This window comes from Bradyrhizobium sp., assembly GCF_030693485.1.
In the GTDB taxonomy this organism is placed as follows: Bacteria; Pseudomonadota; Alphaproteobacteria; order Rhizobiales; family Xanthobacteraceae; genus Bradyrhizobium.
On record NZ_JAUYAN010000114.1, the window covers coordinates 1 to 40,645 of the forward strand.

At 63.1% G+C, this 40,645-nt stretch carries 40 protein-coding genes; 23 read left to right on the top strand and 17 right to left on the bottom strand.

The features are described 5' to 3' along the window. Nucleotides 1–634 precede the first annotated feature (634 nt). Nucleotides 635–1,603, top strand: a complete 969-nt coding sequence (locus Q8N40_RS08235) for a formylglycine-generating enzyme family protein (RefSeq protein WP_305711477.1) — start codon at nucleotides 635–637, stop codon at nucleotides 1,601–1,603. 354 nt (nucleotides 1,604–1,957) lie between these two features. Here Q8N40_RS08235 and Q8N40_RS08240 read toward each other — a convergent pair whose 3' ends face one another. The 5 genes from Q8N40_RS08240 to Q8N40_RS08260 form a co-directional block, all read right to left on the bottom strand. Next, nucleotides 1,958–2,149: a hypothetical protein gene (locus Q8N40_RS08240; RefSeq protein WP_305711478.1), complete on the bottom strand. Its 192-nt coding sequence runs from the start codon at nucleotides 2,147–2,149 to the stop codon at nucleotides 1,958–1,960. Nucleotides 2,150–2,291: 142 nt separating this feature from the next. After that, on the bottom strand, nucleotides 2,292–2,414 hold the full coding sequence (locus Q8N40_RS08245) for a hypothetical protein (RefSeq protein ID WP_305320074.1): 123 nt from the start codon (nucleotides 2,412–2,414) through the stop codon (nucleotides 2,292–2,294). A 1-nt stretch (nucleotide 2,415) separates the two neighbouring features. Then, the gene (locus Q8N40_RS08250; protein ID WP_305320075.1) at nucleotides 2,416–2,622 is read right to left on the bottom strand and encodes a hypothetical protein; all 207 of its coding nucleotides are present in this window, start codon (nucleotides 2,620–2,622) and stop codon (nucleotides 2,416–2,418) included. A 199-nt stretch (nucleotides 2,623–2,821) separates the two neighbouring features. Beyond that, nucleotides 2,822–3,898 carry a tartrate dehydrogenase gene (locus tag Q8N40_RS08255; RefSeq protein WP_305711479.1) on the bottom strand — a complete coding sequence of 359 codons (1,077 nt, stop codon included), beginning with the start codon at nucleotides 3,896–3,898 and terminating at the stop codon, nucleotides 2,822–2,824. Between the two features lie 65 nt (nucleotides 3,899–3,963). Beyond that, nucleotides 3,964–4,953 carry a tripartite tricarboxylate transporter substrate-binding protein gene (locus Q8N40_RS08260; RefSeq protein ID WP_305711480.1) on the bottom strand — a complete coding sequence of 330 codons (990 nt, stop codon included), beginning with the start codon at nucleotides 4,951–4,953 and terminating at the stop codon, nucleotides 3,964–3,966. Between the two features lie 144 nt (nucleotides 4,954–5,097). Here Q8N40_RS08260 and Q8N40_RS08265 point away from each other — a divergent pair, with 144 nt between their 5' ends. Next, complete coding sequence (locus Q8N40_RS08265; protein ID WP_305711481.1) at nucleotides 5,098–6,003, top strand: LysR family transcriptional regulator; 906 nt, start codon at nucleotides 5,098–5,100, stop codon at nucleotides 6,001–6,003. A gap of 2 nt (nucleotides 6,004–6,005) precedes the next feature. Here the strand turns inward: Q8N40_RS08265 and Q8N40_RS08270 are convergent, their stop codons facing one another. Continuing rightward, nucleotides 6,006–6,764 (bottom strand): SDR family NAD(P)-dependent oxidoreductase, encoded by a 759-nt coding sequence (locus tag Q8N40_RS08270; RefSeq protein ID WP_305711482.1) that lies wholly within the window; start codon nucleotides 6,762–6,764, stop codon nucleotides 6,006–6,008. Nucleotides 6,765–6,964: 200 nt separating this feature from the next. On the opposite strand from Q8N40_RS08270, the gene Q8N40_RS08275 reads away from it, so the two are divergent. From Q8N40_RS08275 to Q8N40_RS08285, 3 genes are read left to right on the top strand one after another with little or no spacing between them, the layout of a single operon-like run. Further along, entirely contained in the window at nucleotides 6,965–8,743 is a 1,779-nt protein-coding gene (locus Q8N40_RS08275) for an iron ABC transporter permease (RefSeq protein ID WP_305711483.1), read from the top strand. A gap of 23 nt (nucleotides 8,744–8,766) precedes the next feature. Then, on the top strand, nucleotides 8,767–9,828 hold the full coding sequence (locus tag Q8N40_RS08280; protein WP_305320081.1) for an ABC transporter substrate-binding protein: 1,062 nt from the start codon (nucleotides 8,767–8,769) through the stop codon (nucleotides 9,826–9,828). Between the two features lie 28 nt (nucleotides 9,829–9,856). Continuing rightward, nucleotides 9,857–10,960 (top strand): ABC transporter ATP-binding protein, encoded by a 1,104-nt coding sequence (locus Q8N40_RS08285; protein WP_305711484.1) that lies wholly within the window; start codon nucleotides 9,857–9,859, stop codon nucleotides 10,958–10,960. 153 nt (nucleotides 10,961–11,113) lie between these two features. On the opposite strand, the gene Q8N40_RS08290 is transcribed toward Q8N40_RS08285, so the two are convergent. Beyond that, on the bottom strand, nucleotides 11,114–12,094 hold the full coding sequence (locus Q8N40_RS08290) for a tripartite tricarboxylate transporter substrate binding protein (protein WP_305711485.1): 981 nt from the start codon (nucleotides 12,092–12,094) through the stop codon (nucleotides 11,114–11,116). A gap of 73 nt (nucleotides 12,095–12,167) precedes the next feature. Beyond that, a complete protein-coding gene (locus Q8N40_RS08295; RefSeq protein WP_305321919.1) occupies nucleotides 12,168–12,938 on the bottom strand; it encodes an IclR family transcriptional regulator in 771 nt (256 codons plus the stop codon). A gap of 152 nt (nucleotides 12,939–13,090) precedes the next feature. Between Q8N40_RS08295 and Q8N40_RS08300 the strand changes: the two genes are divergently transcribed. From Q8N40_RS08300 to Q8N40_RS08310, 3 genes are all read left to right on the top strand, one after another. After that, entirely contained in the window at nucleotides 13,091–14,335 is a 1,245-nt protein-coding gene (locus Q8N40_RS08300; protein ID WP_305711486.1) for an acyl-CoA dehydrogenase family protein, read from the top strand. 74 nt (nucleotides 14,336–14,409) lie between these two features. Continuing rightward, on the top strand, nucleotides 14,410–16,221 hold the full coding sequence (locus Q8N40_RS08305; RefSeq protein WP_305711487.1) for an NAD(P)/FAD-dependent oxidoreductase: 1,812 nt from the start codon (nucleotides 14,410–14,412) through the stop codon (nucleotides 16,219–16,221). A gap of 167 nt (nucleotides 16,222–16,388) precedes the next feature. Next, nucleotides 16,389–18,335, top strand: a complete 1,947-nt coding sequence (locus tag Q8N40_RS08310) for an alkyl/aryl-sulfatase (protein ID WP_305711488.1) — start codon at nucleotides 16,389–16,391, stop codon at nucleotides 18,333–18,335. 57 nt (nucleotides 18,336–18,392) lie between these two features. On the opposite strand, the gene Q8N40_RS08315 is transcribed toward Q8N40_RS08310, so the two are convergent. After that, complete coding sequence (locus Q8N40_RS08315) at nucleotides 18,393–19,463, bottom strand: glycosyltransferase family 4 protein (protein ID WP_305711489.1); 1,071 nt, start codon at nucleotides 19,461–19,463, stop codon at nucleotides 18,393–18,395. 270 nt (nucleotides 19,464–19,733) lie between these two features. Here Q8N40_RS08315 and Q8N40_RS08320 point away from each other — a divergent pair, with 270 nt between their 5' ends. Then, the gene (locus Q8N40_RS08320; RefSeq protein ID WP_305711490.1) at nucleotides 19,734–21,935 is read left to right on the top strand and encodes an amylo-alpha-1,6-glucosidase; all 2,202 of its coding nucleotides are present in this window, start codon (nucleotides 19,734–19,736) and stop codon (nucleotides 21,933–21,935) included. A 31-nt stretch (nucleotides 21,936–21,966) separates the two neighbouring features. On the opposite strand, the gene Q8N40_RS08325 is transcribed toward Q8N40_RS08320, so the two are convergent. From Q8N40_RS08325 to fixL, 4 genes are all read right to left on the bottom strand, one after another. Then, the gene (locus tag Q8N40_RS08325) at nucleotides 21,967–22,656 is read right to left on the bottom strand and encodes a helix-turn-helix domain-containing protein (protein ID WP_305711491.1); all 690 of its coding nucleotides are present in this window, start codon (nucleotides 22,654–22,656) and stop codon (nucleotides 21,967–21,969) included. A gap of 102 nt (nucleotides 22,657–22,758) precedes the next feature. Beyond that, nucleotides 22,759–23,205, bottom strand: coding sequence for a response regulator transcription factor (locus Q8N40_RS08330; RefSeq protein WP_371135644.1), 447 nt, complete (start codon nucleotides 23,203–23,205; stop codon nucleotides 22,759–22,761). 44 nt (nucleotides 23,206–23,249) lie between these two features. After that, the gene (gene fixJ, locus Q8N40_RS08335; RefSeq protein WP_305321926.1) at nucleotides 23,250–23,867 is read right to left on the bottom strand and encodes a response regulator FixJ; all 618 of its coding nucleotides are present in this window, start codon (nucleotides 23,865–23,867) and stop codon (nucleotides 23,250–23,252) included. A gap of 3 nt (nucleotides 23,868–23,870) precedes the next feature. Then, nucleotides 23,871–25,412: a sensor protein FixL gene (fixL, locus tag Q8N40_RS08340; RefSeq protein WP_371135645.1), complete on the bottom strand. Its 1,542-nt coding sequence runs from the start codon at nucleotides 25,410–25,412 to the stop codon at nucleotides 23,871–23,873. A gap of 166 nt (nucleotides 25,413–25,578) precedes the next feature. Here fixL and Q8N40_RS08345 point away from each other — a divergent pair, with 166 nt between their 5' ends. Then, entirely contained in the window at nucleotides 25,579–26,412 is an 834-nt protein-coding gene (locus Q8N40_RS08345; RefSeq protein WP_305711493.1) for a universal stress protein, read from the top strand. 39 nt (nucleotides 26,413–26,451) lie between these two features. Then, a complete protein-coding gene (locus Q8N40_RS08350; RefSeq protein WP_305321929.1) occupies nucleotides 26,452–26,883 on the top strand; it encodes an HPP family protein in 432 nt (143 codons plus the stop codon). Nucleotides 26,884–26,922: 39 nt separating this feature from the next. Here Q8N40_RS08350 and Q8N40_RS08355 read toward each other — a convergent pair whose 3' ends face one another. Then, nucleotides 26,923–27,651: a CBS domain-containing protein gene (locus Q8N40_RS08355; protein ID WP_305321930.1), complete on the bottom strand. Its 729-nt coding sequence runs from the start codon at nucleotides 27,649–27,651 to the stop codon at nucleotides 26,923–26,925. A 71-nt stretch (nucleotides 27,652–27,722) separates the two neighbouring features. Here Q8N40_RS08355 and Q8N40_RS08360 point away from each other — a divergent pair, with 71 nt between their 5' ends. After that, entirely contained in the window at nucleotides 27,723–28,178 is a 456-nt protein-coding gene (locus Q8N40_RS08360) for a hypothetical protein (RefSeq protein WP_305711494.1), read from the top strand. Between the two features lie 22 nt (nucleotides 28,179–28,200). Here the strand turns inward: Q8N40_RS08360 and Q8N40_RS08365 are convergent, their stop codons facing one another. The 3 genes from Q8N40_RS08365 to Q8N40_RS08375 form a co-directional block, all read right to left on the bottom strand. After that, nucleotides 28,201–28,611, bottom strand: a complete 411-nt coding sequence (locus tag Q8N40_RS08365; RefSeq protein ID WP_305321932.1) for a hypothetical protein — start codon at nucleotides 28,609–28,611, stop codon at nucleotides 28,201–28,203. A gap of 65 nt (nucleotides 28,612–28,676) precedes the next feature. Further along, nucleotides 28,677–29,165, bottom strand: coding sequence for a phage holin family protein (locus tag Q8N40_RS08370; protein WP_305321933.1), 489 nt, complete (start codon nucleotides 29,163–29,165; stop codon nucleotides 28,677–28,679). 1 nt (nucleotide 29,166) lies between these two features. Next, nucleotides 29,167–29,442, bottom strand: coding sequence for a YqjD family protein (locus tag Q8N40_RS08375; protein ID WP_305711495.1), 276 nt, complete (start codon nucleotides 29,440–29,442; stop codon nucleotides 29,167–29,169). 191 nt (nucleotides 29,443–29,633) lie between these two features. Here Q8N40_RS08375 and Q8N40_RS08380 point away from each other — a divergent pair, with 191 nt between their 5' ends. The 11 genes from Q8N40_RS08380 to ccoS form a co-directional block, all read left to right on the top strand. Further along, on the top strand, nucleotides 29,634–30,743 hold the full coding sequence (locus tag Q8N40_RS08380) for an ABC transporter permease (protein ID WP_370870954.1): 1,110 nt from the start codon (nucleotides 29,634–29,636) through the stop codon (nucleotides 30,741–30,743). Nucleotides 30,744–30,745: 2 nt separating this feature from the next. Next, nucleotides 30,746–31,525: an ABC transporter ATP-binding protein gene (locus Q8N40_RS08385; RefSeq protein WP_305321936.1), complete on the top strand. Its 780-nt coding sequence runs from the start codon at nucleotides 30,746–30,748 to the stop codon at nucleotides 31,523–31,525. A 2-nt stretch (nucleotides 31,526–31,527) separates the two neighbouring features. Next, nucleotides 31,528–32,631, top strand: coding sequence for an MlaD family protein (locus Q8N40_RS08390; protein ID WP_305321937.1), 1,104 nt, complete (start codon nucleotides 31,528–31,530; stop codon nucleotides 32,629–32,631). Nucleotides 32,632–32,790: 159 nt separating this feature from the next. Next, nucleotides 32,791–34,413: a cytochrome-c oxidase, cbb3-type subunit I gene (gene ccoN, locus Q8N40_RS08395; protein ID WP_371135646.1), complete on the top strand. Its 1,623-nt coding sequence runs from the start codon at nucleotides 32,791–32,793 to the stop codon at nucleotides 34,411–34,413. 11 nt (nucleotides 34,414–34,424) lie between these two features. Then, a complete protein-coding gene (ccoO, locus tag Q8N40_RS08400; RefSeq protein ID WP_305318389.1) occupies nucleotides 34,425–35,159 on the top strand; it encodes a cytochrome-c oxidase, cbb3-type subunit II in 735 nt (244 codons plus the stop codon). Nucleotides 35,160–35,172: 13 nt separating this feature from the next. Continuing rightward, nucleotides 35,173–35,337, top strand: a complete 165-nt coding sequence (locus tag Q8N40_RS08405) for a cbb3-type cytochrome c oxidase subunit 3 (protein WP_305318388.1) — start codon at nucleotides 35,173–35,175, stop codon at nucleotides 35,335–35,337. Nucleotides 35,338–35,343: 6 nt separating this feature from the next. Further along, complete coding sequence (ccoP, locus tag Q8N40_RS08410; protein ID WP_305318387.1) at nucleotides 35,344–36,216, top strand: cytochrome-c oxidase, cbb3-type subunit III; 873 nt, start codon at nucleotides 35,344–35,346, stop codon at nucleotides 36,214–36,216. Nucleotides 36,217–36,316: 100 nt separating this feature from the next. Continuing rightward, nucleotides 36,317–37,777: a cytochrome c oxidase accessory protein CcoG gene (gene ccoG / locus Q8N40_RS08415; RefSeq protein ID WP_305711498.1), complete on the top strand. Its 1,461-nt coding sequence runs from the start codon at nucleotides 36,317–36,319 to the stop codon at nucleotides 37,775–37,777. A gap of 17 nt (nucleotides 37,778–37,794) precedes the next feature. Further along, complete coding sequence (locus Q8N40_RS08420; RefSeq protein WP_305318385.1) at nucleotides 37,795–38,295, top strand: FixH family protein; 501 nt, start codon at nucleotides 37,795–37,797, stop codon at nucleotides 38,293–38,295. Between the two features lie 13 nt (nucleotides 38,296–38,308). After that, nucleotides 38,309–40,501: a cation-translocating P-type ATPase gene (locus Q8N40_RS08425; protein ID WP_305711500.1), complete on the top strand. Its 2,193-nt coding sequence runs from the start codon at nucleotides 38,309–38,311 to the stop codon at nucleotides 40,499–40,501. Continuing rightward, nucleotides 40,501–40,645: cbb3-type cytochrome oxidase assembly protein CcoS (gene ccoS / locus Q8N40_RS08430; protein ID WP_305318391.1), on the top strand; the 145-nt coding region annotated here is incomplete at its 3' end. The genes Q8N40_RS08425 and ccoS, both read left to right, overlap by 1 nt.

Below are 40,645 nucleotides of genomic sequence, written 5' to 3' on the forward strand. Positions count from 1 at the left end.
CCAGCCGTTACGCACTGAACTGATCGAGCGCACCTCACTGCGCTCGGTCCTCGACCGAGCGCATGCCAAGCCAACAGACCGGGGAACGGACGGGGTCAAGGCCGTCAGCCGCCGAAGGCGGGGGCGCGCTTCGCGCCAGCCTTGAGGCCGGCCGATCACCGGTCTACTTCAGCACAGTTGCTCTGAGTGGGACGGGATGGGAAATCATATACTCCGGTTCTTACTTCCGATAAACAGAATTATTTTTTCGAGAGGGGCTTGACATCACTTCCGATAAACGGAAGTGATTTGCCCGACGGTGTAGATTTGTTGAATTTGCTCGATGATTATGTTGTTTCGCGGGGCATGAACCAACAAAAAAATCCGAGCGGGATGCTGATGGTTACTCCCGGGGGTCGACCGACGTGCAAATCGGCAGGACGGCCGAGCCTTTGCGAAACTCATCTTGCGGCGGGCGCCTTCGTCGTGATGGGATGGATTGCAAGCAAGGTATCTGGAAAATGACATTATTCCTCAGACGTGTCCGCATTTCCTGGAGCTGTCCATTTAGGCAGGCTTTTTCGTTTTCGCGTGGCGCGTCTGCAAGTTTGATATTAGCATCGCCTGCTTGTGCCAGCGAGGCGGGGGTGGGTTGATGAAGATCTCCGCTGCGATCGACCCTCAGGTCAGTGTAGTTGATGGCATGCTGCGGATTCCCGGCGGCACGTTTCGCATGGGGTCGGACAGGCATTATCCCGAGGAAGCGCCAACTCATCGCGTGACGGTTGATGAATTTTTCATTGACCGCACGCCGGTAACGAATCGGCAGTTCAGGGAATTCGTGCGGGCGACCGGCCACATTACCTTCGCCGAAATCCCGCCCGACCCGAAGGATTACCCTGGCGCGCTGCCTCATATGATCTATGCCGGCTCGCTGACGTTTTCGCCGCCCGCGAAGGCCGTCAATCTCCATGACTGGAGCCAGTGGTGGCAATTCATGAAGGGCGCCGACTGGCAACATCCCTATGGACCGAAAAGCGACATCAACGAGCTTGACAATCATCCTGTCGTTCACGTCGCCTATTCCGATGCGCTCGCCTATGCGCGATGGGCCGGCAAGGATCTTCCGACCGAGGCGGAGTGGGAGTTCGCCGCACGCGGTGGCTTGAGCGAGGTCGAATATGCATGGGGCGACGAGTTCGCGCCCGGCGGCCAGCACCTTGCCAACACCTGGCAAGGCGAATTCCCCAGCCAAAATCTCCGTGCCGATGGTTTCGAGCGCACCTCGCCGGTTACGGCGTTTCCACCGAACGGATATGGCGTCTACGACATGATCGGCAATGTCTGGGAATGGACCTCCGACTGGTATTCGCAACAGCATGAAGCGGACGCACCGAAGGCGTGCTGCATTCCGGAAAATCCCCGTGGCGGCCGAGAGGCTGAAAGCCTCGATCCCCGTCAGCCTCAGATCCGAATTCCACGAAAGGTCTTGAAAGGCGGTTCGCATCTGTGCGCGCCGAACTATTGCCGACGCTATCGGCCTGCCGCGCGACATGCTGAAGCGATCGATAGCTCCACGAGCCATGTCGGATTTCGATGCGTCAAGCGGGTAAGGGACAGGTGAAACGCTTGCCCGAATAGCAACGCAGGACTTCGCATGCGCGTTCTGGCCGGTGGTGCTGGCGCATGCGGGACTGGCCGTCTGGTGCATGGCGGGCCTGTCGATGCCAACCCTCTCAAGGCCTGGCGTCGTGCTGCGACCCCGGCCGGCCGGTCGTGCGGGCGGTGGTCAGTCCCAGGGTCGGTGTGGTTGGTGTCCGTGGACCGATCAACCGTGGCGGCCGGTGAATCAAGGCGGTCGGCGCCGATCACATCGCGAATACGGCGAGGATCCACAGGAAGCCGGTGCCGCCGCCCAATCAGCTGCGTTCGCTCCCGTGACGGCCGCGAAGGACCCGAATGAGAACGGCGGCGCGTACTATGCGCCGACTTGTTCCTTCAGCGCATCGAACTGGGCGGGCCGGTAGATGGTTCCGTCGGGCGTTGCTATCTCAACGTCCCAGCAGCCGTCCGAGATCAATTCCCGGGCTTTCTTCAATGCAGCCGGGACGGACTCCCGGTTGAGAGTGACGCTTCCCGCGGTGTCCTGCGCAGTAATCAAAAACCTCATAGGATTGGCTCCCGGCGCAACGTGCCGGCCATTCTGGCCTAGCGCGCGGCTGCGTCAAGAGCGTAACTGGTTCAAGCGGGTTCCAATTGGTTAACGGGGGCGCTGCAGGAACCCGCCCCAGGTCAGGTGCGAACGCGAGAAGCTACTCCTCGGTCGGGCCGGGAAGGGTCTGACGAAGGCGTTGGGTTTCGCGCCATGTCTCGACAACGTCCTTGCCGAACCGAGCGAGCTTGTTCGCCGCCTGCACGATGATGAGTGTGATCATGTTACCGGCCCGCTTTCAGGAAGACACGCTCGATTTGACGATCGGCGTCATCCGTCCGCTTGAGCCCGTGGGTGGCAATGTAATGCGCAACCGCGCGTTCAGCCCCCCGCTGACGGGCTTCGAAGTGAGCGCGCAATAATCGTGCGAAAAAGGAAGGTTTTTTGGTCGGAGCAGAAAGCCAGGCCCCAGTGGTCAGTACGTTCGCCATAAGATGGCTCCTTTTCTTGGAGTTGTCCTTGAGCGAATTTCCTTTCCCTGTTCACAGATAGGTACAGTGGAGCGTTAATGCGAGGTTAAATAGCGCGCATCGTGCACTAAATATGGAGTCCCTCACGTAAATGTAATTGATGTCGAAACGTTCGACCGCGGTGGCCCGGTCAACCAGGTAACGCCGGCGTGGGATCGCCTCATTCGTTGGCGCCGTGGATGGAATCGATCACGGCAGCCGTGACCTCCGTGGTCCGGGCCTTGCCGCCGAGATCGGGCGTGTGGAAACGCGGGTCGGCGGTGACGCGCTCGATCGCCTGCATCAACCGCGTCGCGGCGGCAGGCTCCCCGAGATGCTCCAGCATCATCACGGAAGACCAGAAGGTGCCGACCGGATTGGCGATGCCCTTGCCGATGATGTCGAAGGCCGAGCCGTGAATCGGTTCGAACATCGAGGGATAGGTCCGCTCCGGATTGAGGTTCGCCGTCGGCGCGATGCCGAGCGAGCCGGCAAGCGCTGCCGCGAGATCCGACAGCACGTCGGCATGCAAATTGGTCGCGACCACGGTATCGATGGTTTCCGGCTTCATCACCATGCGCATGGTCATGGCGTCGACCAGCATCTTGTCCCAGGTGACGTCTTTGAACTCGGCGGCGATCTCGACGGCGATCTCGTCCCACATCACCATGGCATGGCGCTGGGCGTTGGATTTGGTCACGACGGTCAACAGCTTGCGCGGGCGAGACTGTGCGAGCCTGAACGCGAAGCGCATGATGCGCTCGACGCCGGCGCGCGTCAGGATCGATACGTCGGTCGCGACCTCGAGCGGCAACCCCTTGTGGACCCGGCCTCCGACCCCGGCATATTCGCCTTCGGAGTTTTCGCGGACGATGACCCAGTCGAGCTCCTTGCCGTGAACGTTGCGCAAGGGACTGGTGATGCCGGGCAGGATGCGGGTCGGCCGCACATTGGCGTATTGATCGAACGGCTGGCAGATCGCGAGCCGCAGGCCCCACAGCGTGATGTGGTCGGGCACGTCGGGCGCGCCGGCCGAGCCGAACAGAATGGCGTCGTGTCCCTTGATCTGGTCGCGGCCATTCTCGGGCATCATGATGCCGTGCTTCTTGTAGTATTCGGAGCCCCAGTCGAAATGATCGACCTTGAAGGTGAAGCTGCCGTCGCGCTGGGCCAGCGCGTGCAGGACCTCGACGCCGGCGGCAATGACTTCGGTGCCGATCCCGTCGCCCGGGATCGCTGCGATGGCATAGGTCTTCATGAAATCTCTCCGGACCGCGAAGCCGCGCGTCGTTCGTGGATGATTGATCGGCTGGGGCGGAAAGCTCAGTTTCCCTTGGCGCCGGCGGCCTTGATGACCGCTGCCCAGCGCGGCACCTCGGCCGACAGATGCGACTTCAGGGCGGCCGGCGTCGCGAGTGGCGCTGCGACCGGCTCGGTGCCGAGGCTGGCAAACCGCTCGATCACCTTGGGATCTTTCAGCGCCGCCTGAAGGGCCGCGACAAGCTTGTCGGAGGCCTCCTTCGGCAATCCCTTCGGCGCCCACATCGCGTGCCAGGCCGACACTTCGAAGCCTTTGACGGCGCCCGCATCGAGCGGCGGCAGGTCGGGCAGCGACGAGACTTTCGACTTGGTGGTGACCGCAAAGCCCTTGATCCTGGCTTCCTTGATCTGGTTGGTGGTGTTGGTGGTCTGGTCGCACATCACGTCGAACTGGCCGCCCAGCAGGTCGTTCATGGCCGGGCCGGTGCCGCGATAGGGGATGCCATTGATCTGCACGCCGAGCTCCTTCATCAGCATCAGCATGCACAGATGCGAGGCCGAGCCGATGCCGGCATGGCCGTAGGTGGCCTTGTCCTTGTTGTCACGAATCCACGCCAGCAGTTCGGTGACGTTGCCAGGCGGCAATGCTGCCTTCGACACCAGCGTCATCGGCACGTCGGTGATGCGGCCGAGGTGATCGAAATCCTCGACGACATCGTATTTGAGCGAATCGTAAAGCGCGGGCGCGGTGGCGTGGGCAATGTGCCAGACCGCGACGGTGTAGCCGTCGGCCGGCGACTTCGACACCCTGGCCATGCCGAGCGTGCCGCCGGCGCCGCCGACATTCTCGACCAGCACGGTCTGGCCGAGGGTGCGACCCATCGACTCCGCGATGAGGCGGGCCACCGTGTCGGTCGGCCCGCCGGATGCGGCGGGAACGATCAGCGTGATCGGCTTGGTCGGAAAGGCGGTCTGCGCCGTGACGGCGTGCGAAGCGAAGGTGGAGATGGCGGCGAGGGCACTGGTCAGGATCGCGCGTCGATTGAACCGCATTGGTCACTCCCATCAAATTTGTCGGCTGGCTGATTCCGCCCGGCGGTCAGCGCTTGCGGGCACGCTACGTCCTGATGTCACACCCCTTCAATCAGCATACGATTATACAAATATTTGATATAATCTGGCGCAGGAGGAACCAGCATGGAATTGCACCAGCTTCGCTGTTTCGTGGCGGCGGCCGAGGAGCTGCATTTCGGCCGCGCCGCGCAACGGCTGGAAATGCTGCCGTCGGCACTTGGGCGCTACATAAAGCTGCTTGAAGACGATCTCGGCACGCAGCTGATGACGCGGACCACCCGCAGCGTCGCGCTGACCGAGGACGGCGTCGTGCTGCTGAAGGACGCCCGCCATCTGCTGGCGCAGGCGGACAGTCTCGCGGTCAAATTCCACGCCCGCGGCCGCAAGCAGGCCGAGACCATCCGGCTCGGCGCGATCGACAGCGCCGCTGCCGGCCTGCTTCCGATGCTGCTGCACGATTTTCGCGAGCGCCGGCCTGATGTCACGGTGAAACTGACCGAAGACAAGACGATCCGCCTGCTGCCACGGTTGATTTCCGGCCGGCTCGACATGGCGGTGGTGCGGCCACCCGTGAATCCCGACAAGCGGCTCGAATTTCTGTTTCTGTTTCATGAAACGGCCGTGGTGGCCGTGCCCGATCGTCATCCCCTCGCATCGAGAAAACGCGTTGATATCACCGATCTCGCCGGGCAGCCGTTGATCGTGCCCGAGCGCCGGTCGCGCCCGCACAGCCACGATCTCACCATGAAACTGTTTGCCCAGGCCGGCTTGCAGGCGCGCGTGGTCCAGCTCGCCGATGAAAAACAGACCATCGTCAATCTCGTCGCCGCCGAACTCGGCGTTGCCATCGTTCCGCGATGGACATCACGAATGGCGGCGCGCGGCGTGCGGTACATCCCGCTGGAGGCGTCCGATATGAACCGGCTGCCGCTGGCGGCGGCCTGGGCTCGCGGGACGCGTGATCCCGTGCGGGACGAAATGCTGGAAATGCTGAGGGCTTCGCTGGCGCGTTACGCCAAGGAGGCTTGAAGCTAAAGTCTGCCGCCATCCACGACAAAACTCTGGCTGGTCAGGCCCGACGCGTCGTCCGACGCCAGAAACACGGTCATCCGCGCGCAGTCGGCCGGATAGAGCTTGTGCTTCAGGCATTGGCGCGCCATCAGGTTCGCTTCAGCCTCCGGCGTCAGCCAGAGGTCGATCTGGCGTTGGGTCATGATCCAGCCGGGAACGATGGCATTGACGCGGATATTGTGGACGCCAAGGTCGCGCGCCAGCGATTTCGTCAGCCCCAGCACGCCGGCCTTCGCGGTCGAATAGGCCGCGAGATTCGCGGTTGCGGTCATCCATGCGCTCGATGAATAATTGATGATCGCGCCGCCGCCCGCGGCCTTCATGTCGGGATAGATCGCCTGCGCCGCAAAGAACTGGTGCTTGAGGTTGATGGCAAGCCGGTCGTCCCAGAATTCGGGCGTCACCTCGTCGATGGCGTGGCGCTGATCGTGCGCGGCGTTGTTTACGAGGATGGTGATCGGGCCGAGCGCCTTGCGCACCGCATCGATGGTCCGCTTCAGCGCCGCAATATCGGTGACGTCGCAATGTTCGTAATGCAGCCGGGCCGTCGGCCCGATGTCGGCGATCAGCGCCCGGGCGGCATCGTCGGCGATGTCGACGAAGCCGACCTTGCAGCCTTGCCCGGCAAAGTGCCGCACGATGGATTCGCCGATGCCGCTGGCGCCGCCGGAAATGAAAACCACTTTGTCCTTGAGGCCTGGATAAATCGCATTCGTCACGGGAGTTCCTCCTGAATGCGCGCATCCTAGGGGGTAAGGACGAGGCAAGTCACCTGAGAAGCACCTGCGGAAGCGGGGCGCCATCCAACGGGTGCGACGAATACGCCTCCAATGACCGGCCTTCTGACACTTCCCGCCGGGCGCGGCTTCGACTAGGCTTGGCGCACAAGAAGAAAGAAGGCCGCCCGCCGGCCAGGGGGATGAACGCTTTGAACGGACCGGAAGGCCGGCGCATCGAGGTTGCGCGCAGCGGCGGGGAGGGCGTGCGCCGGCGCGTGCTGGCCGGCTCCTGGGTTGCGCTATTGCTGGTTATCCTCGGCTTTCTGGTGATCTATCCGCTGCTCACGCTGCTATTGGGTGCGCTGACCGACACCAACCCGGTGGTCGACGGCTTCAGCCTCAGTCACCTGTCAATTACTAATTTCCTCGTCGTGCTCGCCAACCCCAATGTCGCGGAGGCGCTGATCAATACCATGATCGCCTGCGGCGGCGGCACCCTGCTCGCGGTCGTGATCGGGCTCGCCTTCTCCTGGATCGTGGTGCGCACCAACACGCCATTCAAGGGATTCATCGCCGCCGCCAGCATCCTGCCGCTGTTCGCGCCGCCGCTGGTCGCAGGCGTGGCCTGGGCGATCCTCGGTTCGCCCAAAACGGGCCTGATCAACACCATGTTCAAATGGATCGGGTCCGACTGGCGCGTCGACTTCTATTCGATGTGGGGCCTGGTGTTCGTGTTCGGCATCTATTACGCACCCTACGTCTACATGTTCACCTCGTCGGCGCTGCGCAACATGGATCCGAGCCTGGAAGAGGCCGCGGAGATTTCCGGCGCCAGCGCGTTCGCGACCGTGTTCACGGTGACGTTCCCGCTGATCATGCCGGCGATCGTGTCCGGCATGCTGCTGTCCTTCATCGTCATGCTCGGCATCTACGGCATCCCCGCGGTACTCGGTGCGCCGACCAATATCAGCATGCTGACCACCTATATTTTCAAGCTCACAAACTGGTCGCCGCCGCTCTACAACACCGCCGCCGCGGTCGCCATCATCCTGATGGTGGTGACCGGCGCGCTGGTGGTGCTGCAGCAGGTCGTGCTGAGCGGGCGCAGCTACACCACCGTCGCCGGCAAGGCCTACCGGCCGCGCAACCTCGATCTGGGGCCGTGGCGCTGGTTCACCTTCGGCCTCGGCATGGTCTATCTCGTCGTCGTCGTGATCCTGCCGTGTCTCGCGCTGATCGTGGCGGCGTTCCGCAAATTCATGTTCATCCGCGATGCCGCCAGCCTGTTCGACATGAAGCAGTATTCGCTGATGCATTTCCACAGCATCTTCGACAATCCGCTGACGCTGCGTTCGATCTACAATGCAATCGAGGTCGGCGTCGTCACCGCGGTGGTCGGCGGCGCGCTGGCCTTTGCGATCGGCTACACGATCCACCGCACCAAGGTGCCTGGCCGGCGCTCGCTCGATCTGATCTCGACCTTGCCGGTGGCGATTCCCGGCCTCGTGGTCGGCGTCGCCTATCTGTGGGCCTGGATCGGGATTCCCGGCGGGCTCTACGGCACCATCTGGATCCTGGCGCTGGCTTTCATCGCGCGCTTCCTGCCGGACACGGTCAAGGCGTTGTCGACCTCGTTCCTGCAGATTCACCGTGAGCTGGAGGAAGCCGCCTGGGTCTGCGGCAAGGGCATGCTCGGCACCATCAGGACCATCGTGCTGCCGCTGGCGCGGCCGGGCGTGCTGGCCGCGATGACGCTGCTGTTCGTGCTGGCGATCCGCGAACTCGGCTCGTCGCTGTTTCTCTACACCAGCAACACCATGGTGATGTCGGTGCTGCTGCTCGACTATTACGAAGGCGGCAATCTCGGCAAGACCGCCGCCTTCAGCCTGGTGCAGACGGTTTTGCTCGGCGTGCTCATCGGGGGCGCCAACTGGCTGTCGCGCGGGCAGGCCCAGGGCAGCGTTGCCCGTGCGGGATAATTGAAACCAAGGGAGGATCGGCCATGAATAAAAGAATCGTTGCCAGGATCGCTACCAAGTTCGTTACCGGGTTCGTCGCGATAGCCGGCGCCGCCGGCCTCGCGCTCGCGCTGGGCGCGCCGCCGGCGCAGGCGCAGGAGTTCGGCTCGCCCGAACTGATCGCGGCGGCGAAAAAGGAAGGCAAGCTGGTCTATTACACCGCCAATTTCGCCGAAGTCGAACAGCGGGTGATCAAGGAGTTCCAGAAGCGGTTCCCCGAGATCAAGATTGAAATGGTGCGCGCGCCGGGCGGCCAGCTCATCACCCGCGTCAAGACCGAGGCCGCGGCCGGCAAGCTGATCGCCGACGTGATCGATCATTCCGACCGCGCGCTGATGCTGCCGCTCGCCGACATGTTCCAGGACTATGCGCCGCCGAATGCCGCCGACTACAATCCCGATGCGCAGATTTCTCCCAAGCTGTGGCCGCGCGTCACGCTGGTGTGGTCGATCGCCTACAACACCGAACTGGTCAAGAACCCGCCGAAGTCGTGGATGGACCTGACCAAGCCGGAATACGACAAGATGACCGGGCAGGTGTTCGCCCGCTCCGGCGGCACTACCTGGACCCGTATCATGTTCGAACGTCAGGTGCTGGGCGAAGACTATTGGGCGAAGCAGGCGGCGACCCGTCCGATCCTCTACCCCTCGGGTGCGCCGATGTCGGATTCGATGGTGCGCGGCGAAGTCGCGATGGGCCCGCTGCTCTACAATGCGATCTACCCGAAGCAGAAGGACGGCGCGCCGATCGCGATCTTCTTCCCGCCGGAGGGGACGCCGGCCAATCCCTACGCCACCGGAATTCCGAAGACCGCTGCCAATCCCAATGCCGCAAAACTGTTCCTGAACTGGTGCCTGTCGAAGGAGGGGCAAACCTTCATGATCAAGGAACTCGGCAATCTGACCGCGCTCAAGGTGGCTCCGGTCTATCCCGAAGGCTTCGATCCCAAGGTGGTCAAGGTCTGGTTTCCGAAGTTCGAGGAATACGTCAAGCTGCACGAGTCCTGGGTGGCGGAATGGGACAAGACGTTTGGACATCGCCAGTGATCGTCGCGCTCATGAAACTGAAAAAATCATGACGGCGACCCTCGACGTCACCGACCTGCGCAAGCAGTTTCCGATCGGCCGGCCCGCCGTTGACGGCGTCAGCTTCGCCGTGCCGGCCGGCGAGATCGTGGTGCTGCTCGGTCCCTCCGGCTGCGGTAAGACCACGACCCTGCGCTGCGTCGCCGGGCTCGAGCATCCTACCGGCGGCGACATCAGCATCGCCGGGAATCTGGTGTCGTCGCCCGAGCGCGGCATCCTGCTGCCGACGCGGTCGCGCGACCGCGGGATGGTGTTCCAGTCCTACGCGGTGTGGCCGCACGAGACCGTGCGGCAGAACGTGGTCTATCCGCTCAAGCACCGCAAGGTCGCGCGCGCCGAAGCCCGTCGGAAGGTCGACGAGGTGCTGGCGCTGGTGGGCCTGACGGAATACGCCGATCGGCCCGTGGTGGCGCTGTCGGGCGGCCAGATGCAGCGCGTCGCACTGGCGCGCAGCATCGTGTACCGGCCGCAACTGCTGCTGCTCGACGAGCCGTTATCGAACCTCGATGCGAAGCTGCGCCTGAGGCTGCGCGACGATCTTCGCATGATCCTGAAGCAGACCGGCATGACCGCGCTCTACGTCACCCACGACCAGGCCGAAGCGGTGGTGCTCGGCGACCGCATCGGGGTGATGCGAGACGGCAAGCTGTTGCAGATCGGTACGCCGGACCAGATCTACAACCGGCCCGCCGATCTGTTCGTCGCCAATTTCACCGGCGCCACCAATGAACTCACGGGCACGCTGGTGGGGCGCAATGGCGAATTCGGCGTGGTCGATTTCGGCGGCGGGCACTCCGGCGAGGCGGCGCTGCTGCAACCGCTCGACCGCGGCGACAAGGTGCGGATTGCATTGCGCCCGGAAGCCATCGGGCTCGGCAGAAGCGACGGCGTCAACGTGTTTCCCGCGCGCGTGGTCGATCGCCGCTATCAGGGCACCCAGACCGTCTACGACGTCGAGCTGTTCGGCCGGCGCCTGGAAGCGCTCGAACTCGGCACCGCCGCGCGGCATCAGGTCGGGGTGGAAACGACGGTGTCGCTGCCGCGCGAGGGGTGCTGGGCGTATCGGGACACGGGGGCGTCGACGTACGAGTAGCGGCGGGCCGTCATTGCGAGGAGCGCACGACGAAGCAATCCATTCTTTTTCTTTCCTCCTCGCAAGAGAAAGCTGGATTGCTTCGCTTCGCTCGCAATGATGTTTCTCTATCAGGGGCTCAAAGCGGCAGTGTGCCGCCGTGACGAAGCAGTGTTACTGCGCCTTCATCCCGGACTCCCTGACCACCGCCGTCAGCTTGCCGTGATCGGCTTTCATCAGGGCCGCCAGTTCCGGCAACGACATCGGCTTGCCCGGAATGTCGGCGACCGCCAGCTGGCGCTGAACGTCGGGATTCGATAGCGCCTTGTTGATAGCCTGGTTGATTTTTTCGGCAACCGCATCCGGCGTCGCCGATGGCACATAGATGCCGTACCAGGAAACGTAGGAGGCGCCGGGGTAGCCGGCCTCGGCGATGGTCGGCACGTCGGGCAGGTCGGCGATGCGCTTTTCCGTGAACACTGCGAGCGGCTTGATCGTTCCCTGCTTGATGTGCGGCAATGCCAGCGCCAGCGAGACGATTTCGAAATGCATCAGGTTGGTGATCAGGTCGATCAGCGCCGGCGGCTGCCCCTTGTAGCCGACATTGGTCAGCTTGACGCCCGCGGTCTGGAACAGTTTCTGCGCGGTCAGGTCGATCGATGAACCGGTGCCGGGATTGCCGAAATTATAATGGCCGGGCTTGCTGCGCGCCAGTTCGATAAATTCCTGGAGCGTCTTGGCCGGCATCGAGGTGTTCACAACCGCCACGCTCTGATTCCAGATCGCCAGCCCGACGCATTTGAAACCCTGCATCGGGTCCCATCCGGCGTCCTTGTACAAAGTGGGGTTGACCAGCACCGCCGGTCCGGTGACCAGCCAAGTGTAACCGTCGGGATCGCTTCGCGCGACCGATGCGGTGCCGATGTTGCTGTTGCCGCCGGGCCGGGCTTCCACGACGATGGTCTGCTTGAGGTCGCGGCCGATCTGGTCGGTGACGGTGCGGGCGACGATGTCGACGATGCCGCCGGCGGGATACGGGACCACGATGTGGATGGCGCGGTTCGGCCAGTTGCCCTGCGCCGATGCGCCTGCGACACTGCCAAGCAGCAATGCGATTGTGCCCGTGGCGAAGCCAAAGGCCCGGATGCCCCTCATTTTCCCCTCCCATGTACGAAGCATCGTTCGAGCGATGCTCTTGTTTCGGTTAATTCCGTGGTGGCGATGCAAACTATTCGTTGGCGACGAGTGATTTGATGCTGCGCGCGAGGCCGAGGATGCGCGGGCCGCATTCGCGCTCGATCTGCTCGGCGCTGAAGCGAAACGAGGGAATGCCGCAATTCACCGAAAGGCAATCACCGGCCGGCGTGCGGTACAGCGGGGCTGCGACGCCAAAGATCTCGCGCCGCCATTCGCCGAGCGAGACCGCGAAACCGCGTTCCCTGCAAAGCTCGCTGTCGGGCAGCGTCCGCGCCTGCACGTATTTCAGTTCCTCGGGACGTTCTGCTTTCACGGCTTTCACGTAGTTGTCGCGCTCGTCCGCGGTGAACAGCGACAGCAGCGCGCGGCCGACCGCGGTGGTCGCCATCGTTCCGGTAAAGCCGACGTCGGGCATGTGCGGCACCGCATCGGTGGTGCGCAGCGTCTCGACATAGATGAAGTCGAGGCCGAACGGCATCGCGATCGATACGGTGCCGCCGGTGTAGGCCGCGAAGTCGCGCATCAGGGGCCGCGCCAGCTGCCGCACCTTCAGCGGCGAGAGCACCGGATAGGCCGCCGCCAGGATGCCGAGCCCGAGTTCGAAGCGGCCCTTGGCGTCGCGCTTGAGATAGCCGAGCTGCGCCAGCGTGTGGGTCAGCCGTGACACCGTCGGCCGCGACAGGCCTGTGCTGGCGGCAAGGTCGGCATTCGACAGCGCGCCGCTGCTGTGGCGGAACGCGGCCAGCACATCGAGCCCGTGCGCCAGCGTCGTGGCAAAGGACGGATCGCTTTGTTCCGCCACGGCTTTTGGCCGCGAAGGAGCAAGTCGGCTGAAGGGGGAGGTCGAGGCCATGCCAAATAATGGACAGAATATCGAGTACTGTCAATATAATGAAACAGATTTGCCTTTCGTGTCGGTATGCGTTTAAATGCCGCCTTGTTTGGGGAGGCAGTATGGACTTCGATCTATCCGCGCGGTCGGAGCAGTGGCGGGCACGGCTTGCAGCCTTTTTCGATCGGGAAGTGCTGCCGCGCCATCGCGACTGGCTCGCGCATGTCGCCGTCAGCCGCGAGACGCCGCCCTTCATGGCCGGACTGCAGCAGAAGGCGCGGGAAGCGGGGTTGTGGAATCTCGGCCTGCCCGAACTCGCCGATGACGAGCCGGGGACGCGGCTCTCCAACCTCGAATACGCGCCGCTGGCCGAGATCATGGGCCGGCTGTTCTGGGCCTCCGAAGTCTTCAACTGCCAGGCGCCCGACGTGCCCAACATGATCGCGCTGCAGAATTGCGCCACGCCGGAACAGAAGGTGCGCTGGCTGCGGCCGCTGCTCGAAGCCAAAACCCGTTCGGCCTTCGGCATGACCGAGCCCGACGTCGCCTCGTCGGATGCGACCAATATTGCGACCCGCATGGTCCGCGACGGTGACGACTACATCATCAGCGGGCGCAAATGGTTCATCACCGGCGCGGCGCATCCGCGCTGCAGTTTCCTCATCGTGATGGGCGTGACCGATGCGGAGGCCGATCGCACCCGGCGCCATTCCTGCATCATCGTGCCGATGGAGGCGCCGGGGGTCCGGCTGGTGCGCTCGCTGCGCTGGATGGGCTGCGAGGATCACACCGCGCCGATCGGTGAACTCGCGTTTGAAAATGTCCGCGTACCCGCCGCCAACCTGCTCGGTGCGGAAGGCGAGGGTTTTAAAGTCGCGCAGATCCGGCTTGGGCCAGCGCGCATTCACCACTGCATGCGCTCGATCGGGCTCTGCGAACTGCTGATCGAACTGATGATGGTGCGATCGGCGGAGCGCTCGGCCTTCGGCCGCACCATCATTCAATACGACACCGTGCAGCGCTGGATCGCCGAATCCCGCGTCGAGCTCGAGCAGGCGCGCCTGCTGGCCTGGCGCTGCGCGTGGCGGCTCGACCAGGCCGGCCACCACGGCGCCTGGCGTGACGTTTCATTGATAAAAGTCGCGGTGCCCGCGATGCTGCAGCGGATCGCCGACCGCGCCATGCAGGTGTTCGGAGCGATGGGCGGATCCGACGATACCCCGATCCACCAGGCGCTGGCCTGGGGACGCCTCTTGCGGATCGGCGACGGGCCGGACGAGGTGCACCTGCGGCAGATTTTCAGGATGGAGGCGATGCCGGTATGGTCGATCGCGGGCTCGCCGTATCTGGCGGCGCGGCCGGCGTGAGCGGTGCAAGTTCCGTACCTCTCTCCGCAAGCGGGGAGAGGGAGAAACATGACATCTTCTAGAGGCACTTTCGGATGACGGTCATCGACGGCTCCCAACAGTTGCACATCGACAAGGAGAAGCTGCGCCGGAAATACCTGGAGGAGCGCAACAAGCGGCTCCGCGCAGACGGCAACGACCAGTATGTTCAGGTAAAAGACCAACTCGCCCATTATCTCGACGATCCCTATACGCCCGTCACCCCGCGCGAACCAAAGACCGACCACGTCAGCTTCGCGTTCATCGGCGGCGGTTTTGCGGGGTTGGTCACATCAGCGCGGCTCGCGGAGGGCGGTGTTACGGACGTCCGCATCATCGAGAAGGGCGGCGACTTCGGCGGTACCTGGTACTGGAACCGGTATCCCGGCGCGCAGTGCGATACCGCGTCGATGGTCTACATGCCGCTGCTCGAGGAAACCGGGCACATGCCGTCCGAGAAATACGCGCATGCGCCCGAGATCCTCGAGCACTGCCGGCGTATCGGCAGGCAATACAAGCTGTATGACAACGCGCTGTTTCACACCGAGGTCACAAGCCTGGCGTGGGACGAAGCCGCCTCGCGCTGGGTCATCCATACCAACCGCGGCGACGCCTTCACGGCGCAATTCATCGGTTTGGGCACGGGGCCGCTGCATGTCCCGAAATTGCCCGGCATACCGGGAATCGAAGCGTTCAAGGGACATTCGTTCCACACCAGCCGATGGGACTACGGCTACACCGGCGGCGATCCCTCGGGCGCGCCGATGGACCGGCTGGCGGACAAGCGCGTCGGGATCATCGGCACGGGTGCGACATCCGTCCAGTGCGTGCCCCATCTGGCGCGCGCAGCCAAAGAGCTTTACGTCTTTCAACGAACGCCGTCATCGGTCGATGTCCGCGCCAATGCGCCGATCGATCCCGAATGGTTTTCGACCATCGCGACGCCGGGGTGGCAACAGCGCTGGCTGGAGAATTTCACCGCAAACCAGGCCGGCGGCAACGCAACGGAAGATCTGGTTCAGGACGGCTGGACCGATCTGTCGCGGCGGATCCGCAGCAAGATCATGCAGCTGCCGCGGGAGCAGCGAATTCCGAAAAACATGCTGGCGGCCTTCGAAGACTCCGACTTTGAAAAAATGGAAGAGATTCGCAAGCGGGTCGATGCCATCGTCGGGGATCGCGAGACCGCAGCGAAACTCAAGGCCTGGTATCGTCAGCTCTGCAAACGGCCGTGCTTCCATGACGAGTACTTGCAGGCCTTCAACACGCCCGGAACGAATCTGGTGGACACCGACGGCAAGGGGGTCGAAAGGATCACCGAAGCCGGCGTCGTCGTCGCGGGCGAGGAATACAGGCTCGACTGTATCATCTACGCATCGGGGTTCGAGGTCGGCACCGAATACAGGCGGCGATCCGGCTTCGATCTGATCGGCCGCGGCGGTGTCCGGCTGTCGGAGCATTGGGCGGATGGCATGCGCACCAAGCACGGCATCCATGTGAATGGTTTTCCCAATGCCTTCTTCGTGCAGCCGACGCAGGGCGCAAATCTCATCTCCAATGTGCCGCATAACCTCACGGAGGCCGCCAGGACCATCGCCTTGATTGTTACGCATGCGCGAGAGAATGGCTTCAAGGAAATCGAAGTGACGGGGAAGGCTGAGGACGACTGGGTCGAGTTGCTGCTGACTGGCGCCGGCCGGATGATCGGCGGGCCGGATTGCACGCCGGGTTACTACAACAATGAAGGGCGTGAGCCGGGCCCCGCGGCGCGGCTGAATGTCGGCCATCCCGCGGGAGCCATGGCCTACTTCAAGTATATCGACGCGTGGCGCAGCGCCGGGGATTTTGAAGGGCTGCGGTTTCGCTGAGATTGGTTAAGTCGCTTGCTGCCCATGCTTCGAGACGCTCGCGTCGCTCGCTCCTCAGCATGAGGTTGTTTTGTTTCTGCAGATTGAACCTCATCCTGAGGAGGCCACGAAGTGGCCGTCTCGAAGGATGGGCAGCAAGACCGGTATGTGATTCAGGGAGAACACAAATGACCCAAACAGGCACCAGTGAAACCCCGAGGGAAATGCCGAAGGACGCCTCGGTCCCCGTGATCGCGCAGCATACGGCAACTCTGAAGGCGTTGCCGTTTTCCGATACGCGCGATTTCGACGAAGCGGCGCGCGGTTTTCTCGGCACGCTGGACCATGCGCGGATCACCTCGGCGCAGGGCAGGGTGGTCTGGAGCCTCGAACCCTATGGTTTCCTCTCTGAAGCGGAAGCGCCGCCGACGGTGGATCCGAGCCTGTGGCGGCAGTCGCGGCTCAACATGAACCACGGCCTGTTCGAAGTCGTGCCCGGCGTCTATCAGGTCCGCGGCCTCGACATCGCCAACATGACGCTGATCGAGGGCGACAGCGGTGTGATCGTGGTGGATACGCTGACTTCGATCGAAGGCGCACGCGCTGCGATGGCGCTGTATTTCCAGCATCGCGGTGAACGGCCGGTCGTGGCCATCATCTTCACCCACACCCATACCGACCATTGGGGCGGCGCGCGCGGCGTGCTTGATGAGGCGGCGCTGGCCGGCGGCAAGGTTCCGATCATCGCGCCCAATCTGTTCATGGAGCACGCGGTTTCCGAAAATATCATCGCCGGTCCCGCCATGCTGCGGCGCGCGCAATATCAGTTCGGTCCACTGCTGGCCAAGGGACCGCGCGGGCAGGTCGATTGCGGCCTCGGCAAGTCGATGGCGGTGGGGTCGGTGTCGCTGGTGCGGCCGACCGACCTGATCATGGCCACCGGCGACCGCCGCAGTATCGACGGGGTCGAATTCGAATTCCAGATGGCGCCGAATTCCGAAGCGCCAGCGGAAATGCATTTCTTCATTCCACGCTACAAGCTCTTGAACCTGGCGGAGAACTGCACGCACAATTTTCACAATCTGCTGCCGTTCCGCGGCGCCGACGTCCGCGACGCGCTGGCCTGGTCGAAATATCTCGGCGAGGCATTGCAGATGTGGGGCGGCAGGGCCGATGCGATGTGCGGCCAGCACCACTGGCCGGTATGGGGACAAGAGCGCATCGACACCATGATCCGCCAGCAACGCGACCTCTACAAATTCGCGCATGACCAGACCATCCGCCTGATGAACCACGGCCTCACCGCCGCCGAGATCGCCGAAACGATAAAGCTGCCTGCCAGCCTCGACGGCGCGTGGCATGCGCGCGGCTATTACGGCCATATCCGGCATAATGTGAAGGCGATCTACCAGAAGTATCTCGGCTGGTACGACGCCAATCCCGTCAATCTCGATCCGCTGCCCCCGGTCGAGGCCGGCAAGAAATACGTCGAATATATGGGCGGCGCCGACGCGATCCTCGCGCGCGCCCGTCAGGATTTCGGCAGGGGCGAGTTTCGTTTCATCGCCCAGGCGCTGAGCCATCTGGTGTTCGCGGATCCCGACAATCAGGCCGCGCGCGCGCTACTTGCCGATACAATGGAGCAGCTCGGCTATGCCGCCGAAAGCGCGACCTGGCGCAACGCCTATCTGTTCGGCGCGCAGGAGCTGCGGCAGGGGATGCCGAAGGTGCCGGCGCGCGCGGCGATGCCACGCGAAACGCTGGCGGCGCTGCGCACCGAGCAATTGTGGGACGTGCTCGGCATCAGGCTCAACGGCCCCAAGGCCGAGGGCAAGCACATCGTGATCAACTGGAATTTTACCGATACCGGCGAGTCGTTCGTTCTGACGCTGGAGAATTGCGCGCTGACCTATGTCGCGGGCGCGCAGGCGGCGACCGCGGACGCCGGCTTCACGCTGCCGCGCGGCGCGCTCGACGAAGTGATCGCAAAGCTGACGACGTTTCAGGACGCGGTCGGCAGCGGCGTGATCAAATTCACCGGAAATCCGATGCGGCTCGGCGAGTTGATGATGCTGATGGACGATTTCCCGCGGATGTTCGAGATCGTCGAGCCGAAGCGGACGGCGGTGAGCTAGAAGATTCGTCATTGCGAGGAGCGCTTGTCGCAATGACGGTCGGTAGACAGCGGAAAACTACTCCGCGCTGCTCACCAGCTTGATGCGCGGTTGGGCGGCTTGCGTCAGGCTGCGATAGGCGGCGAGATAATCGAGCGCCATGCGCCGGGCGGTGAAGCGCGCCTCGAACTGCTTGCGGATCGCAACCCGGTTCAGGCCGGCCAGCCGGCCAACGGCGACGACCGCGCTGATTTCATCCTCGACGATGAAGCCGGTCAGGCCGTCATCGAGGATCTCCGCGACCGAGCCGCGGTTATAGGCGATCACGGGCGTGCCGCACGCCATCGCCTCGATCATCACCAGGCCGAACGGCTCCGGCCAGTCGATCGGGAGCAGCAGGCCGATGGCGCCGCTCAGAAACTCCGATTTCTCGGAGTCGCCGATTTCTCCGATATATTCGACCAGCGGATTGCCGTCGATCAGCGGTCGGATCAGTTCGTCGTAATATTCCTGATCGGAGCGGTCGACCTTGGCGGCGATTTTGAGCGGAATGCCGCAGCGGGTCGCAATACGGATCGCTCGATCCACACCCTTTTCCGGCGCGATCCGGCCGAGCACCGCGAGATAGCCAGGCTTGCATGGTTGCGGCGTCAGCAGCTTTTCCGGCAGGCCGTGATGGATGGTGCGGAGCCAGTTGGCCTGCGGCACCGGGCGTCGCTGCGAGTCCGAGATCGAAATCACGGGAACCCGCGAAAAGATGTTGAATACCGGCTGATGCTCGGGCAGGTCCAGCCGGCCGTGCAGGGTGGTGAGGAAGGGCGTCGGCTGCCGGTAGAACAGCGAGAACGGATAATAGTCGAGATGGAAATGCAGGATGTCGAATTCCTCGTCGTCGCATTTCTGTCGCACCCGCTCCAGCATCACCATGTGCAACGCATTGGGATCGCGTACCGATCCGTCAAGGCGTAACGCCTTCGGCCAGGTTGCGTCGAGTTTCGCCGAGGTTTGTGAATCGCCACTGGCGAACAGGGTGACGTCGTGTCCCAGCGCGACCAGTTCTTCGGTCAGCCAGTGTACCACGCGTTCGGTTCCGCCATACAGCTTGGGGGGAACAGCTTCCGTCAGCGGAGCAACCTGCGCAATGCGCATCTATTCGCCTCCTGTTGTGTATAAGCGTTGAACAAACGCTCCCTGGCGGTGTTGGCGTGGGAATACCGAGTCGGGAACGTTCTCGCATGTGCGAAGTTCCCTTGTGGACGCATAGTTCTTCCACACCATGGTCTTGCTGATGACACCCGGCCCGATCAGGTTCCGTCGTCGCTATTGCTGAGGGATGGAAATGGTTGGGAGTCCGGGTTTGTTTCGACTGGCGTACCTTCGCGAGGAGCGCGCAGCAGACAGAACAGCTAAAGGCAATCAATGGCAATCGAAGCCGTGACTCAGTTTTCCAGGATCCGTGAGACCGAAGCGGTCCAGGAGTCGCCGTTCTACATCCCGATGACCGGGCCGGCGTCGAGGCCGCGGCGTTCGCTCAAGCATGACGATACTTTCATCGTGCTCGACAGCCATGGCGATATCGGCGCGTCCGCCGGCGGGCCCGACGGCCTGTTCAATGCCGACACCCGCTACCTCGCCCGGCTCGAACTGGTGCTGGACGAAGTACAGCCACTGCTGCTCGGCTCCAATCTGCGCGACGATAATTCGGCGCTCACCATAGATCTCACCAATCCTGACGTCTACAAAGGCGACCGGATCGTGCTGCAGAAGGACATGCTGCACATCGTGCGGACGATCTTCTTGTGGCGCGGAACCTCGTATCAGCGGATAGGCGTGCGCAACCACGGCGACCGCCCGGCGAGCTTCGATCTGACGCTGCTGTTCGACAATGATTTCGCCGATCTGTTCGAAGTTCGCGGCGAACGCCGCCCGCGCCGGGGTATCGCCTCCAGCAAGGTGGAAGGCGCCGCTGATGTGACGCTGGACTATCGCGGGTTGGACGGCGCCGCGCGGACGACCGGGCTGCACTTCGAGCCGGCTCCCGCAAAGCTTTCGGCCAATGCGGCAATGTACCATTTCGAGCTCGCGCCCCAGCAGGTGACCTCGCTGTTCATCGCGGTCTCCTGCAACAAACCTCTGATGCACAAGCCGGCGCCGTTCTTTCGCGGGATGCTGGCGCACCGACGCGAAATGCGCCGTTCGAGCGCGGGCGCAACCTCTACCGAGACCTCCAACAACATCTTCAATGAGGTGCTGTGCCAGGCGATGGCCGATCTCAACATGCTGATGACGGAAACGCCGCAGGGCCGATATCCCTATGCGGGGATTCCCTGGTACTCGACGACTTTCGGCCGCGACGGCCTGATCACCGCGATGCAGATGCTCTGGGTCGACCCGCGGATCGCGCGCGGCGTGCTGAGGCGGCTGGCCTACCACCAGGCAAAGTCGGTCGATCCGCTCGCCGATGCCCAGCCCGGCAAGATCCTGCACGAAATGCGCGGCGGCGAGATGGCGGCGCTGCGCGAGGTGCCGTTTGCGCAGTATTACGGCAGCGTCGATTCGACGCCGCTGTTCGTGCTGCTGGCCGGTCTATATGTCGAACGGACCGGCGACGAAGAAACACTGGCCGAGTTGTGGCCCGCGATCGAAGCCGCGCTGCACTGGATCGACGGTGCGGGCGATCCTGACCGGGACGGCTTCGTCGAATATCAGCGTGCCTCCGAACAGGGGCTCGCCAATCAGGGCTGGAAGGATTCCTACGATGCGATCTTTCATGCCGACGGACAGCTCGCCGAAGGCTACATCGCGCTAGCCGAAGTGCAGGGCTATGTGTTTGCCGCCAAGCAGTTGGCCGCGCGCTGCGCCCTGCGTATGGGGCTCGTTGAAAAGGCCGGCCAGCTTGTGATCGAGGCGCAGGAACTGGCCGCGCGATTCGAGCAGGCGTTCTGGTGCGAGGAGCTCGGCACCTATGCGCTCGCGCTCGACGGCGCCAAGCGCCAGTGCAAGGTGCGAACCTCCAATGCCGGACAGTTGTTGTTTACCGGCATCGCGCGGCAGGACCGCGCCCGCAAGGTCGCCGCCGATTTGATGCGACCGCACTTCTTCACCGGCTGGGGCATTCGCACCGTGGCGCGCGGCGAAGCGCGCTACAATCCGATGTCCTATCACGACGGCTCGATCTGGCCGCACGACAATGCGCTGATCGCGCTCGGGCTGGCGCGCTACGGACTGAAGCACTCGGTCGAGCATCTGTTCAAGGGCCTGTTCGACGCCGCGAGCTACATGGATTTGCGGCGGCTGCCGGAACTGTTTTGTGGGTTTCAACGCGAGAAGCGGCGCGGGCCGACGCTTTACCCGGTCGCCTGCGCGCCGCAGGCCTGGGCGAGTGCTACGCCGTTCACCTTGCTGGAGGCGGCGCTCGGTCTGGAATTCGACGTCCAGCGCGGCGAAATCCGCCTGCGCGATCCCCGCCTGCCGGCTTTCCTCAACGAGGTGGTGCTGCGCGATTTGCGGCTCGGTCCGTCGAGCGTCGATCTTCGTATCCGCCGCTACGGCGAGGAGGTGTCGCTAGAGGTGATGCGCACCCGCGGCCAGATTCAGGTGTCGATCGTGCTGACCCATTGAAAGCTGCGAAACGCACGCTGATCAGGTGCGCTCACGCGTCCATATTGTGCAGGCGCTGGCGGTTGCGGAGCAAGATCTGGCGGGCGCCGGAGAATCCCAGCACGCCCTGGGCCTGCAGCTGCGAAAGCGCGCGCGACACCGTTTCCAGCGTCAGGCCGAGATAATCGCCGATGTCGCGGCGGCACATCGGCAACGCCATCATGCCGGCGACCGCCAGCCGGCGATCCATTTCCAGAAGGAAGGTGGCGACCTTCTCCATCGCGGTCTTGCGCCCGAGCAGCAGCATGTGATCCTCGGCGTGCCTGAGGTCGCCGGCGGTGATGGTCCAGAGATTGCGGGCGACCTTGACGTCGAGGCCTGCGGCCTGTTCGAGGCTGCGGCGCTTGACCAGACGCACGGTGGTACCAATGATGGCTTCGGCCGCCAGCCGATGGACGGAGCCGAGTTCCAGCCCGAAGACGTCGCCCGGCAGATGGAATGCGCCGATCTGGCGGCGCCCGTCGGACAGCAGCTTGTAGCTGCGGACGGCGCCCGAGATCACCTGGTAGACATATTCCGCGGGCTCGTCCTCGCCGTAGATCTCCTCATCCTTCTGGTAGCTGAATTCGGTGGCGATCAGGCCGGCATAGCCGGTGACCGCGCCGAACTGGTCGATGGTTGCATGTACAACCGGGCCGATGCGGTTTGCGATGGCGGAAGGTGGGAGGATCTGGGTGAGCATGGTCATCTCCTTGCGGCGGATGGCCATTGCTACGCGGGATCATCGAAGCTGGAAATTTCGGGCGATATCTTAAGGAGGTTTACCTACGTACTATACCGGAGGTCAGTGTCCGGGGCCGTCCTGGCGGTCCTGGCCGTCCTGGATCGCACCCCGAATACGGGTCACAAGGCTTTCATCCAGCAGCGGTTTCAGCAGAACATCGTGCACCCCCGCGGCCACCGCCCGCGCTGCGATGTTCTCGTCGGGGTAGCCGGTAATCAGGATGATCGGTGCCGCCATGTCGCGGTTGCGCAGGCGCCTCGCCAGATCGATGCCGTTCATGTCGGGCATCTTGTAGTCGATCACAAAGCAGTCCACGTCGCTTGAACGGGAGGCATTGAGCAGGGCCGAACCGTTCCGGAAGGTCCGGACCTTGAATCCGTCCGATTCAAGCAGAAACCGCAACGAGCCGAGCACATCGGCGTCGTCGTCGACGACATAGATGATTGGATTCGCGGGTATCGGCATCATGAGACCCCCACCCACCGAGTACAGAGCTGTCTGGTTCATGGTGCCAGCTAACACCCGTTTCCGATGTCGCGGTTTGATTTAGCTCAATCGTTCAGCAGGCCGGCCCGCATCGCCAGCCGCACCAGTTCCGAGAGGCTGTTGGCCTGCATCTTGGTCATGACATTGGCCCGGTAGACCTCGATGGTGCGGGGGCTGATGTCGTAGTCGCGGGCAATCAGCTTGTTGGAAAGCCCGGCGATCAGGCCGTCCATGACCTGGCGCTCGCGCGGGCTGAGCGTCGCCACCCGCGCCGCGATCTCCTGGGTGACCACCTCGCTCCTGGCGGCCGGCTCCGCCTGCCGGATCGCTGCCTCGATCATCCCGATCAGCCGGTCGTCCTCGAACGGCTTTTCGAGAAAATCGACCGCGCCGAGCTTCATCGCCTCGACGGCGAGCGGGACATCGCCATGGCCGGTCATGATCAGGATGGGAAACGGGCTTTGGCCGGCTTTCATGCGCTTCAGAAACTCGATTCCGTCGATGCCCGGCATGCGCACATCGGAGACCACACAGCCGAATTCGAGACCCGGCAGGACATCGAGAAAATTCTGGGCGGTTTCGAACAGCGTGACGTTGAAGTCGGCGGATTCCAGCAGGAAGTTCAGCGAATCCCGCATCGCCTCGTCGTCGTCGATGACATAGACCCTCCCCTTGTTCGACATCTGTCAGCTCTCGTTGTCTGCTGCGGGCAACGTGAAGCGAAACGTCGCGCCACCAGCGGCATTGCTTTCGGCCCACATCCGGCCGCCATGGGCTTCGATAATCGAACGGCTGATGGAAAGTCCCACCCCCATCCCGGTGTCTTTCGTCGTGAAGAAGGTCTGGAACAGATTGGGCTTGACGTCGTCGTGGAATCCCGAACCGGTATCGGACACCTCGATTTCGACCATGTCGTCCGCCGCCCCGGTGTTCCTGACGATCAACACCCGCCGCTGCGATTGTGCCATCGCCTCCAGCGCATTGCGAAACAGATTGACCAGCACCTGCTGGACCTGGACCCGATCCGCCAGCACCAGGTCGAACTCGGGATCGAGATTGAAACGAAGCTGAACGTTCTGTTCGCGGGCGCCGGTCAGGCCGAGTGCGCCGGCCTCTTCAATCAGCTTGGAAAGACTTTCGACGCGCTTCTCGGATTCGCCGCGCGAGACGAAATCGCGCAGACGCCGGATGATCTGGCCGGCGCGCAGCGCCTGCTCGGCGGCGCGGTCCATCGCGCTTTCGATTTTTGGCGTATTGGGATCGGCGCTGCCGGCCAGCAGCCGGCGCGAGCCCTTCATGTAGTTGCTGATGGCGGCGAGCGGCTGGTTGAGCTCATGCGCCAGCGCCGACGCCATCTCTCCCATGGCGCTCAGCCTGGAGACGTGGACCAGCTCGGACTGCAGTTCCTGCAGCCGCGCCTGGGTTTGCTGGTGCTCGGTGAGGTCGCGCACGAAACCGGTGAAGTAGGGCTCGCCGCCGGACTGCATCTCGCCGATCGACAGATGCATGGGAAAGGTGGTTCCGTCCCGGCGCTTGCCGGTCACGATCCGGCCAATGCCGATGATGTGCCGCTCGCGGGTGGACTGGTAGCGGGCGAGATAGCTGTCGTGGCGCGTCCGGTCCGGTTCGGGCATCAGCATGCTGACGTTCTGTCCGATGGCTTCGTCCTCGGAATAGCCGAACTGCCGCTCGGCGGCGGTAGAGAAGAATTGCATGATGCCATGTCCGTCGATGACGATCATGGCGTCCGGCACCGTGTCGAGAATGGAGCGGAGGTGATTCTCCCGGGTCCTCAGCGTCTCCTCGAGTTGCTTTTCTCCGTTGATATCGAACGCAATGCCGCTGACATGACGTGCGACACCGGCCTCGTCCCTGACCACGCCGCCGCGCTCGCGGATCCATTGACCGTGTCCGGACGGCGTGCCGACCCTGAAGGAGATGTCGAAATTGCCGCCGAACTCGGTAACCCGCGCGATCTCCCGTTCGGTGCGCTCACGATCCCGGGGTTCGAGCAGCGAAAGAAACAGATCGTAGCTGACGGCCTCGCCCGGCGGGATTCCGAAAAGGATTCGCGTCGTATCGGACCATTCCAGCTCCCGGGTTGCGAGATTGAAATCCCAGGTTCCGACGCCGAATCTCTCGATTCCAAGCCGGAAATGCTCCTTGCGGGCCGGATCGTCGGATGGCGATTGAGTTCTGCCGGTCACGTTACAGCCTTCGCCTTCCATCGATCCCACATCACGCCGCCGGCGCAGCACACCGTATATTTTTCCCGGTGTCTTGCCAAATCCCGCGAGGGCGGTCTCCCGGCCAATGCCGGACCTTGATCTATCTCATCTCGCGCTCCGGTCCCCGGGTCTAGAAAGGCCGGCATCGTGGCAGTGGAGAGATTGAATGAGCTACGCGACCGTCATGGTCTGTCTGGCGCTGGACCAGCCGAACGAGGCTCGTCTCGAGGCCGCCTGCGGGATCGCGGAGCGATTTGACGCAGGCGTCGTCGGGATCGCGGCATCGCAGTTCAGCCCGCCGCTTTACTTCACCTCGGGAGAGCAGGCCCAGAATCTGATCGACCAGGGCCAGGCGGCGCTGAAAAGCCGCATGGCGGAGCTCGAGGCGCAATTCTTCGGAGCGGCAGGAAAACGAGCCAGGTCAGTCGAATGGCGCAGCGCCATCGACGTTCCGGTTCGATATCTGCTGCAGCAGGCGCGTTGCGCCGACATCATCGTCAGCGGCGGACCTAGCGATGCGTTTTCGGATCCCTTCCTGCGGGCCAGCCCGAAAGATCTGGTGATGCAGGCCGGACGGCCGCTGCTCGTTGTGCCCGACACCGTCACCTTGCTCGACCTGCGCAGCATGCTGGTGGCGTGGAAGGACACCCCCGAGGCGAGGCGGGCGATCGTCGATTCGCTGCCGCTGCTGCGCAAGGCCGAGGACGTCACCATCGCGGAAATCGTGGAAACGGATGACAGCCGTCCGGAGGCGATTTCGCGGGCGCGCGATGTCGTGGCCTGGCTTTCGCGTCACGGTATTGTCGCCCGCGAACTGGTTCCGGAGAAAAACGGCGACCGCGACGTCGCGGCTCAATTGGACCGAATCGCCGCCGACGTCGGCGCCGGCGTCATTGTGGCGGGCGCCTATGGCCATTCCAGGTTTCGCGAGCTGGTTCTCGGCGGCATGACCCAGCATCTCATCACCCAGACCGCGCGCTGCGTGCTGCTGTCGCACTAGAGAGCGTTACCACAACCCCCGGAACGATCGGATCGCGCCTTGTATCAATTCCTCGAGCAAACCGTCGCCGGCAACATGACGCGCACCGTGAAGACGGTGACGCGCGGGCTCACGATGCGCGAACTCGGCGATATGTTCGAATACGACGATTTCAACGCCTATCCGGTCGAGGACGATGGCCAGATCGTCGGCCTCGTCACCAAGTTCGACGTGCTGAAGTGCTTTGCCTTTACGCCCAACCAGATGGTTCCGCGCTACGACGACCTGATGAATCGCACCGTCGCCGACATCATGACCTCCGAGTTCATTTACGTTCGTTCCGACACCAAACTGACGCGGGTGCTGCAACTGATGGTCGAGCATCGTTTCCGCAGCGTTCCCGTGATCGACAGCGGCCATCGGCTGGAGGGCATGATCGCCCGCGGCGATATCCTCAGGGCGCTGAAGGCGTGTGCCGGCGGCAGCGACTGAGTCTGCAGGTATTGCTGCCGTGAGCACCGGGAAGCGGGCTCAACCCGCCTTGACCGGATCGACGTCGTCCGGAGCGATCATATAGAGCCCGGACATCGGGTCGACCCAGCACAGATGGTCGTGGACCTTTTTCACCCCGGTCACGTTCTCCGCGGCGACGATGGATGCCTGCCGGGATCGCTCGTCGATAACGATGCCGCCGAGATGGACGATGCCGTCGCGGACGACGATGTTGAGGCTCTGCGGGCACCAGGCGTTCTTGTGAAGCGTGTCGATGATGCGATTGCGGATGTGATCGTCATCGGCCGTGGGATCCGGGATCGCGCGCGCAAGGCTCGCCACCGCCTGCAACAGGTTGGCACGCGATACGATACCGACGATACGGTCCCCGCGCATCACCGGCAGGCGCTTGACGTGATTCTTTTCCATCAACGCGACGATTGCCTCGAGCCTTGTATCCTCCGTGACGGTGAGCGGCTCCGGCGTCATGACCTCGGCCACCTTGCGGCCGTGCTCGTGCACGAAATCGGCTGCGGCCTGGCCCGGACCGAGAATGAAGGCCAGGAAACGTCCGTGTTTCCGTTGCGTGCCGAGTTCGCTGCGGCGAATGAAATCGCCTTCCGAGACGATGCCGACCAGCTTCCCGGCTCCGTCCACCACCGGTAGCCCGCTGATGTGCCGCCGCAGCATGGTGGTGGCGGCCTCTGCGATCGTGGTCTCCGGTGTGACCGTGATCACGGGTCGGGTCATGATCTGATGGGCGCGCATGACGGCCTCCGCAGCTGAATTTCGCCCTGAAAAGGTACTGCAGTGGGGAAAGACGGCCTTGATCGACATCAATGGCGGCCGGTGCCCGCATTGATGCAACTCAAGCTGCCGGCCTGGTGCGCGAGCTAAATTCGCCAATGCGATTAAACAAGGAACAAGCCATGACAGAGGTTTCCGCACGAGATACCGGAATCGGCCAGCCGGCGGCTGATGCAGCTGCACGATTCTCCGACGCCAGCAAGGATGCTCTCCACTTGATGATGGGCGTACAGACGGCGATGCTTCAGGAAATGGCGTTTGCCGGCCATGAGATGTTCGACCGTGCGCAAACCGAGATGCATCTGTTCGCCGAATTTTCCTCGAAGATCGCCAGCGCCCACAGCGTCGGTGACATCAGGACGATGTGGGTGGAATGCAGTCGCCATCAGCTCGACTATATCCGTCGCGACACCGACCGGCTCCTCCGGCATGGCGAGCAGATGATCGAAACGGCCACGAAACTGTTCGGCAGTCGGTCGCAGAACTGAAGCGTGGCCGGGACCCGATGTGCTAGAGGTGCGATACCGAGACGATGCGATAGGTATGCATCCTGTCGGCCTCGTTGATCGAGACGTATTCACCGGTCACGAAGCACTCGTCGGCGAAGTGAAAGCCGGTCTCGTCCGGCATATCGGCTGCAGCAAGATAGCGGAATGCCCAGCCGCCGCCCGAGCGATGGACCAGCTGGCCCGACTGATGGTCGCGGTCCGGCCGCAGTCGCACCACCCGGCATGCCTCACGGTGTTCCCGCCAGAGGCCCGGATCGATGCGGCCGTCGGCGTCGAGGGGCGCGATGAGGATGTAGGCCACAGCCGCATCGCCCTCGGGATGGCCGGGTTCGCGAGCGAGCTCAAGGCGGATCTGGCGAAACTGCGCCGGAAGCGAGGCATTCAGGATCGGTTTTGGATGAGTGTTTGGCATATCAGGGAAACTCCTTGGTGGTCGATTTGAAGGTGGTCGATTTGAAGCCTTGCGGCCATCAGCGATTACTTCGACTGGGCCGCCGATGCGGGAGCCGAGGGCGCCGTCCGCGTCTTCAGACTTCGGATGATGAGGGTGATCAGCGGGACGATCAACGATGGCAGCACGCCATTCAGGGGATGCTGGATCATGCCGCTAAGCTGCGACTGCAGTGCCCGCGCCTCGACCTGTAAGGCCGCGACCGAAGTCTCATGAATTTCAGTGGCGAGCGCCAGTTCGCGGCCCGCCGGCGCCCTTGAGGCGAAAACGAACAACGCTGCGGCGATCGCAAAATCGATGGCACCGAGAATGGCCGCGGCGGATATCGCGCTCCAGATCTGGACCAGCGCGAAATAGGCCGATAGCTCCAGCATCATCAAGCCGAATCCTGCGATCAGGGCAGCGAGAGCCTTGAGCCCGAGACCGGCGAGCATGTGCCGCATCCGGATATCGGCAATGATCCGGTCGGTGCGCCAAAGCACCCGCAGGTTCGTCAGTATGCTCTCGATGTTCACCTTAGTGCCTCCTCAGCATGAAGCCGACAACGACGCCAAGGGCGAACGCCGAGGCGAGTGACGTGATCGGCCGATCCGAAACGAAATGCGCGACCTGCTCTTCCTGCTCGCTGAGAGTTTCGCCGAGTTCCTCCAGCGCGGTCCTGATCTGATCGGCAAGCGCCTCAGCGCGTGTCCTGGAGGTGTCGACAATTCCTTCGCTTGCCGTATCGAACAGCCGCGACACGTCGGCCTTGAGTGTACGCAGCTCTTCTGCAAGCTCGCCTGAATCGAACATCGATCTCGTCCTCGCTGGCATATCCTGCTAGATTTTATGCGGAGTCGCCGCGACGCCGTTGATCTGCGTCAAGCGCCGAACCGGAGGGCGGGCCCTTGAGGCAGGTCAATTCGATCGCCGTGCGGCGTGTCTAGAAACATGCGCGCATACAAAGGATACGGAACTTGGTGACTGCACCCGAACTGACCGCCATGCCATCGGGCGATGTGCTCGAGTTGCGCCCTGCCGGATCCTGGACCGCGGCCAATGTGACGATGCTGGAGGCGCTGTCCGACGGCGTTGCGCCGCAGCTCGATCGGTCGAACGCGATCAAGCTGGACCTGGCCGGCCTGCGCGAACTCGATACGCTGGGGGCCTGGCTGCTGGAGAAGATGTCACGACGGGCGTCGTCGGCCGGTCACCCCGTCGAGCTGGTTGGCGTTGCCGACAACTATGCCGGATTGATCGAAGAGGTGCGTCAGGTCAATCGCCGCAATCCGGCGCCGGTGATCGCGCTGAATCCCGTGGTGGCCAAGGTGAACGATGTCGGCCGTTCGGCCATCAGTGCGACGGAAGACGTGTCGGTCTTCCTGCAGATGCTGGGCTCGCTGTTCATGGCCCTCGTCGGCGTGCTGCGCCGCCCTCGATCGCTGCGGCTGACATCGCTGGTCTACCAGCTCTACCGGGTCGGCTGGCAGGCGATACCGATCGTCGTGCTGATCACCTTCCTGATCGGCGCCATTATCGCGCAGCAGGGCTTCTTCCATTTCCGCAAGTTCGGCGCCGATTCCTATGTCGTCGACATGGTCGGCATTCTGGTGCTGCGTGAGCTCGGTGTGCTGATCGTCGCCATCATGGTCGCCGGCCGCTCCGGTAGCGCCTACACCGCCGAGCTCGGTTCGATGAAAATGCGCGAGGAGATCGATGCCCTCTCGACCATGGGCCTCGATCCGGTCGAGGTGCTGATCCTGCCGCGCATCATCGCACTGGTACTGGCGCTGCCGATCCTCAGCTTCATTGGATCGATGGCGGCGCTCTACGGCGGCGGCCTCGTGGCGCAGTTCTACGGCGGCATGGAGCCGCCGATCTACATTGCGCGTCTGCACGAAGCCGTATCCGTCACCCACTTCCAGGTCGGAATTCTGAAAGCGCCATTCATGGCGCTGGTGATCGGCATTGTCGCCTGCAGCGAGGGCCTGCGGGTGAAGGGCAGCGCCGAGTCGCTCGGAAAGCAGACCACGACTTCGGTGGTGAAGTCGATATTCCTGGTGATCGTGCTCGACGGACTGTTTGCGATCTTCTTTGCATCGATCGGAATGTGACGATGCAGGAAGTTGCGCCGCAGTTCGCGATTCGCGTTCACGACCTAGTGGTCGGATTTGGAAAAAGGGTCGTGATCGATCGTTTGTCGCTGGACGTCCGCAGGGGCGAAATACTCGGCCTGGTGGGCGCCTCGGGCGGCGGCAAGTCGGTGCTGATGCGAACCATCATCGGCCTGATTCCGCGGCAGAGCGGAGAGATCGAGGTAATGGGCTCGATGATCGGCGGCGCGCGCGATCAGGTCACCCAGGCTGCCGCCGGAAAATGGGGCATCCTGTTCCAGCAGGGCGCGCTGTTTTCCTCGCTCACGGTGCGGCAGAACATCCAGTTTCCCTTGCGCGAAAACCTGGTGCTGTCGCAGGCGCTGATGGACGAGATCGCGACCGCGAAGCTCGAAATGGTCGGGTTGACGCCGGAGGATGGCGACAAGTTTCCAGCCGAATTGTCCGGCGGCATGACCAAGCGCGTGGCGCTGGCCCGGGCGCTAGCGCTCGATCCCGCGATTGTTTTTCTCGACGAGCCGACCTCCGGTCTGGACCCGATCGCGGCGGGCGATTTCGACGCTCTGATCAAGACATTGCAGAAAACGCTGGGGCTGACGGTGTTCATGGTCACCCATGATCTCGCCAGCCTCAATACCGTCTGCGACCGCGTGGCGGCGCTGGCGGACGGCAAGATCGTCGCCATCGGACCGATGCGCGACCTGCTTCAATCCGAGCACCCCTGGGTACGAGCCTATTTTCACGGCAAGCGCTCCCAGATGCTGCAACCCAAAGCGAGTTAACGATGGAAACCCGCGCTCCCTTCGTCGTCGTCGGCGCCTTCGTCCTGGCCGCTATCGTCGCCGTATTCGGCTTCATCTACTGGCTGCACAATTCCGGCGGGATCGGTCCGCGCACGACCTATCACGTCCAGTTCGAAGGCTCGGTGCCGGGGCTGCTGGTCGGCGCCGGCGTGCTCTTCAACGGCATCCGGGTCGGTGAGGTGACGGATCTGGCGCTCGCGCCGGATAATCCGCGCCGCGTCAATGCAACGATCTCGGTGGCCACGACGACGCCGGTGCGATCCGACACCAGGGTCGGGCTGGAATTCCAGGGCCTGACCGGCGTGCCCGTCATTGCGCTGGAAGGCGGCACCCTGCTGGCGAATACCGGTGCGGTGCCGACCCTGATTGCCGAAGCCGGCGCGGGCCAGAGCATGACCCAGGCCGCACGCGATGCCTTGCGCAAGGTGGATTCGGTGCTGACGGAAAATTCCGAACCGCTCAAGAAGACCATTGCCAATCTGCAGACCTTCACGGATGGGCTCGCGCGCAATACCGGTAAACTCGACAGCATCATCGTGGGTCTGGAAAAGCTCACCGGCGGCGGCGCGCCTGCGCAAAAGATCACCTATGATTTGCGTGCGCCGGAGAATCTCGGATCGGCACGCAAAACCCTCACGGGCCAGCTGGCGATCCCGGAGCCCACAGCCGTTGCGATGCTGTCGACGCAGCGCATGTTGTTCTCGCCGGCGGGGGACTATCCGGCATTTGCGGAAGTTCTCTGGGCCGACAGCATTCCAAAGCTGCTGCAGGCCCGGTTGATCGAGAGCTTCGAGAATTACGATATTGCGCATGCCCCGTTGCATGCGTCGGATATCGGACAAGCCGACCATCAGCTCCTGATCGACGTCAGGCGCTTCCGGATCGCGGTCGATGCCGGGCCTGCGGCGGAGATCGGGTTGTCGGCGCGAATCGTCGACAAGGGCGGAAAGGTCATCGCCTCGCGCCTGTTCGAGGCAAGTCAGAAGTTCGACAAGCTCGAGCCGGCGGCAGCTGTCGCCGCCTTCAACGATGCGTTCGGTCGAATCGCCACGGATATGATCGCATGGACCGTGCAGGCGCTGTAGGCACAGCAGCGGCATCCCCGATCGTTCATGCGATCGACTTTGGTCCAAGGCCACCAGGCAAATTGATCTCGATCAAATTGGTTGCGGCGGGATCATGGTTTTTGGCTCTCGTATCCTCACGAGAGATTCCACATGAGCCAGGCCCCCAACGCGAAGACCATGACGACAGGTGAAAGCGGCTTGACGCTGGTGTTCGCCGCCGCCGCCTTTCTCTGCATGATAGGTGCGGCAAAAGCGCTCGATGCGGCCTTCGCATTCCATGCCTCCCTCAGCGCCGCTGCCAGTCTGGCGGCGGTTTTTGCCATTATGAACCGGTATTACGACCGGCCGGCGGCGCTGCCGCCGCAGGAAATCAACGGCCGGCCCAACTATAATATGGGCCCGATCAAGTTTGCCGCCGTGGCTTCGGTGTTCTGGGGCATTGCCGGATTCACTGTCGGGCTGATCATTGCCTGCCAGCTGGCGTGGCCGGCGCTCAACTTCGACCTGCCGTGGACCAGCTTCGGCCGGCTCAGGCCGCTGCATACGTCGGCGGTGATCTTCGCGTTCGGCGGCAATGTACTGATCGCGACCTCATTCTACGTGGTGCAGAAGACCTGCCGGGCGCGTCTCGCCGGCGATCTTGCGCCGTGGTTTGTCGTGCTCGGCTATAATTTCTTCATCGTGATCGCGGGCACCGGCTATCTGCTCGGCGTCACCCAGTCGAAGGAATATGCCGAGCCGGAATGGTATGCCGATCACTGGCTGACCATCGTCTGGGTAGTTTATCTGCTGGTGTTCCTGATGACGCTGGTGAAGCGCAAGCAACCGCACATCTTCGTCGCCAACTGGTTCTATCTTGCCTTCATCGTCACCATCGCCGTACTGCATCTCGGCAATAACCCCGCTTTGCCGGTGTCGGTGTTCGGCTCCAAGTCCTACATCGCCTGGGGCGGCGTGCAGGATGCCATGTTCCAGTGGTGGTACGGACACAACGCGGTCGGCTTCTTCCTGACGGCCGGCTTCCTCGCCATCATGTACTACTTCATCCCGAAGCGCGCCGAGCGGCCGATTTATTCCTATCGGCTGTCCATCATCCATTTCTGGGCCCTGATCTTCCTCTATATCTGGGCCGGCCCGCATCATCTGCACTACACGGCGTTGCCGGACTGGGCCCAGACGCTGGGTATGACCTTCTCGATCATGCTGTGGATGCCGTCATGGGGCGGCATGATCAACGGGCTGATGACGTTGTCGGGCGCTTGGGACAAGCTTCGCACCGATCCCGTGCTGCGCATGCTCGTGGTGTCCGTCGCCTTCTACGGCATGTCGACTTTCGAAGGTCCGCTGATGTCGATCAAGGTGGTGAACTCGCTCAGCCACTATACTGACTGGACCATCGGTCACGTCCACTCCGGTGCGCTGGGCTGGGTCGGCTTCGTCTCGTTCGGCGCGCTCTACTGCCTGGTTCCCTGGCTGTGGGACCGCAAGGGGCTCTACAGCCTGAAGCTCGTCAACTGGCATTTCTGGATCGCGACGATCGGTATCGTCCTCTACATCTCCGCGATGTGGGTGTCGGGGATCCTGCAGGGACTGATGTGGCGTGCCTACAACTCGCTCGGCTTCCTCGAATACTCCTTCATCGAGAGTGTCGAGGCGATGCATCCCTTCTACATCATCCGCGCAGGAGGCGGGGCGCTGTTCCTGATCGGCGCGTTGATCATGACCTATAATCTCTGGATGACCGTGCGATCAGGCGAGGCGGAAGTGCCGTCGTCCGCCGCTCTTCAGCCAGCCGAATGAGGAGCGATCGAATGTCTTTCTGGAAACGGCATCAAATTTTCGAAAAGAACTCGATCGTTCTGATCGCGGGTATTCTTGTGGTCATCGCCGTCGGTGGCCTCGTCGAGATAACCCCGCTGTTCTACCTGAAGAGCACGATCGAGGTGGTCGATGGCGTCAGGCCGTATACGCCCCTGGAACTGACCGGACGCAACATCTACGTCCGCGAAGGTTGCTATCTCTGCCACTCGCAGATGATCCGGCCGCTGCGCGACGAGGTCGAGCGCTACGGACACTTCTCGCTGGCGGCCGAAAGCATGTACGACCATCCGTTCCAGTGGGGATCGAAGCGGACCGGGCCCGATCTGGCGCGGGTTGGCGCGAAGTATTCCGACGAATGGCATGTCACCCATCTGGTCAATCCGCGCGCCATCGTTCCGCAATCGGTGATGCCCGGCTACCCGTTCCTGGCCGAGACCGAAGTTGACGTCGCGGGGATGGCGGGTCATCTGCGGACCAGCCGTCTGGTCGGCGTGCCCTATTCGGATGACCAGATTGCCAATGCCGTTGCCGATCTGAAGGCGCAGGCCGATCCTGACAATCCCGGCGTCGACGCCTTTACAAAACGCTATCCGAAGGCGGTGGCGCGCAACTTCGACGGCAAGGCCGGGATTCCGACCGAAATGGACGCGCTCGTCGCCTACCTGCAGATGCTTGGCACGCTCGTCGACTTCAAGCTCTACAACGAAAAAGCAAATCTCCGCTGAGAAGGCCCTCACGATGAAAGCAATCCTAACGGTCCAGAACATCACCTCCGATTTCGTCACGAGCTTCTGGACGCCGATCTTCGTCGGAATATTTCTTGCCATCGTGGTCTACGCCCTTTGGCCCCGCAACCAGGCGGCCTTCGACGAGGCGGCGCGAATCCCGTTGCGGGAGGAATGAGGAATCATGGCTGAACACAACGATATCGATCAGGTCACCGGTACCTCGACCACGGGCCATCAGTGGGACGGCATCAAGGAACTGAACACGCCGCTGCCGCGCTGGTGGGTAATCACGTTCTACATCACCATCGTCTGGGCGTTCGGGTACTGGATGGTGTATCCGGCATGGCCGCTGCTGACGAGCCACACCACGGGCCTTTTCGGATACTCGACCCGCGCCGACGTCGCTGTTGAACTCGCCAACCTGGAAAAGATACGCGGCGACAAAATGGTGAAGCTCGGGGCCGCGCCGCTGGCGGAAATCGTGAAGGATCCGGCGCTGCTGGCGCTGGCGCGCGCCAGCGGCAAGACCGTGTTCGGTGACAATTGCGCACCCTGCCATGGCAGCGGCGGCGCCGGCGCCAAGGGATACCCCAATTTGAACGATGATGAATGGCTGTGGGGCGGTTCGCTCGACCAGATCCTGAAAACGATCCAGTTCGGCATTCGTTCGGGGCATGCGAAAAGCCACGAAAGCGCCATGCTCGCCTTCGGCAAGGAGGGCGTGTTGAAGAAGGATCAGGTCGTCACCGTCGCCAATTACGTCCGCTCGCTTGCAGGCCTCCCAACCGCCAAGGGATACAACGCGGCTGAAGGCGGCAAGATCTTCGCCGAGAACTGCGCCGCCTGTCATGGCGACGTCGGCAAGGGCAACCAGGAACTCGGCGCGCCCGACCTCACCGACAAGATCTGGCTGTACGGTTCCGACGAAGCCATGCTGATCGAAACCATTGCCAATGGCCGGGCCGGCGTCATGCCAGCCTGGGTGGAGCGTCTCGACCCCTCCACCGTGAAGGCTCTGGCGGTCTACGTCCACTCGCTCGGCGGAGGAAAGTAACCGGGACAGCGGAGGCAGTCTGGCGCTTGTTTGAGGTGGATCAACCGCCTCTCCCGGGTTGAGCCTAGGTTCGCTTGTGAATGCGAGATCACTCCCTCCAATGAACAAGTCCGCACCGATCGAGCTGCAGAACGACGACGATGGGCCGCTGTATGTGGCCCAGAAAAAAGTCTATCCGCAGAGCGTCAAGGGTACCTTCCGCCGAATCAAATGGGGCCTGATGGCATTCTGCCTTGGGGTCTATTATCTGCTGCCGTTCGTGCGCTGGAACCGCGGACTGGGCGCCCCGGACCAGGCGGTGCTGGTCGATCTGCCCAACAGCCGCTTCTATTTCTTCTTCATCGAGCTATGGCCGCAGGAAGTCTACTATTTCACCGGGCTGTTGATCGTCGCCGCCCTGACGTTGTTCCTGATGAATTCGGTCGGCGGCCGCATCTGGTGCGGCTATCTCTGCCCGCAGACCGTGTGGACGGATCTGTTCTACGCCGTCGAGCGCTGGGTCGAGGGCGATCGCCGCGAGCGCATGCGCAAGGAAGCCGCGCGCGGCACCATGAAGCTGCAACGCTTTGCCGAGATCACGCTGAAGCACTCGATCTGGCTGATGATCGCCTGGTGGACCGGCGGCGCCTGGGTGCTCTATTTCAACGACGCGCCGACGCTGGTGATGCAGCTCGTCACTTTCCAGGCGCCGATGCTGGCCTATATCTGGATAGCGATCCTGACCGCGACGACCTATGTGCTGGCCGGGTTCATGCGCGAGCAGGTCTGCGTCTACATGTGCCCGTGGCCGCGGATCCAGGCCGCGCTGACCGATGAATGGGCGCTCAACGTCACCTATAAATATGACCGCGGCGAGAAACGCACCTCGCTGAAGAAGGCGAACGAATTGCGGGCGGCGGGCGAAACCGCCGGCGACTGCATCGACTGCTTCCAGTGCGTCGCGGTCTGCCCGACCGGTATCGACATCCGCGACGGTTCGCAGCTCGACTGCATCCAGTGCGGCCTCTGCATCGACGCCTGCGATACCGTGATGACGAAGATCGGCCGGGAAACCCGCCTGATCGGCTACGACAACGACGTCAACATCCATCGCCGCCAGGCCGGCAAGCCGCCGATCTACCGCATCGTGCGCCCCCGCACCGTCGTCTACTCTACGCTGATCGCTGGAGTCGGCGCGATCATGCTTTATGCGCTGATGACACGGTCGCTGCTCGATATCAACGTGTTGCACGACCGCAATCCGGTCGCGGTGAGACTTAGCGACGGATCGATCCGCAACGCCTATACGGTGCGCCTCCTGAACAAGCGCGGCTTCGACCGGGTCATCGCCATCGATATCGACGGCCCGGTCAACGCCACGATCCATGTCATTGGCGCCGATTCTGTAACGCCGGACCGTCCCATGATCGTGCTCGGACGGGATCAGACCACGGAGCTGAGAGTTCTGGTCACCGCGCCCGCCGAGAACAATCGCGAGAAATCCATACCGGTGCGATTCCGGGTCACCGATATCGGGCTCGGCGAGGTTACGTCGGCGACCGACAACTTCGTTTCACCATGAGCGCCCAGGAGTCTCGCATGAGCAGATTGCCCGTTTCTCCAAAGCCGCTGACCGGAGGCAAGGTTCTTGCAATGCTGATCGCCTTCTTCGGCGTCGTGATCGGGGTCAACATGATCATGATGAAGCTTGCGATCCAGACCATGCCCGGCACCGAGGTCGACAGCGCCTATACCGCAAGCCTCGCTTACGAGAAGGAGATCGTCAACGCCCAGGACCAGAACGCGCGAAACTGGAAGGTCGACGCCCAAATCGAGCGCGGCGCGGATGGCGGCGCGATGCTGCGGGTCGAGGCCAGGGACAATAGCGGCAAGCCGATATCGGGCCTGAAGTTTCAGGGCCGTTTCGAGCGTCCGACCGACCGGCGCGCCGATCAGCCGGTAGCGCTGGCGGAGATGGGGATCGGCATCTATCGCGGCAACGCGCCGCTGATCGCCGCCGGGCAATGGGACCTGGTGATCGAGGGCGTCGCGGCGGGAAAGCGGATGTTCCTGTCGAAGAACCGCGTGGTGCTTAACTAGGAAAGGCGACGTGATGCAGGCGACACGGGATTTTTCACATTACGTCAAGGACGCGGGCGCGGGCCTCTCGCATATCGATCTGGCGGTCGAGGGCGTCAGTTGCGCCGGCTGCATGTCGAAGATCGAGCGCGGCCTTTCGGCGCTACCCGACGTGACGCTGGCGCGCGTCAATCTGACCGACCGCCGTATAGCGCTGGAATGGAAGCAGGGCGCGCTCGATCCCGCTCGCTTTATCGACCGGCTGGCCGAGCTCGGATACAAGGCCTATCCGTTCGAAACCGCCGGCGCGGAAGCCGTCGAGGCCGAGCAATCGCGTTTTCTGCTGCGCTGTCTCGGTGTCGCGGCGTTCGCCACCATGAACGTGATGATGCTGTCGATCCCGGTGTGGTCCGGCAATGTCAGCGACATGATCCCAGAACAGCGCGATTTCTTTCACTGGCTGTCGGCGCTGATCGCGCTGCCGGCCGCGGCCTATGCCGGTCAGCCGTTCTTCCGCTCGGCCTGGAACGCGCTGAGCACGCGCAACGTCAACATGGATGTGCCGATCTCGGTCGGCGTCATCCTCGCGCTCGGCATGTCGGTGGTGGAAACCATCAACCACGCCGAACATGCCTATTTCGACGCGGCCATCATGCTGCTGACCTTCCTGCTGGTCGGTCGCTTTCTCGACCAGAGCATGCGGCGGCGAACCCGTGCGGTGGCGGGGAACCTGGCGGCGTTGAAGGCGGAGACCGCGACCAAGTTCGTCGGTCCCGATGAGATTTCGGAAGTGCCGGTGGCGGCGATCGATCCCGGCGATATCGTGCTGCTGCGGCCGGGCGAGCGTTGCGCGGTCGATGGCACCGTGATCGAAGGGCGATCCGAGATCGACCAGAGCCTGATCACCGGTGAAACCCGCCACGTCGTGGCCGAGCAGGGCACCGCGGTCTATGCCGGCTCGCTCAACATGACCGGCACGTTGCGGGTTCGCGTCTCCGCTGCGTCCGAAGGCACGCTGCTGGCGGAAATCACCCGGCTGCTCGACAACGCACTGCAGGCCCGCTCGCGCTATGTGCGCCTCGCCGACCGGGCATCCCGGCTGTATGCGCCGGTGGTGCATGCCACTGCGCTGCTGACGATCCTCGGCTGGGTGCTGTTCGGCGCGAGCTGGCACGATGCCATCGTCACCGGTGTGGCGGTTCTCATCATCACCTGTCCCTGCGCGCTCGGCCTTGCCATTCCGACGGTGCAGACGGTGGCGTCCGGCGCGATGTTTCGAGCCGGCGTGCTGCTCAATTCCGGCGATTCGATCGAACGGCTGGCCGAGGTCGACCATATCATCTTCGACAAGACGGGAACGCTGACGCTGCCCGAACTCGAAGTCGTCAACGCCGCGGGTATTCCCGAGGATGTGTTCAGGCTCGCCGGCCAGCTGGCGCTGGCCAGCCATCATCCGGTCGCCGCCGCGGTGGCGCGGGCTTCCAATGCGAAGGCGCCGCTGGCCGGCGCCGTCGAAGAGCCGGGGCAGGGCGTGCGCGCCACCCTGGGCGAAAGAGAATTGCGGCTTGGAAGGCCGTCGTTCTGCGCCGCCGAGCAATTAGCCAGCGACAGCCGGGATCTCGATCCGGAAGCCTCCATCGTTGCCTTCAGCGACGGCGAAAAAAGTTACGTTTTCTGCGTCCGGCAGGGATTGCGTCCGGATGCACAGGCGATGATATCGGCGCTGCAGCTTCGCAACATCAAGGTCGAAATTCTGTCGGGCGACCGCGAGCCCGCGGTGCGCGCCGCGGCGCGTGCGCTTGGCATCAACGACTGGCAGGCGGGCGTCACGCCGGCCGACAAGATCGCGCGGATCGAGCAATTGAAATCCCGGGGCCTCAAGGTGATGATGGTCGGCGATGGCCTGAACGACGCGCCGTCACTGGCGGCGGCGCATGTCTCTATGTCGCCGATCAGCGCCGCGCATCTCAGCCAGGCGACCGCCGACCTGGTGTTCCTCGGCAAGCCACTGGCCCCGGTGGTCGCGGCGATCGATTTCTCCCGCAAGGCGCTGCTGTTGATGCGGCAGAACCTCTGGCTCGCGATCGGCTACAACTTTCTGGCGGTCCCGATTGCGATCAGCGGAGTGGTGACGCCGCTGATCGCCGCCGCGGCGATGTCGGGCTCCTCGATCCTGGTCATGCTCAATGCGCTGCGCGCCCGCCGCGTCGCCGACAGGAGATCCTGATGGAGGTGCTCGTCTATCTCGTGCCGCTGGCGCTGGGGCTCGGGCTGGTCGGCCTGGTCGGATTTCTCTGGTCGCTGAAGAGCGGCCAGTATGACGACCTCGAGGGCGCGGCCTGGCGCGCTATCGCCGATGACGAGCCGGCGC

Excerpts from the sequence above, each read along its gene's own strand:
- Q8N40_RS08235 (WP_305711477.1), top strand. The coding sequence starts at position 635 with ATGAAGATCTCCGCTGCGATCGACCCTCAGGTCAGTGTAGTTGATGGC.
- Q8N40_RS08240 (WP_305711478.1), bottom strand. The coding sequence starts at position 2,149 with ATGAGGTTTTTGATTACTGCGCAGGACACCGCGGGAAGCGTCACTCTC.
- Q8N40_RS08245 (WP_305320074.1), bottom strand. The coding sequence starts at position 2,414 with ATGATCACACTCATCATCGTGCAGGCGGCGAACAAGCTCGCTCGGTTC.
- Q8N40_RS08250 (WP_305320075.1), bottom strand. The coding sequence starts at position 2,622 with ATGGCGAACGTACTGACCACTGGGGCCTGGCTTTCTGCTCCGACCAAA.
- Q8N40_RS08255 (WP_305711479.1), bottom strand. The coding sequence starts at position 3,898 with ATGAAGACCTATGCCATCGCAGCGATCCCGGGCGACGGGATCGGCACC.
- Q8N40_RS08260 (WP_305711480.1), bottom strand. The coding sequence starts at position 4,953 with ATGCGGTTCAATCGACGCGCGATCCTGACCAGTGCCCTCGCCGCCATC.
- Q8N40_RS08265 (WP_305711481.1), top strand. The coding sequence starts at position 5,098 with ATGGAATTGCACCAGCTTCGCTGTTTCGTGGCGGCGGCCGAGGAGCTG.
- Q8N40_RS08275 (WP_305711483.1), top strand. The coding sequence starts at position 6,965 with ATGAACGCTTTGAACGGACCGGAAGGCCGGCGCATCGAGGTTGCGCGC.
- Q8N40_RS08280 (WP_305320081.1), top strand. The coding sequence starts at position 8,767 with ATGAATAAAAGAATCGTTGCCAGGATCGCTACCAAGTTCGTTACCGGG.
- Q8N40_RS08285 (WP_305711484.1), top strand. The coding sequence starts at position 9,857 with ATGACGGCGACCCTCGACGTCACCGACCTGCGCAAGCAGTTTCCGATC.
- Q8N40_RS08290 (WP_305711485.1), bottom strand. The coding sequence starts at position 12,094 with ATGAGGGGCATCCGGGCCTTTGGCTTCGCCACGGGCACAATCGCATTG.
- Q8N40_RS08300 (WP_305711486.1), top strand. The coding sequence starts at position 13,091 with ATGGACTTCGATCTATCCGCGCGGTCGGAGCAGTGGCGGGCACGGCTT.
- Q8N40_RS08305 (WP_305711487.1), top strand. The coding sequence starts at position 14,410 with ATGACGGTCATCGACGGCTCCCAACAGTTGCACATCGACAAGGAGAAG.
- Q8N40_RS08310 (WP_305711488.1), top strand. The coding sequence starts at position 16,389 with ATGACCCAAACAGGCACCAGTGAAACCCCGAGGGAAATGCCGAAGGAC.
- Q8N40_RS08315 (WP_305711489.1), bottom strand. The coding sequence starts at position 19,463 with ATGCGCATTGCGCAGGTTGCTCCGCTGACGGAAGCTGTTCCCCCCAAG.
- Q8N40_RS08320 (WP_305711490.1), top strand. The coding sequence starts at position 19,734 with ATGGCAATCGAAGCCGTGACTCAGTTTTCCAGGATCCGTGAGACCGAA.
- Q8N40_RS08325 (WP_305711491.1), bottom strand. The coding sequence starts at position 22,656 with ATGCTCACCCAGATCCTCCCACCTTCCGCCATCGCAAACCGCATCGGC.
- Q8N40_RS08330 (WP_371135644.1), bottom strand. The coding sequence starts at position 23,205 with ATGAACCAGACAGCTCTGTACTCGGTGGGTGGGGGTCTCATGATGCCG.
- fixJ (WP_305321926.1), bottom strand. The coding sequence starts at position 23,867 with ATGTCGAACAAGGGGAGGGTCTATGTCATCGACGACGACGAGGCGATG.
- fixL (WP_371135645.1), bottom strand. The coding sequence starts at position 25,412 with ATGGAAGGCGAAGGCTGTAACGTGACCGGCAGAACTCAATCGCCATCC.
- Q8N40_RS08345 (WP_305711493.1), top strand. The coding sequence starts at position 25,579 with ATGAGCTACGCGACCGTCATGGTCTGTCTGGCGCTGGACCAGCCGAAC.
- Q8N40_RS08355 (WP_305321930.1), bottom strand. The coding sequence starts at position 27,651 with ATGCGCGCCCATCAGATCATGACCCGACCCGTGATCACGGTCACACCG.
- Q8N40_RS08360 (WP_305711494.1), top strand. The coding sequence starts at position 27,723 with ATGGCGGCCGGTGCCCGCATTGATGCAACTCAAGCTGCCGGCCTGGTG.
- Q8N40_RS08365 (WP_305321932.1), bottom strand. The coding sequence starts at position 28,611 with ATGCCAAACACTCATCCAAAACCGATCCTGAATGCCTCGCTTCCGGCG.
- Q8N40_RS08375 (WP_305711495.1), bottom strand. The coding sequence starts at position 29,442 with ATGTTCGATTCAGGCGAGCTTGCAGAAGAGCTGCGTACACTCAAGGCC.
- Q8N40_RS08380 (WP_370870954.1), top strand. The coding sequence starts at position 29,634 with ATGCCATCGGGCGATGTGCTCGAGTTGCGCCCTGCCGGATCCTGGACC.
- Q8N40_RS08385 (WP_305321936.1), top strand. The coding sequence starts at position 30,746 with ATGCAGGAAGTTGCGCCGCAGTTCGCGATTCGCGTTCACGACCTAGTG.
- Q8N40_RS08390 (WP_305321937.1), top strand. The coding sequence starts at position 31,528 with ATGGAAACCCGCGCTCCCTTCGTCGTCGTCGGCGCCTTCGTCCTGGCC.
- ccoN (WP_371135646.1), top strand. The coding sequence starts at position 32,791 with ATGACGACAGGTGAAAGCGGCTTGACGCTGGTGTTCGCCGCCGCCGCC.
- ccoO (WP_305318389.1), top strand. The coding sequence starts at position 34,425 with ATGTCTTTCTGGAAACGGCATCAAATTTTCGAAAAGAACTCGATCGTT.
- Q8N40_RS08405 (WP_305318388.1), top strand. The coding sequence starts at position 35,173 with ATGAAAGCAATCCTAACGGTCCAGAACATCACCTCCGATTTCGTCACG.
- ccoP (WP_305318387.1), top strand. The coding sequence starts at position 35,344 with ATGGCTGAACACAACGATATCGATCAGGTCACCGGTACCTCGACCACG.
- ccoG (WP_305711498.1), top strand. The coding sequence starts at position 36,317 with ATGAACAAGTCCGCACCGATCGAGCTGCAGAACGACGACGATGGGCCG.
- Q8N40_RS08420 (WP_305318385.1), top strand. The coding sequence starts at position 37,795 with ATGAGCAGATTGCCCGTTTCTCCAAAGCCGCTGACCGGAGGCAAGGTT.
- Q8N40_RS08425 (WP_305711500.1), top strand. The coding sequence starts at position 38,309 with ATGCAGGCGACACGGGATTTTTCACATTACGTCAAGGACGCGGGCGCG.